Source organism: Halomonas citrativorans, from assembly GCF_014898005.1.
GTDB lineage: Bacteria > Pseudomonadota > Gammaproteobacteria > Pseudomonadales > Halomonadaceae > Vreelandella > Vreelandella citrativorans.
Genome location: NZ_JABUYX010000001.1, coordinates 115344 through 173014, shown reverse-complemented (window position 1 = coordinate 173014; position 57671 = coordinate 115344). Strand labels below are relative to the sequence as shown.

Sequence of the window (57671 nt, the reverse complement as noted above, 5' to 3'; positions counted from 1 at the left end):
TTGCCAAGCGTGCAGCCAGCCATTGCGCCATCATGGCGGCTTCGTGCTCCCCCTGCGGGGTGAGCAGCCGTTTGCTATCCAGAAAGCCGGGCGCTGCTTCTCCGTGGCGCATAATGAATAAGCTACTCATGCCAGCCTCGATTATCCAAATGGGCCTGCTGAACTGCCTCACGGGGCAGAATAAATTCTACATCACTGCTCTGCTCGCCCATCATCAGCGTACGCGCCATCTCCTGGGCAGGCACACCGCCGAAGAGAACATGGGAGAGGCCTTCGGCAAGCGGCATATATACACCCATTTCCTGCGCCTTGGCACACACCAGCTTAACCGTATTGACGCCTTCAGCCACTTGGCCAAGCGCGGAAACAGCCTCTTCAAGGCTGCGCCCCTCGCCCATGGCATACCCCACGCGATAATTACGCGACAGGTTCGACGAACAGGTCACAATCAAGTCGCCCACCCCGGCAAGGCCAAGGAATGTCATGGGGTTAGCCCCCTGGGCCACGGCAAAGCGGCTCATTTCAGCCAGCGCCCGAGTCATTAGCATGCTGCGGGTATTTTCCCCCATACCCAACGCAGCGGCCATGCCCGCCGCAATGGCATAAATATTCTTAAGTGCACCGCCCAATTCCACCCCGTGGCGATCATTGCTGGCATAAACACGAAAGTAGCGGCAGCCCAATGCTTGCTGCACACGGGTGCGCGTTAGCGCATCGGCACTGGCAATCACTGTCGCCGTTAGCTGCTTATCGGCTATTTCTGAGGCAAGGTTGGGGCCTGCGATGACGCCAATATGGGAAAAGCCGGTTTCATCCGCTAACACCTGACTCATCAGCAGAAAGCTATCCGACTCAATACCTTTGGTGGTACTGACCAGAATTTGTCTTGCCTTTAGCCAAGGTTTCGCGGCCTGCACCACGCTTCGAAACGCCTTTGAGGGAATGGCGATAAGCACAAGCTCGGCATCGTCCAGCACCGTGTGCAGGTCCGTTGAGGCTTGAACGGCAGGATTCATCGCATAGTGAGGCAAGTAGCGACCGTTACGGTGCTCTTGATTAATTTGTGCGACCAGCGCTTCGTCTCGCATCCATTGACGCACATGGGCACCGTTATCCGCCGCGATGCTGGCAAGCGCCGTACCGAAACTGCCACCTCCCAGCACCGCGACCTTGATTTGCTGCTCAGCCATAAGGATGTCCTGAAAAAATCACGCGAAAAGTAACAGCTACTTTATCAAAACAAACGGCCCGCTTGGGAATCCAAACGGGCCGTGAAAAGTAGCAACGACGATTAAGCGGTCAGTACGCTGTTTAGACGCTTCACATAAGCGGCTGGGTCGTCCAGATGACCACCTTCGGCGATAATCGCCTGGTCAAGCAGGATGTGCGCCAGCTGTGTGAAGATCTCGCCTTCTGCTCCTTCCAGGCGTGTTACCAGCGGGTGCTCCGGATTGAGCTCTAAAATGGGCTTAACGTCCGGCATTTTTTGCCCGGCGGCTTCCATAATGCGGCGCATTTGAAAGCCCATTTCATGCTCAGGCAGCACGACGCAGGCCGGTGAGTCGGTCAAACGATGGGTAACCTTGACGTCCTGTACACCATCGCTAAGCGCTTCTTTAACGCGCTTCAGCAAGTCTTCTTTCGCCTTGGCTGTCTCTTCCTGAGCCTTTTTCTCGGCTTCGTCTTCGACATCACCAAGGTCCAGCTCGCCTTTGGCAACATCCGCAAAGGATTTACCGTCAAACTCGGTCAGATGGCTCATCAGCCACTCATCAATACGGTCAGACAGCAGCAGAACTTCGATACCTTTCTTACGGAAGATCTCCAGGTGCGGGCTGTTTTTCGCCGCATTGAAGCTATCTGCTACCACGTAGTAGATCTTCTGCTGGCCTTCTTTCATGCGCTCGACGTAGTCGGCAAGCGATTGATCCTGGGTAGCGGTGTCGCTGTGCGTGGACGCAAAGCGTAAAAGACCAGCAACTTTTTCGCGGTTAGCAAAATCTTCGCCTGGGCCTTCCTTCAGCACGCTGCCGAAGGTGTTCCAGAAGGTTTGGTACTCTTCGCTGTCCTTGGAAAGCTTTTTAAGCATATCCAGCGCACGCTTGGTCAGCGCCCCTTTGATCTTGTCGACCTGCGGGTCCTGCTGCAAAAGTTCGCGGGAAACGTTGAGCGACAAATCGCGCGTATCCAATACGCCTTTGATAAAGCGCAGGTAGAGCGGCAGGAACTGTTCAGCGTCATCCATGATAAATACGCGCTGCACATAAAGCTTAACGCCGCGAGCGCCATCGCGCTCATACATATCAAAAGGCGCCCGGCCCGGCACGTAGAGCAAACTAGTGTACTCAAGCTTGCCCTCTACCTTGTTGTGGCTCCAGGCAAGCGGGTCGCTAAAGTCATGGGCAACGTGCTTATAAAACGCCTTGTACTCGTCATCAGAAACATCGCTCTTGGGGCGCGCCCAGAGTGCAGTGGCTTCGTTAACGGTTTCCCACGTGGTGACTTCGCTACCTTCGATGTCGTTGCCTTCATCATCCTTGACCGTTTCGGTCTTGGGCATGCGCACGGGCACTTCAATATGATCAGAGTACTTGCGCACCAGGTTTTGAAGGCGGTAATCGTCAGCAAACTCTTTAGCGTCTTCTTTCAGATAAAGCGTAATTTCGGTGCCGTGAAGCTCGCGCTCAATATCAGCGACGGTAAACTCACCTTCGCCTTTAGAGCGCCACTCAACGCCTTCAGAGGCGGCCGTCCCGGCTTTGCGGGTACGCACTGCCACTTCGTCAGCCACAATAAAGCCTGAGTAGAAACCTACACCGAACTGGCCGATCAACTTGGCATCTTTTTGCTGCTCGCCTGACATCTGCTTTAAAAACTCAGCGGTGCCTGAGCGGGCGATGGTGCCCAGATTAGCGATAACGTCTTCGCGGTTCATACCAATACCGTTGTCGCGCAACGTAATGGTATTGGCTTCTTTATCGTGCTCAATTTCTACTCGAAGCTCGCTGTCGCCTTCGTACAGCGCATCGTTATCTAGCGCCGCGTAGCGCAGTTTGTCACAGGCATCCGCGGCGTTAGAGATAAGCTCACGCAGGAAAATCTCCCGGTTGGAATACAGGGAGTGAATCATCAGGTTGAGAAGCTGCTTAACTTCTGTTTGAAAGCCTAACGTTTCTTCGTGGGTCGCTGTTGACATTCGCCTAGCCCTCATCAATCACGTTTGTTTAGAGTTCCTGCCTCCCAATGAGACAGGAACGAAAAAATGTGTGAGTTGGATATGGGGATAAGCAGAGCGATTTCAAGAAGGTGAGTGTTGAGAAGTAGTGATATCAATATCGCCGTACTTCCAGGCGCGGTAATCTGCCAAGCGCTGGTCAATACGGTTGAGAAGCCAGCCAACGATAATGACATCGTCAATCAGACCTATGAAAACGAGAAAGTCCGGAATTAAATCGAACGGCATTGCAAGGTAGGCAAGCGCCAGCGTCATCATGCCAAAGGCAGCCCAGGGCACAGGCCGAAAGCGACCGCTCAGGACATCAGACGTCATGGGCACAAACAGTTTCAGTGCGCGTCCGATACGTTTTACAGCCCAGAGGCGGGATTTAAGTCGACGAAATAGCCACAACGTGGATAATCGAGCCATCGTAATTGAATCCTCCAAGTGTCACGATTGTCTGAACACTATTTGACCATTTCGTTCACTATTAGCGGTTGCCAATCCGTTAGCGAGAAAGAGAGAAAATTATGCAGGCATCGCCATTCAGATCCCCTTTTCGCACTTTATGCGCGGCAATCCTGGTGGGCTTACCCACTGCCTCATGGGCTGCTTCTGATACCGCTATGCGCGATGCGTTAGAAGCCGCTCGTCAACAACAGTGGAACCACATCGACGAGCGCGCTATTGAAGGCCATGTGCTGAGCGGCTATGTCGACTACCACCGATTACGCAATCAACTACCCAACGTCTCGACGGCCCAAGTACAACGCTTTATTGACCAGCATAACGACTCTCCGCTTTCTGAGTGGCTACGCGGCCAGGCCATTGCCCAGTATGGCCACGCGGGGCGTTATAGCGATTTGCTGGCCGTTGCCGATGGCGAACCTGCAGGCACCGCTCGCCAGTGTTATTACTATACAGCCATACTGGATTCACAGCCCCAGCAGGCCGCAGAGGCAGGCCTTGCACTTTGGCTTGAAGGAAGCTCTCAGCCCGATGCGTGTGACCCCCTGTTTGACCGCCTGCGGGCTAACGGCACGATTGATTCAAAGGCTATCTGGGAGCGAAGAATGCTCGCTTGGCAAGCCGGTGAAGATCGTCTCTCAGACTATTTAGACGGGCTGCTCAGTGGCCAGTGGCACACCGCTATTGAAACCGCCGACCAAGTGAATACCAATACCCGCGCGGTCACCTCAGCGCCCGCCTGCCTTGGCCCTGAATGCGCGGCAACCGCCAGTTTCTACAAAGCCGCGATGCAGCGGTTCACCCGTGAAGATACCCCGGCCGCATTGAGTAGCTGGCAAACCATCGCGCCCAACTTGAACCTTCTACCCAGTGATCAGCAAACCATTGAAGAAGAGTTGGCTTTCTATGCACTGGTACGCAATGTACCCGGCGCCTTAGGCTGGGTAGATGACGTTCTTCCCTCGTTGGATAGCGAGCGCGTGCTTGAGCTACGCGTACGTCGTGCATTGGCAGACCGGCAGTGGCAGGAGGTGATTCACTGGATTGCGGAAATGCCCACCAGCCAACAAGAAAACAGCCGCTGGCAGTACTGGCTGGGGCGTGCCAATGAACAGCTGGGCAGCCAGGAGGCAGCCACCGCTCGCTACCGTCAGGCGGCGACCGACCGCAGCTTTTATGGGTTTGCGGCCGCTGAACAACTTGGCCAGCCTTACCAGCTCAATCTTGAGCGCAATCATTTTGATGAGACTTCACGCGAACGCACTGCACGCCTCCCCGTGGTCCAGCGTACCGAAGCGCTGCTACGCATTGGCGAAGACGGCCTTGCCAATAGCGAATGGCTGTATGCGGTGAAAAACGGCACGCCCCAGCAGGCGCGCGCCCTGGCCGATTATGCAGCCCATCAACAGTGGCATGCACGCCTGGTACAGACCACGATTGCTGGCAGCATGTGGGATGCGCTTGATTGGCGCTTCCCCGAGGCTTACCGGGAGAGCTTTATGCACTGGGGCCACCAAACCGGTGTAGACCCGTATATGCTAATGGCGATTACCCGTCGTGAAAGTGCCTATAACCCGGTAGCGCTCTCTCCAGCAGGCGCCCGCGGTTTGATGCAGTTAATGCCCGGCACGGCAAGCCTGGTAAGTCGCCAATTGGGTATTAGTGACCCAGGGCCTTACGGCATTCTTGACCCTGAACTTAATATTCGCCTGGGCAGCACTTATCTGCGCAACAAGCTTAACCGCTATCAGGGTAACCGACTTGCCGCCGCTGCCGCCTATAATGCTGGCCCTGGGCGTGTTGATCAGTGGCTGGGAAGCGGCATGGAGTCATTTGATCTGTTTGTGGAAAGCATTCCCTTTAAAGAAACACGCGATTATGTGCAGGCGGTGCTTAGCTATCGGGTAATTTTTGAAAGTTTGGCCAACGGTGGTAACAGCGAAGGTGTTTCACTGTTAAGTGATAGTGAACAACAGGTACGTTACGACCGCGCTTTGCTGGCTCGTCAATAAGCGTACAAAGGTAATCGCGCTTACTGCCTGGTCAGTTTACTCACCAAGCGCCCAGTTATACTGGGCGCTGCTCCATCGCCAAACGGAGCCCAAACGCGACCAGCACCGCGCCAGTCGCGGCATTTAACGCCTGCGCAAAGCGCACGCTGGCGAGCCACTTGCTGGCGCCTCCCACCATGAATACCACGCTGATTTGCCAGATATTGGCAATGATAAAGTGGACACCTGCTAGCCACAGGGACTTGACCAACGCCGGATCACCCGGCGCAATAAACTGAGGCAAAAAAGCCATATAAAAAATAATCGTTTTTGGATTCAATACATTGGACAGCAAGCCTTCCTTAATGGGCTGCCAAAGCGGAACAGGAGAAGCAGCACCGATCACCCCTTTGACCGGTAATGGCTGGCCACGCCTTGCAGCTAACAAACTGGTGACCCCTAGCCATACCAGATACCCCGCCCCGACCAACTTTAATAGATGAAATGCCCAGGCCGACTGGAGCAGAATCAGTGAAATACCTAATGCCGAGATGGTCGCGTGTACAAACAGACCGCAGCAGATCGCTAAGCTGGTGGCAATGCCGTCCCGAGTCCCGCCTCGGGCAGTGTTACGGATAACCAGCAAGGTATCCACGCCAGGCGTAATCGACAACAGCGTAATAGCGACCAAAAAGGCCACAAACTGAGAATCTACAAGCTGTATTGACAACATATACGCGGCTCAACAAAAGTTAAGAAACATTAGATTGTTACTGGACGACCCATTTTTTTGCATCTACATTGATTTTGGCGGGCGAATCCTATGCAGGTTCGCTTGATCATTATAGGCACGTTAAGGAAACGACTAATGGCAACTGGCACCGTCAAGTGGTTCAACGATACGAAAGGTTACGGCTTCATCTCACCGGATGATGGCAGTGACGACCTGTTTGCGCACTTCTCCGAAATTCAAGCGGAAGGCTTCAAGACCCTGCAAGATGGTCAAAAAGTCAGCTTTGAGGTAACGCAGGGTAAAAAGGGCCTTCAGGCTTCTAACATTCGCCTTGCTTAATCATGGCCGAATGTAGCGAGGCCCGCCAAGGCGGGCCTTTTTATTGCCTGCTCAACGCGCCTTATTGATGAGTAGCGTTAGTATTATCGCTGTCTGCGTCTTCATTCAGAATAACCCCACGGCTACTACTGCCATTATGTTCACGCTCGATTTCCTGAAACTGCTCTTCAAGTCGCTTTTGGGCTTCCTCAAAGCGGCGTTCGGTATCCTCAATCAATGCATCAACATCGGTAGCTTCCCGGTTATCTTCCAAGCGCGAGCTTTCGGGTAGGCTGCTCTGTGTTTCCCACTCATTGGACAATGCTTCTTGCTCAATAGCATCGTACTCTTCGGCTTGTTGCTCTGCTTCTTCAAACTGCTCATTTAGGCGCCGTTGGGCTTCCTGAAAACGCTGTTCAGTCTCTTCAATCATTTGATCGACGTCGGAGCGCGTTGCCTCTCCTGGCAATGCGCCACCCTCTTGCAGTATCTCATCAGGGTCCGCCGCCAGAGTGTCTTCGCCTGCCGTTACCTCTTGGGCCTCGGGCTCGTCAGCGTTGACCGCATCATCTTGCATATCATCACGCAGCGCCTCGGCCTGCTCTAGCTCTTCAGCGGCCTGGCGCGCCTCAACGTCATCCTCTACCTCCGCAGGACTTGGCATATCCGCGGCATTTTCAGCGGCGGCCGGCGCTTCTTCCTCTTGTACAACGTCTTCATCAGAAACCGATGAAGGCTCATCCGGTGTCACATCAGTCTCTTCTTGAGAGTCACCACATGCGCTTAGCAATAGTGCCAAGGTGGCAACAACCGGTATCCATAAACGGTTTACCATTAGATTCCCCTTCTTAAATAACGCTTTTAAAGACAGCCTACGATCAGTGTCGGTCATTTGCTGACAGTAACGAGCAACCCTCAGGCAATAAAACGTGCAGCGCCAACGGCACCACTTCAACGCAAAAACGATCATACTGACACATTTCGCCGTCCAGCGTTAAGGGCCAAGCAGGATCATCTTTCTGAGTTGTGACCGTCAGCTCAGTCGCTGTGAAATAGCGTACATACTGCCCATCAGAGGGAAAGCTCTGAAGCTCGCTAATCAGCGTCGGCAGTTCCGTTACGGAGCTAAAATCCTTCACCAGAAGAACATCCAAGCGGCCATCATCAAGCTTGGCACGTGGGGCGAGCACCTGTCCGCCGCCTGATTGCCGGCCATTACCTAACGCCAATAACAGCAGCGAGACATCCTGCTCTTTATCGCCCCAGTGAAGCGTGCCACGATAGCTGCGATGCCGCCAGGCTTTAAGCGCCCCCATTAAGGAGTATGCACCTCCGCCTAACAAGCGTTTCAGCGTCTTCGGTGTTGAAGAGGTAATTTCCGCCCCAAATCCGCCCGTGGTCATGTTGACGTAGTACTGAACGACGGTTTTATTATTAGCCTCAGCCGTTACTCGTACGACATCAACGGGGTATGCGCTTAGTGTCCTTGCCTGTGCCAGCGCAGGGCTTGGCTCCAACGGTAACCCCGTGGAGGTGGCAAAGTCGTTGGCACTGCCCAGCGGCACAACGCCCAAAGCGGGACGCTTATCATGAGCGACACGCATTAGCCCGTTAACCACTTCGTTAACAGTGCCATCGCCGCCGCAGGCGATGACATGGGTGATGCCCATATCACATGCCTGCTCGGCAAAGAGAGCGGCGTCACCGCCCTCCCATGTTGAGCGCACGGTAATCGGCATCCCTGCCTCACGCTGCTCTTCAACGGCTTCACGCAGTGCCGGGTTCCCGGCTGATTTACCATTTATAATCAGTAAAAAATGCGGTTGTGAGTCGTTCACCAATGGCTTCCCTTTCATGGTTGGAACGCTGGGAGTGCTTACGCCAGCGCTTTTTCAACTACTTCATATACGTTCGAAGATAGCGGCTCTTTTTTGATACGTTCCAACTGCGCATGCATTAAGGCCTGGCGCGCTTCGTCAAAACGCTGCCAGCGTGTTAGCGGGGTAACCAATCGCGCGGCAATTTCCGGGTTTAGTCGATTAAGCTCAATCACCACATCGGCAAGCAGCGCGTAACCCTTACCATCCAGGCGATGGAAATTAACCCGATTTTGCGTAAAAGCACCCACTAGCGCACGTACTTTGTTTGGGTTCTTGATTGAAAATGCCGGATGCTGCATCAAGAACTCGACACGCTCCAGCACATCAGGCTGAGGCCGCGTCACCTGAATCGTAAACCACTGATCCATAACCAGCGAATCATGCGCCCATTTTTCACCAAACGCTTTTAAAGCGGGTGACGACACGTCATCACGTTCGCTATGCACAAGCAGCGTTAGCGCATGGCGCACATCGGTCATATTGTGGTCAGCGGCAAACTGGGCCTGACAAAATGCAATCGCCTGCTCATCCTCAATCGACATCAAATAGCTAAGCGCTATGTTTTTAAGACTACGCTGGGCGATTTGCTCAGGCGTTGGCGCGTAAGCCTCCTCCGAGCGATTGGCTTCAAACGTGGCCACAAATTCATCGCGAAGTGCTAACGCCAATGATTGGCGCACAAACTCACGCGCCGCGTGAATCGCATCGACATCGACGATCGGCTGCTGCTCGGCAATGTAGGCTTCAGAAGGCAGGGTTAGCATCTCGGCCAGCACCGCCTTGTCAGACGTGGAGCTTGTCAGCAGCGCTCTAAAGGCTTCCGTAACGCGGCCATCCATGACTTTTTCAACGCCATTACGATGCGCCGCGATCAGATCGTCCAACGCCAGCATGGCCAAGCGCTGACCGGCATCCCAGCGGTTAAAACCATCACTATCATGGGTGAGCAAAAATGCCAGTTCTTCACGTGAATAGGGGAAATGTAGCTTCACTGGCGCCGAGAAGTCACGCAGCAGTGACGGTACTGGCGCCTCGGCGACATCGGTAAAGACAAAGGTCTGCTCGTTATCGCGTAAATGGATCACCGCATCCTTGCCCAGCACTTCCCCGGCCATGGTCAGCGTTAAGTCCTGACCAGATTTGGTTCCCACCAGCCCCATCCGCACAGGGATATGCAGCGGCTGCTTCTCGGTTTGGCCGGGCGTGGCAGGCGTGCGCTGCCGAAGCGTTAGCCTGTATTCACTATGTACATAGTCGTATTCACCGTGGACATCAATCTCTGGCGTACCTGCCTGCGCGTACCAGCGCATAAATTGATCAAGCGTTTGGCCCGACGCCTCTTCCATACAGCCAACAAAGTCTTCAATGGTGACCGCCTGACCATCAAAGCGCTCAAAGTAGGCATCGGCCCCTTGGCGGAAATTTTCCCACCCCACCAGGTTACACAGCATACGCACTACTTCTGCACCCTTTTCATAAATAGTCAGGGTGTAGAAATTGGTGATTTCAATGTAGTGGTCGGGGCGCACAGGATGCGCAGTGGGGCCTGCATCTTCTGCAAACTGCGCCGTACGGAAAAAAGACACATCTTGAATACGCTTAACCGGCGCCGAGTTGGTATCAGCGGAAAAACACTGGTCCCTAAAAACGGTAAAGCCTTCTTTCAGCGATAGCTGGAACCAGTCACGACAGGTCACTCGATTGCCGGACCAGTTATGAAAATATTCGTGGGCCACAATGCCTTCCACGTTTTGAAACGTGGCATCGGTGGCGGTATTGGGATGCGTCAGTACAGCGGCAGAGTTGAAAATATTCAGCCCCTTGTTCTCCATCGCTCCCATATTGAAATCGTTAACGGCCACGATCATAAACAGATCAAGGTCATATTCGCGGCCATAGGTCTGTTCATCCCACGCCATGGAACGTTTGAGCGAAGCCATGGCGTGTTCGGTTTTATCCAGATTTTCCTCTTCTACCCAAATTTGCAGCGTGACATCACGGCCGCTCATGGTAGAAAAGTGGTCTTCAACCTTGTGTAAATCACCCGCTACCAACGCAAACAGGTAGCACGGTTTAGGATGCGGATCTTCCCATTTCACGAAATGGCGACCGTTTTCCAATATACCGCTGTCCACGGGGTTGCCGTTGGCCAGCAAAACGGGTTCGTTGTTTTGATCACCAATGACCGTGACGGTGAAGGTGGCCATCACATCCGGGCGGTCTGGGTAGAACGTAATGCGCCGAAAACCTTCCGCTTCACACTGGGTACAGTACATACCACTCGACTGGTAAAGCCCTTCCAGAGCAGTGTTAGCACCAGGCGCAATTTCTACCTCACTTTCAAGGCTGAACGCTGCCGGCACCTGCATAATACGCAGGCTGCCCTCATCCAACTGGTAATCCGCTTCCGCTAGCGGTGTGCCATCAATGGCCAACGAGATCAGCGACAACTGCTCGCCATTCAGCACCAAGGGCGTTTGGGCGTCTACGTTTTCGTTACGTTCAATCAACAATCGTGCTTTTACACGGGTGGCAGCAGGGTCAAGATCAAACGTCAGCTCGGTATGGGTGACCTGGTAGGCGGGCGGCTGATAGTCGCTTAAATAAACCGGCTGCGGATCAGACATAGTGCGTTAGCTCCTGTAATAAACGATGGTTGCGAGTAGACAAAAGAGTGGCAAAAAATGGGGCAGCGCATAGACACCGCCCTACACGTGATAAGGCTTAATCGCGGAAATTATCAAACTGCAGAGGTAGTTCAGGCCCCTCTTCACCCCGTAAAAGCGCCATGACGCCTTGTAAGTCGTCACGTTTTTTCCCGGTCACGCGAACTTTTTCACCTTGAATTTGCGCTTGGACTTTAAGCTTACTCGCCTTGATACGCTTTACCACATCCTTGGCTTCTGCCGCATCAAGCCCCTGCTTCAAAACGACTTCCTGACGCGCCTTCACCCCGGAAAGCTCGGGGTCTTGAACATCCATGCAGCGCGCATCAATGCCTCTGGCAATTAACCGACCGCGCAGTACATCCAGCATCTGTTTGAGTTGAAAATCGACCTGGGCCTCTAACTGCACTTTTTCGCCTTCAAGGGCGAAGCTTGCGTCAACGCCTTTAAAATCAAAACGCGACTGCACTTCACGATTCGCCTGGTCAACGGCGTTAGACGCTTCGTGCTGATCAAATTCCGACACAATATCAAAAGAGGGCATGGCATTTTTCCTGGCAAGTTATGAAGGGTTATTTTAGAGCAGTAAGCTGCCTATCGGCCAATTCTGTTATTGATTAGCCACAAAAACCTCGATTCCTTCGGAAAAGCTTAACAACTGTATAAATTTTATTCACATTTAAGCCATCATCACGGCATTGCAAGCTCTATATGGCGTAGGCTAGAAATCTTCATGCAGCCTTTTAAGAGGAAAGTGACGGTGAAAGACCGCGATACACGCCATAAAGCGTCGATGGAAAAACTCAAAGCCCGCGTGGATGAAAAAGTAGCCAGCGCCACAGAACAACGCGGACTGCTGCTGGTGAATACCGGGAATGGTAAAGGCAAGACCACGGCCGCCTGGGGCACCGTCACCCGTGCGTTGGGCTATGGCTATCACGTGGGGGTTATTCAGTTTATTAAAGGCTTATGGGAGTGTGGCGAACGCAACCGTTTGGAAGATGACCCTAATCTTGACATAGCAATTATGGCGACGGGCTTTACCTGGGACACCCAAAACCGTGAGGCCGACACTCAAGCCTGCCTGGCCGTTTGGAAAGAGGCTGAGCGCATGCTGGCTGACCCAAACACTTACCTGATCGTGCTGGATGAAATTACCTACATGCTCAAGTTTGGCTACCTGGATATCGCCACCGTTAAAGCGGCGCTTGAAAATCGCCCCAGCGAGCAGACGGTAATTATTACGGGGCGTAATGCGCACCGTGAACTGATAGCCATGGCGGATACCGTCACCGAAATGCAGGAAGTTCGCCACGCCTTTAATAATGGCCTACAGGCACGTCGCGGCATTGATTTTTAATCAATATTTACCAAAAAGGGGCGCCAAGGCACCCCTTCTCATACACCCGGCGATATTCTCAGCGAGTGTTATTCGACGACAGCGGATTATTCGCCGTCAAACGGATTGCGCAGTACGATGGTTTCAACACGGTCTGGCCCCGTTGAAATAATATCAATACTGGTGCCCACCTGCTCTTCCAGGAAACTGATGTAAGCGCGGGCGTTAGCCGGTAAGTCGTCGACGTTTTTAGCACCCAGCGTCGACTCTTTCCAGCCTGGTAAATCCTGATAAAGCGGCTCTATGGCTTCGTAGCCTTCAGAATCAACCGGGTTGTCCAGCACGTCACCATCTTTACTGCGATAGCCCACGCACACCCGAATATTTTCCAGACCATCGAGCACGTCAAGCTTGGTCAGGCAGATGCCGGATATGGAGTTAATTTGTACCGCATGACGCAGGGCCACAGCATCAAACCAACCGCAACGGCGTGGACGACCCGTGGTGGCGCCAAACTCGTGGCCACGCTCAGCCAGGTGACGGCCATGGTCGTCGAACAGCTCAGTGGGGAACGGCCCTGAACCCACGCGCGTGGTATACGCTTTGGTAATACCCAGCACATAATCCAGGTAAAGCGGGCCGACACCAGAACCCGTGGCCGTGCCGCCAGCCGTGGTGTTGGAGCTGGTAACAAACGGGTACGTGCCGTGGTCGATATCCAGTAGCGAGCCTTGGGCGCCCTCAAACAGAATATTCTCACCCGCCTTGCGCAGGTCGTGAACCATGCTCACGGTATCGCATACCATCGGACGAAGCTCATCGGCCATTTGCATGGCGCTATCCAGCACTTCCTGGAAGTCGACGGCGGGTTCACCGTGGTAGTTAACCAATACGAAGTTGTGGTAATCCAGCACTTCGCCCAGCTTGGAGGCAAACCGCTCCCGATGAAGCATATCGCCCAAGCGCAAGCCACGGCGTGCCACTTTATCTTCGTAAGCCGGACCAATGCCTCGACCCGTTGTGCCAATCTTGGCAACGCCACGGGCTTTTTCGCGGGCCTGATCAAGGCGCACGTGGTAAGGCAAAATCAGCGGGCAGGCAGGTGAAAGGCGCAGGCGCTCACGCACCGGTACACCTTTATCTTCAAGCTCGCGGATCTCTTTGATCAGCGCTTCAGGCGAAAGCACCACACCGTTGCCGATTACGCAGGTTTTACCCGGACGCAGGACACCCGACGGAATGAGATGAAGCACCGTTTTTTCACCGTCGATTACCAGCGTGTGGCCCGCATTATGGCCACCCTGGAAACGCACTACCGCCGCCGCTGACTCGGTGAGCAGGTCAACAATCTTGCCTTTGCCTTCATCACCCCATTGGGTGCCCAGGACTACGACATTCTTACCCATTATGCACTCGTCTCTTGTGTCAGGGCCGTTGTCTGCCAACAGCCATCGATAAACTCAAGACGGCGGTCACACTTGTGCTCCGCCGGCCCAGTACGCTGCCCAGGCAGCGCTTGAATAACGCGTTCTCCCTGCTCTCGCAGTGCAACTATGGCAGCGTTGAGAGACTCTTCCTCTTGGGCAGGCGCCCAAATGGCGCCGTTGCCTGGCGATGCCAAGGCCAATGATGCCAGCTGCTTTAAATCCATCGAAAAGCCAGTAGCCGGACGTGCACGCCCAAAGGCGCGCCCCGTATCATCATAGCGGCCACCCTTTGCAAGCGCATGGCCGTAACCTGGCACATAAGCGGCAAACATCATGCCTGTGTGGTATTGATACCCACGCAACTCGGCAAGATCAAAATAGAGCGACACGTCAAAGCGAGCCAACACGCCCTGATACAGCGCACTTAACTGATCAAGCGCGGCGGTTACAGAGGCCGGAGCACCTGCAAAGCGCTCGCGTGCTTGCTCAAGTATACTGGCGTCGCCGTGCAACTCACCTAGCGCCATAAACATATCAGCCAGTACCGGGTCGCTGACGCTTGCGTTAACTTGCTCCGCCAATTGTCCCGGCGACTTGAGTGCCAGTGCCTCAAACAGCGTGCTCTCCTGCTCATTATTAAGCGCGGCAGCGTCTACCAAACTACGGTAAATGCCGATATGCCCAAGAGCCAGATGTATTTCACCTGCGCCTGCGGCTTTTAAACTGGCGAGCGCCAAATGAATGATTTCACTATCGGCCTCTAACCCAGCATGGCCAAACAGTTCGACGCCGACCTGAACAGGGCTGCGTCCACCCTGATGCTGATCAGCTTTAGCGCGCAGTACGTTCGTGCAGTAGCACAGCCGAACGGGCCCTTGGCGTTTGAGCGAGTGGGCATCCATACGCGCCACCTGCGGCGTAACATCTGCCGAGGCGCCCATCATACGGCCGGTTAATTGGTCTGTTAGCTTAAAGGTTTGCAGATCAAGGTCGGTACCGGTACCGGTCAACAAGGAGTCTAGAAACTCCACCGGTGGTGGCATGACCTGGTCATAGCCCCAGCAATGATAAAGATCAAGCAGCGCGCGGCGCAGCTCTTCCATGCGGCTTGCCTGAGGCGGTAGCACCTCATCCATGCCGTCGGGCAACAGCCAGCGGTCAGCGATGGTCATGTAAACAATCCTGCAAGACGATGAAGGCCCTGGAGTCGATGAATACGCGCTTGACGCATTAACGTTAAATGAGGGCCACAAAAAAACCGGGCGACGCCCGGTTCAATTAAGTCTACCACGTTTGCTCAAGGGATGAACCCCGCCATGCGTTCTGCTTCATGGCAAAATTCACCCCTATACCAACTTACTCTTCTCCGCCTGCTTGCCCGTTAGGATTAGCACTGCGCAGGTAACGGAAAAAGTCGCTGCTGGGGTCTAATACCAGCATATCACCGTCGCCCGAGAAGCTATCGCGGTAAGCATTCAAGCTACGCCAAAAGGAGAAAAACTCCTGATCCTGGCCATACGCTTCAGAAAAGATACTGGCTGCCTGAGCATCACCTTCACCGCGCAGCGTCTCTGCACGCTCATTTGCCTGAGCGATAAGTACGTGGCGACGACGGTCAGCATTAGCGCGAATACGCTCCGCTTCTTCCTGTCCCTGGGCACGCCATTCGCGGGCTTCGCGCTCACGCTCAGAGCGCATCCGCTCAAAGACTGCCGCTGACACGTCTTCAGGTAAATCAATACGCTTGATGCGAATATCGCGGATAGCGACACCCAGCTCATCACGCATCAGGCTATCCAGCTCTTCGGTAGGGCCAATCATCAGGTCATCACGGCGCTCGGCAATGATTTCCTGCAGATTAAGACGGCCAAACTCGTTACGTAAGCTCTCGTCAACACGTGGCTGAATAAGGCGGATCGCCATCATTTCATCGCCTGCCGTTGCCTCGTAGTAGCGGGTAGGATTAACCACCTGCCATTTAACGTAGGAGTCGACGATAACTGCTTTTTGCTCAAGCGTCAGATAACGACTGGTATCGGTATCCAGCGTCAGCAGGCGCGTATCAAACTTACGGATCGTTTGAGCAACCGGTATTTTGACATGCAGGCCAGGCTGAATATTCTCTTCAATAACCTCACCAAAGCGCAGTTTTACGGCACGCTGTGTCTCATCAACAACATACAGCGAATTACTTGCCAACCACGCGACAACAGCCAAGCCACCAACGATCAGCAGGGATCGATTATTAATCATTTACCGGCCCTCCCTGCGAATAGAGCTACTACTTGAAGATGAAGAATTCGTCGTTTGGCTTCCACGTAAACTTTCTACAACACGCGGATCCAACTCCTCACTGCCTGAGCCACTGTCATTAGCGCTTGATGCGCTATTGCTGCGCCCACTATTGCCACGCATTTGATCAAGCGGCAGATACATTAGCGGTGCATTTTCGCTTACATCCATGAGTACCTTGGGTGTACCGCCATAGACGCTTTCAAGCGTATCCAGGTACATCCGCTCACGCATTACCTCTGGCGCATTTTGGTACTCTGTTAACAAGGCATTGAAGCGATTCGCTTGACCCTGAGCTTCAGCCACTACCGACTCACGATACCCTTGGCCTTGCTCAACCACGCGTTGGGCTTGACCCTGAGCGGCCGGGATAATGGCGTTAGCGTAAGCCATGCCTTCGTTAATGGTACGCTGGCGGTCTTCGCGAGCACGAATTACATCATCGAATGCGTCGATAACCGGCGCAGGTGCGGAAGTCGACTCAATGTTAATGGTTTGTAAACGGATACCCGCTCCATACGCATCAAGATAGGACTGCAAGCGGCTAGCGACCGAGCTGCCCAGGATTTCACGTCCTGAGGTCAGGATATCGATCATGTCTGTGCCACCTACAACGTGACGCAAAGCAGAATCAAGCGCATTTTCCATGGACAGTGCAGGATCACGCACATTGAGAACAAAATCTTGCGGATTTGCGACCTGGTACTGCGCCGATATTTCCACTTCCACGATGTTTTCATCGCGCGTCAGCATCGCCTGGGTTTGTGACACAGAGCGAACGCGCGTGACATTTACCATGCGGACATCGTCAATCAATGGCGGATTCCAGTGAAGACCCGGCCCAACAACGCTCTGGTACTCACCAAAACGTAACACAACGCCACGCTCAGACTGATCCACCAGATAGAAGCCGGAGGCTGCCCAAATCGCTAGCGCAACCACAACTAAAAGGCCCGGCAATGCAAGCGTATTACGTGGCTTACCACCACCGCTTCCACTGTTCCGCTTGTTTCCGTTGCCTTTTTTACTGCCGCCGCCCAGCATGCCGTTCAGCTTGTCTTGAAACTTCTTGAGCGCTTCATCAAGGTCAGGAGGGCCTTGGTTATTACCCCCATTATTCCCGCCCCGATTACCGCCGTCGTTGCCACCACGGTTATCACCGTCGTTGCCACCCCGTCGACCACCACCACTCCATGGGTCGTGCTGGTTGCCACCACCAGGCTCATTCCAGGCCATACTTCGTCTCCACTAAGGTGCTCATCTGCGCATGGCATGCCTTCGGCAAGCTCCATGCGCTTTATTGAAATTATTGCTATATCAAACTGTTATTACCATCCCTTACACGAGTAGAAAAGCAAGGACCTACCACTCGTCAACTTCACGCAATGCTACAGGCAAATAGGTGTTAGCACGCTCACCCAGCTGCGCCATTAATTGGTTAAAGTCGCGACGCGGTAGTCGAACATCCAATACAGAGCGCCCCTGCTCATCAAATGCTTCCTGACGCACGGCGTTTAGCTCATGAAGTCCTGCCCGCAGCTTGCCCTGTTCTGGCGTCAGTGTCAGCGAAAATCCGATGACATCGCCAGCCAAGCGCTCAGTAAGCGCTTCATGAAGTAGCTCAAGACCTTGGCCTTGTTGAGCAGACAACCACACCACTTCAGGCACGCCATGCCCATCACGCTCAATACGCGGCGCGCTATCAAGCTTGTCGATTTTATTCATTACCTTGAGAACCGGCACACTATCGGCGCCAATCTCTTTCAATACGTGCTCTACCTGGTCAACGTTTAGCTCGCGATCAGGATCGGCTGCATCAATCACATGCACAAGCAAGGTGGCTTCCGCTGCCTCCTGAAGCGTCGCCTGGAACGCCTCAACAAGCTTATGGGGCAAATGCCGGATAAACCCTACTGTATCCGCCATCACCACCGGGCCCACGTCTTCGATCTCAAGGCGCCTCAGTGTCGGGTCCAGTGTTGCAAACAATTGGTCAGCGGCATACACATCGGCATTGGTTAACGTATTAAACAGCGTCGATTTGCCTGCGTTGGTATACCCGACCAGCGACACACTGTGGATTTCCGCACGTGCACGGGCGCGGCGGTTCTGCTCACGCTGGCTACGCACTTTATCCAATCGCTTATTGATGGACTTAATACGCCCTCTTAATAAACGGCGGTCGGTTTCCAGCTGCGTTTCGCCGGGCCCACGCAAGCCAATCCCGCCTTTTTGGCGCTCAAGGTGCGTCCACCCACGCACAAGGCGAGTAGACATATACTCTAGCTGAGCAAGCTCGACCTGCAGCTTACCCTCATGGGTTCGTGCCCGTTGCGCAAAAATATCGAGAATCAGACCCGTACGGTCAAGGACTCGGCACTTGAGTTCTTTCTCAAGGTTGCGCTGCTGGGAAGGACTTAAACTATGATTGAAGATCACCAGCTCCGCCTCATGAGCCGCGAGCATCGCTCGCAACTCTTCCAGCTTTCCCGAACCCACAAAGGTTCGTGAATCAGGGCGCTGACGACTAGCGGTGAGCAGCGTCGCGGGCTCTGCACCTGCAGAGCGCACGAGCTCTAAGAACTCACCCGGGTCTTCACGTGCTTGTTCGTCATGAAAATCAACGTGGACAAGAACTGCCGTTTCACCGGCTTCTGGGCGTTCAAAAAACAATCAATACCTCGAGGACTCTATTGCTCATCCAGCGGTGTTAAATATCCGCATCAGGCGCGGCCGGGTCTTGTGCCGGCAAACGCACATTACGCGAAGGCACCACCGTGGAAATAGCATGTTTATAAACCATCTGACTAACGGTGTTACGCAGCAGAATAACAAACTGGTCAAACGATTCGATCTGGCCTTGAAGCTTAATGCCATTTACCAAAAAGATGGAGACCGGAATGCGCTCTTTGCGCAAAATATTCAAGTAAGGATCTTGAAGGGACTGCCCTTTGGACATGTTGCTCTCCCTAAACTGTCGTTGGGGTTGGTTGTTAAATGGCGTGCCCTACTGGTGCTACGCCGCAATCTATTTGCCCGAAAGGCCCGTGTGGTTGAAAAGCGCCCTTCGGCTACTCAAAAACACACGCTCACGAAACCACTATCTTACGCTAAGCACCGCTTTCACGCACGAATTTCAGCGTCTTATCCACCACGTCCAACTGCTGCGAATCAATCCAGGTAAGATTAGACCAGCTTCTTAACCAGGTTAGCTGACGCTTGGCGAGCTGGCGAGTAGCAATTACGCCGCGCTCCTTTAAGACAGCATAGTCGTACTCACCGTTCAGATACTCCCACACCTGACGATAACCCACGCTTTTCATGGCGGGCAGCTCCAGATGCAGGTCACTACGCTTTTTGAGGGCGGCCACCTCATCTATCAAGCCCTCCTCAAGCATAGCGGCAAAACGTTTTTCAATACGTGCGTGTAAAACACGTCTGTCGTCTGGCGCCAACGCAATGGATAGCACGCGCCAAGGGAAAGGCGCTGGCTGCTGCTCACCCCACAGTTCACTCATTGAGCGCCCACTGGCGTAATAAACTTCGAGTGCGCGCATTAAGCGTTGAGGATCATTGGGATGGATGCGCTGCGCCGACACAGGATCCACATCCATCAGTTTTTTATGCAGCGACTCCAGGCCTTCTCTTTCACGCTGTTTGGCTAGCTGCTCGCGAATAGCGGGGTCCGCCGCAGGCATATTTGCGACCCCTTCAACCAGGCGCTTGTAGTACAGCATGGTGCCGCCCACGAGCAGTGGCACCTTTCCCGCTGCGCTGATTTGCCGCATCTCACTAAGCGCATCTTCTCGAAAATCAGCGGCTGAATAGGGCTCTGCCGGATCACGCAGATCTATTAACCGATGGGGTGCACGGGCAAGCTCAGCAGCACTGGGCTTAGCACTACCAATATTCATACCGCGGTAGACCATTGCGGAATCAACGCTGATTAGCTCATGCCCTAGCCGCTCGTGCAGCGCGATTGCCGTATCGGTTTTTCCGGCCGCTGTGGGACCCATTAAAAAAATCGCCCAAGGGCGTGTATCAGCCATACCGTGGCAAACTCCGCCAAAAAATAACAGGGATTAATTCAGCCAGCCGCCACTTGGCAACATCTGGCAGCACCACTACTGTCCGCGCAAAAACAACCGATCAAGCGCTTTTAGGTTCATTTGTGTCCAGGTAGGCCGACCATGATTACACTGATCGCTACGCTCGGTGCGTTCCATATCGCGCAGCAGTCCATTCATCTCTTCAATAGTTAGCCGTCGATTCGCACGCACGCTACCGTGGCATGCCATGGTGGAAAGCAGCTCATGAATACGTGTTTCTACCTGATGGGTGCGCCCAAAACGGGCAAGCTCTTCAAGCATTTCGCGCACCAGTGCTTCCGGGTCAGCCTGGGCCAAAAGCGCAGGCAACTGGCGCACCAGCAGCGTTTCCGGCCCTGCAACATCCAGCTCAATCCCCAATTGAGAAATGGCTTTCTGTTCGCTTTCTGCCGTTGCCACTTCCGTGCGGCTGGCAGCAAGCGACACGGGCACCAACAGCGGCTGTGTATCAATGCCACTAGCGGCTGCCAGCTGATTTTTCATCCGCTCGTAGACAATGCGCTCATGGGCGGCGTGCATATCCACCAGCACGAGCCCTTGGGCATTTTGCGCAAGAATATAAATCCCATGCAGTTGCCCCAAGGCAAAGCCTAGCGGCGGCGCACTGGTCGGGTCACTTTCAGGCATTACCGCAGGTGCTTCGCGCACCTCGCTAACAGACTCGTGACCGCCAGCCCATGCACCCGGCGGCTGCGGCGTAAGCAGCGTATCCTCATGATTAGGGTGCAAGGCCTGATAGCCCTGCATAAAGCGGCGTACTTTTTCAGCCCCCGGGTGACGGTCAGGCGCTTGAGAAAGCGCCATGCCTTGCTGCTGCCACCGGGTAGAATCGGTCTGCTCAGGTTCGGCAGTGGCACCATTCACGCCTTCTGCTGAATGCTCCGAGGCATCACTGGCATCGCCATCACTTTCTTGCGCTGGCTTAGACGTCGCCAGGCAGTGGTGCAGACTTGAGTAGAGAAAATCATGCACCATGCGCCCATCACGAAAGCGCACTTCATGCTTGGTGGGATGAACATTCACGTCGACCACATCAGGGTCCAGTGTCAGGTAGAGTACAAACACAGGATGGCGGCCGTTATAGAGCACGTCCCGGTAGGCCTGGCGCACGGCATGGGCCACCAGGCGGTCACGCACCACACGCCCGTTAACAAAAAAGTACTGCTGATCGGCCTGAGAGCGTGAGTGTGTGGGCAAGCCCACCCAACCGCTTAGGCGCAGACCACCAGCTTCGCGCTCAATATAGCGTGCATGCTCAATAAAATTCTTACCCAGCAGCGAGGCGATACGCCGCTCCTGAGCCACCGCCGTATGCCCAGCAGGTAGCTGGTGGACTACCTTCTGGTTATGACGGAGCACCCAGGTGATGTCGTAACGCGACAGTGCCTGACGCCGAAAGGCCTCTTCCACGTGGGCAAACTCGGTCTTTTCAGTACGTAAGAACTTGCGCCGCGCAGGCGTATTAAAGAACAAATCACGCACCGCAACGCTGGTGCCTCGCGGGTGTGGTGCAGGCGTTACTCGCGCCTCCATCCCTCGCCCTTCGGCCACCACTCGCCAGCCGGTTCGCGGGTCTTCTTCCGCATTGGACACAAGCTCCAACCGAGAGACAGAGCTTATTGAGGCCAGCGCCTCGCCACGAAACCCCAGAGAACCGACGCCCTCCAGGTCCTCAAGGCTTCCGATTTTACTGGTGGCATGACGTGCAAGCGCCAGCGGCAAGTCCTGCTCACTAATACCGATGCCGTCATCGCGTACTTTAATTAATCGCGCACCGCCCTGTTCGATCTCAACCTCAATGCGCTGACTTCCCGCATCAATGGCATTTTCCACCAACTCCTTGGTTACCGACGATGGACGTTCGACAACCTCCCCCGCGGCGATTTGGTTGGCCAAGCGGGGGTCGAGTACATGAATACGTGATGGCAAAGAACTCGACTCGGACACCAGACACCTCAAGAGTTGGGAATACGTAATACTTGGCCCACGCGAATAACGTCGCCATTCAAATCATTAGCTTGGCGCAGCTGGCCCACTGGCACACCGTGGCGCAGCGCAATCGAAGAGAGCGTATCGCCTGACTGAATACGGTACTCATTCCCCGTAGGCTGGCGATGATTATCGCGCTGCCAGGCAAGCAGGCTCGCCGGTGGCGGGTTACGTTCAAAATGCGCGTTTAACCCGGAAAAAATCGCATCCGCAAGCCCCTGCTGATGAACGGGATCACGCAGTCGACGCTCTTCACTGGGGTTGGAAATAAAGCCAACCTCAACCAATAGCGAAGGAATATCAGGCGATTTAAGTACCATAAAGCCGGCCTGCTCAACGCGGGATTTGTGCAACCGATTAATCCGCCCCAACTGCTCAAGTACCTGCCCGCCAATAGACAGCGAATCGTTCAGCGTGGCGGTCATGGTTAAATCAAGCAAAACGCCGCGGAGCACTTGATCCTTATCACGCAGCGAAAGGTTGCCATCCACCCCTCCAATCAGGTCAGCGCGGTTTTCGCTGTCGGCAAGCCACTGGGCTGTTTCTGACGTAGCGCCACGCTGCGAAAGCGCGTATACCGAGCTGCCCTCGGGGCGCGGACTGTTAAATGCATCGGCGTGAACCGACACAAAGAAATCGGCCTTTTGCTCACGGGCAAGCTGGGTACGTTGCCGCAAGCCTATGTAATAATCACCATCACGAATAAGCACCGCTTTATAGCCCGGCGTGGCATTGATTTTGGCAGCCAACCGACGCCCGATATCCAGCACGACGTCTTTTTCTCGCGTACCGCCAGGGCCAATAGCACCCGGATCTTCACCACCGTGACCAGCATCAACGGCAATAATAACATCGCGTTGGGGGTGCGGCTGGGCGGGCTGAACTTCGGCCGGCTCAGGGCTTTGCGTTCCAGGCGACGCTTGGCTATCCGGCAATTGAGCCTGAACATCGTTTCGCTGCGCCAGCATTTCCTGATCACGAATCATCGCTTCTATCGGATCAATCGGGTTTTCAACGGCACTCTCGCCGGGATACTCAAGGTCTACCACCAAGCGGTGACCATATTGGTCATTAGGCGGCAACACAAAGTGGCGCGGTTCCACTAAGCGATTGAGTTCCAGCACCACGCGCAAACCGCCCCCATCCCGCGGCCCGGTCCGCACAACCTCAATCGCGCTGCCATCTAGCGGCAATGTGGAGGCATCCGTTTTTAGCTGGCTCTCCTCCAAATCAATCACCAGGCGCTCGGGGTCCGACAGGGAAAAAACATTCGCCTGAGTGACGCCGGAAAGATCAAATACCAGCCGCGCGTGGTCGGGGGCGGCCCATAACCGCATGCTTTCAACATCAGCGGCCTGTACAGAAGAAACGCTCGCCATTAGCGCCATCAGCCCAGGCATGAGATACCGGGCCAGGCCGGTGAATTCGTTGCTAGTTACCATGAAGTGGCACCGTCTTCTGACTGCTTAAACGATTGTCTTGACTGCAGCCCATTAAGGACGCACTCACCGTACTCACTGAGTGCGTTCAACGTCGCCTCGCGCCCTGCACCCGCTACCGTAAGTGATAAGAAAATATCGGGAGCTGGCAGCCATCCCTCGCCGCGACTTGGCCACTCAACAATACATAGAGCGTCGTCCGCCAGCACATCACGACCGCCGATAAACTCAAGCTCCTCAGGGTCAGATAAACGATAGAGATCTAAATGATAAATGCGCTGTGTGCCCAGCTCATAAGGCTCCACGAGGGTATAGGTAGGGCTTTTGACTGCCCCCAGATGCCCATAGGCCCTTAAAACTCCACGTGTTAATGTCGTTTTACCGGCGCCCAGGTCACCTTCCAGGTAAACACGCCCACGCCCCTGCAATGCACTTCCCAGCGCTTCACCAAAAGCGACCTGCGCTTCTTCATTTTCCAATTGCACCTGCATGTGGGCTGCCTTCACGGGTTGATCAATACTCGCGCATAGGATGCCAGATCACTTGCCAGCAAGCCACGTTCTCCTTGTGCCTGTGCGGCGCTGTCGGCGGCTAGCGCATGCACCATAACGCCTAACCAGGCGCTACTCTCTATCTCTGCTCGCTGGGCGACCAAGGCGCCGAGCATACCGCTGAGCACGTCACCCATTCCACCACTGGCCATACCGGGGTTTCCGTAAGGACATACGACCAAGCCACCGGGCCCGGCAATCAAGCTCCCCGAGCCTTTTAGAACAACAACGCCTCCTCGTCTACGCTGTAGCTCACGCGCAGCGGCAGGCCGGTCAGCCTGCACATCGGTGACGCTACACTCAAGCAGCCGGGCAGCTTCGCCAGGGTGCGGCGTTAATATCCAGTTATCACGGCGCTCGCTCGGCCAGTGGCTGGCGAGTAAATTAAGCCCATCGGCATCGACGACCAGCGGAGAGCCCGATGCCAGCGCGTGCTGCAACACAGCCTGCCCCCAAGCGGCCTGTCCCATCCCCGGCCCCACCACCATTACATCGGCTTTTTGCGGCAGTTCGTTTAAATCGGCGCCGCCGCGTACACCGTGCGCCATTACTTCCGGGCAACGCATCAAACTAGCGCTGATGTGCTCTGGCGCGGTAGCCAGGCTTACTTTGCCAGCGCCTAAGCGTACCGCCGCTTGGGAAGCCAGCAGCGCTGCACCACCAAACCCCGGAGCACCGCCCAAGACCAGCACATGCCCCATATCGCCTTTATGGCTGGTACGGGAGCGCGGCGCAAAGGCGTCTGTTAACCAGCCTTCGTCCAGCCGCCACGCACAAGGAGGAATATCAAAAAAGGCCTGCGCTTTAACGCCCAGGGGGCGAAAATCAATCTCCCCCGTATAGGCAGGCGCTTCGCCGGTATGTAGCCCTATCTTGTCGCCAATGAACGTGACGGTAGTATTGGCGTGAACAGCATCACCAAGGACCGCGCCCGTATCCGCGGCTAACCCAGAGGGTATATCGATCGCCAGCACGGGACATTTAGCGGCGTTGATTGCCTTAATCGCCTGTTGCGTTGCCCCTGTCACCTTGCCGGTAAGGCCAATACCGACCAGAGCATCAACAATCACTTCGCCCGAGAACACACAATCGGCGTGCCACGCTTCGCAGGCAACACCGGCAGAGGTTGCAAGCTCGGCAGCCCTGGCGACATCACCTTTCAGAGCATCCAACGGCTTTAGCGTAATACGCTGCACTTTAAGCCCTGACTGAATGGCAAGCGCTGCCAGCACATGACCATCGCCAGCGTTATTTCCCCCACCACACAACACCGTTACGCTACGCGCATGGGGCCAGCGCGCGCGAAAGCTATGCCAGGCACTGGACGCTGCTCGCTGCATTAGGGCAAACCCTTCGATACCACCGGCAATGGTACGGCGGTCCAGCTCACGTACCTGCTCCGCTTTGAATAGCGGGCGCAGCGAGGAAGTACTTAAGGTGGACACGATATCTCCTTTCGCATGTTGTGATGGCGACCAATTGCGTTAGCATAGCGCGACTAATGCTCGACCGTAGACTGATAATGCCCTGTTCCACTGCTTCTTCACTTTCAAGCCATACCATGACCACTGAACAACTGGCCCATCTTGCTGACCTCATCAAAATCTGGGGCCGCGAGCTGGGCTTTCAGCAGGTAGGTATTACCGATACGCAGCTCGATACGCATGAGCAGCATCTCAACGCATGGCTTGAGAAAGGTTATCACGGTGAGATGAGCTTTATGGACAAGCACGGCACCAAACGTACACGCCCGGCCGAGCTTGAACCGGGCACGCTGCGGATCATCAGCGTGCGTATGGATTATTTACCTCCCGAAGTTGAAACGACTCGGCTGCTGGGGCAGCCGCAAAAAGCCTATGTATCACGCTATGCATTGGGCCGTGACTACCACAAGCTAATACGTAAGCGCTTGGCTCAGCTGGGTAAAAAAATCGAACAGGAAGTAGGTCCTTTTGGCTACCGTGCCTTTGTCGATTCTGCCCCGGTAATGGAGCGCGCCCTGGCGCAAAAGGCAGGCCTTGGCTGGTTCGGTAAAAACGCCATGCTGCTCAACCCAAAAGCAGGCTCACTGTTCTTTTTGGGTGAGCTTTATACCGACCTGCCCCTCCCCGTTGACCCGCCCTACGAGCGTGAGCATTGCGGCAGCTGCGATGCTTGTCAGACCGCCTGCCCAACAGGGGCGATTGTTGACGACAAAGTGGTGGATTCGCGCAAGTGCATCTCCTATTTAACGATTGAGCTACACGGAGCGATCCCGGTTGAGTTTCGCCGCGCCATGGGCAACCGCGTATATGGCTGCGACGACTGCCAACTGGTATGTCCGTTCACACGCTTCACCCGCGTGAGTAACGAGCAAGATTTTGCCCCCCGCCACGACCTGGACCGCGCCTCCCTGCTCAGCCTGTTTGGCTGGAGCGAAGAGGCATTTTTGGACAAAACCGCCGGCAGCCCCATTCGACGTATCGGCTACGAACGCTGGCTACGCAATATTGCCATTGGCCTGGGCAACGCACCGTGGAGCGAGGCGGTTGAAGCCGCGCTGTGGGCACGGCGCGCTTACCCCAGCGCTCTGGTACGTGAACACGTTGCCTGGGCGCTTGATGAACAGCGCCTCAAGCGCGATGCACGCATTGCGACAAGCTAACGTTCAACCGAGGCTTACTCTTCTTCGTCCTGCCCGCCTGCCACGCGCAAAAAGGTATTGCGGTAGTGGGCAAGCTCAGCAATCGACTCTTTGATATCGTCCATTGCCAAGTGCACGTTGCGCTTGCTAAAGCCTGCCAGCGCGCCCGGGTTCCAGCGCTTGGCAAGCTCCTTAACGCTTGAGACATCCAGGTTACGGTAGTGGAAAAAACGCCACAGCGCTGGCATCTCACGCTCCAAAAAGCGTCGGTCCTGATGGATGCTATTACCACACATGGGCGACGAGCCTGCCACCACGTACTGGCGCAAAAATTCCAGTGTCTGCTGTTCGGCACTGGCCGTATCGTTCTGGCTGGCTTTTACGCGCGCGACCAAGCCGGACTCGCCGTGGGTCTTCTGGTTCCAGTCATCCATTTGTGCCAACAGACTATCAGGCTGCTTAACAGCAATTACCGGGCCTTCCGCCACGACGTTTAAATCCGCATCGGTAACGAGCGTTGCCACTTCGATAATGCGCTCTTTATCAGGATCAAGGCCGGTCATTTCCAGGTCGATCCAGACCAGCAGATCACTGCGAGGTTCATTACTATTGCTCATGCTTTTCTCCAGGATAGCCAACGGGTCGAGTTACCCGGCGCCAGTTAACAGGTACACTATCCTCCATTGTACCGAGCATCGGGTGGTCATGAGCAAACGTAAATTAAGCCGCCAGCAGCAGTGGCGAGTCGACAAAGTCCAGGCAGAGCGTGCTAGCCGCGCTGAAAAGCGTGATGTACGCGACGCAGAAAAGTTGGCGGCAGGCGAATACGGCGCCGAACAGCCCGGCCGGGTGATGGCGCATTTCGGGCGAACGCTGGAAGTACGTAATGCCGAGGGCACACCGGTACGCTGCCATCTACGTGCTAATCTGGACGGCATGGTGACCGGTGACCGAGTAATCTGGCGGGCAGGCCAGGAGGGCTCCGGCGTTGTTGTGGCCCGCGAAGAGCGCGACAGCGTGCTCAAGCGCCCTGACGCGCGTGGCCAGCTCAAGCCGGTCGCCGCCAACATCGACCAGATTTTAATCGTTTTTGCCGTTGAGCCGGCGCCGCACCCTAATTTGATTGACCGTTATCTGGTCGCCGCTGAAGCCACCGCTATCGCGCCTGTTCTGGTACTCAACAAAATCGACCTGCTGCCAGACGATGGCGGCGAGCTTGGCAAGCTACTAGAGCGCTACCGTGCGCTAGGCTACCCGGTGGTGCGCACCACGACGGCCAATGAAGAAGGGCTTGCCCCTTTACGCCAGCAACTTGAGGGTCGCACCTCGGTGTTTGTGGGCCAAAGCGGCGTGGGTAAATCATCGCTAATTGACCTGCTGTTGCCCGATGAGTCATTGCGTATCGGCGCGCTTTCCGAAGACTCGCGTAAGGGCACGCACACCACGACTACCGCACGGCTCTATACCATGAACCGCGATGAAGTCACCGATGGCGAGCTGATCGACTCTCCCGGCATTCGGGAATTTGGCTTGATTCATTTGACCGAACAGGACGTGACCGACGGCTTTATCGAGTTCCGCCCTTTCCTGGGCTACTGCCGTTTTCGTGATTGCCGTCATCGGGAGGAGCCTGGCTGCGCTTTACTTGAAGCGGTTGAGGAAGGCAAGATTCACCCGGAACGTTTTGCCAGCTATCGCCGGATTCTCGATAGTTTAGACGCTTGATTTTAAAGGAGCTAACCATGAGCACCGAGCACCCATCGTCAGAGTCAAATCTTCTACCGCTGATCGTTGAGCCAGAACAGTTACAGAGCCACCTGGGTCAACCAGCGCTTTTGATCATTGATGTGCCGGTGAATCCGGATAACTACCGCCAGGGGCATGTGCCGGGCGCGGTATATCTGGATTTTCGCTATCTGATGCGCGGCGAAGGCCCGGTGCCCAATGACGTTCCCGATGTAGGCTTCTTATCGCAACTATTCAGCGCATTGGGGCTTACTCGCGACACCCACGTTGTAGCCTATGATGACGAAGGCGGCGGCTGGGCAGCACGCCTTTTATGGACGCTGGAGCTGATTGGCCACACCCGCTACTCCTATTTAAATGGCGGCATTCATGCCTGGCGTGATGCCGGTATGCCCGAAAGCACGGAGCAAACCCGTCCCTCGCCTAGCGAATACCATGCACAAATTTTAAACCCGCAGGCGCTCATCACCTGTGATGAGATTAAAGCCAAGCTGGGTGACAAGCAGTTTGCAGTTTGGGATGCGCGCTCCAAGGGCGAATATGACGGCGAGCAAGGCAATAATAAGCATCTTGGCCACATTCCAGGTGCGGTCAATATGGATTGGCTAAACGCCATGGACCGGACCCGCGCCCTGCGTATTCGCGACTACGCCGAGCTTATAACCGAGCTTGGGGCCATGGGCCTAACGCCCGATATGGAAGTAGCCACCCACTGCCAGAGCCACCACCGCAGCAGCTTTACCTGGCTGGTGGGTAAAGCGCTAGGGTTTAATATACGCGGCTATGCGGGCTCCTGGGGCGAATGGGGCAACCGCGACGATACGCCGATCGAAAAGTAACGTAACCGGCTTGGCTGGCACGACGTTTAACCACTGCTAAAAGTAATTAATGTGACGCTACCTCAAAAAGCTTTCTCGTTACTCCAGTACCCGCTTCCTCATCATGCTATCTCGCGTCTGACCGGCACGTTTGCGCAGAGCGAGGCGCCTTGGCTGAAAAACATGCTGATCAAGGCCTTTATCAAGCGGTTTAACGTCGACATGAGCCAGGCACTTGAGCCGGACCCTACGGCATACACCAATTTTAACGCGTTCTTTACCCGCGCTCTAAAAGCGGATGCTCGTCCATTGGGGCAAGGCATTTTAAGCCCGGCCGATGGCTCGCTTTCGCGCCATGGCCGCTTGCAGGCGGGCCAGCTGGTTCAAGCCAAGGGCCACACCTATTCGGCGCAGTCGTTACTGGGCGGGGATGCCGCGCTTGCAGAAGAGTTTATGGGCGGCAGTTTCGCGACCGTTTATCTCTCGCCACGCGACTATCACCGTGTACATATGCCCATGACCGGCACGCTGCGGGAAATGATTTATGTGCCTGGGCGAATTTTCTCGGTGAATAAAGCCACCGCGAGCTACGTGCCGAACCTGTTTGCACGCAACGAACGCCTGGTATGCATTTTTGATTCAGAGCACGGCCCATTTGCCATGGTATTGGTCGGCGCGATGGTGGTTGCCGCCATTGAAACCGTGTGGTCTGGGCAAGTTACACCGCTGGCGGGCGTGCCTCAACGCACACGTTTTGACAACACCATCACCCTTGAGCGCGGCGAGGAAATGGGGCTATTCAAACTCGGCTCTACCGTTGTGATGTGTTTTGCCAAGCCGGTTACGTTTAGCAATCCAGCAACGCGTGAGGATTATCGGCCAGAAACCATGGTGCAAATGGGCCAAACCCTCGGTGATTTTCCGCCAGCCCCGCCTATCGCTTAGCGTTAGCAATTAGGCGTCGAAAAGGTGAGCACGTCTTCAAGGCGTGCTTTACCCAATGCCAATTGAATTAAACGATCAATTCCCAGCGCTACGCCCGCACATTCGGGCATGCCATGCTCAAGCGCTGCCAGCAAACGCTCATCAACATCGACCTCGGGTAGCCCCAGACGTCGCCGTTCAGCGTTATCGTCACTAAAGCGAGTGCGCTGCTCAGCGGCATCGGTTAGCTCGTGATACCCATTGGCCAGCTCAATACCGTTCAGGTAAAGCTCAAAACGTGATGCGACCCACTCTCCATCCACATCCTGGTGCCGGCGAGCAAGCGCCGCCTGGCTGGCGGGATAGTCCGTGACCACGCTTAATTCGTTCTGGCCCAACGTGGGCTCAATCACCATGCTCATCAAAAGGTCGAGGCAGGTATCGCGGCCTTCGTTCACCAACGCCCCGGTAGGCATCCGGCCTCGTTCAGCGGCCAGCGCGCGTAGCTTATCAAGTGACGTTGTGAAGGGGTCAACAGCCAAGCAAGTATGGAAAAGCTCGCGATAACGATAGTGCACTACCGGCCCGGCAAAAGCAGGTAACAGCGTGGCCACCAGCGTGGCGGTCTCGTCGATCAGTTCGCCAAGCGACAACCCTGGCCGGTACCATTCAAGCATCGTGAATTCGATGTTGTGGCGCGAACCCACTTCACCATCACGAAAACTTCGCGCCAGCTGAAAAATGGGCCCACTGCCTGCGGCCACTAAACGCTTCATATGAAATTCAGGTGAGGTTTGCAGCCATAACCGTCGCTGACCTTTATCAGTGCGCGCTTGAGTCGCAAGTGACACCAGGTGCACATCGGTACTTCCACCCTGCCCAAGCACAGGCGTTTCAACTTCCAGCACGTCACGTTGGGAAAAAAATGCTCGTACTTTTGAAAGCAGACGTGCTCGCTCGCGCAGCGTTTCAATTTGCGCATTTGGTCGCCACTCAATGGCCATCACCGCTCCTTGAATAAAATAAAGCCACGCAAATGCGTGGCTCTAAGGTAGTACAAATGCCGCCAAGTGCGTAATAAAGCCTACCGCTTTATCCACTTGGCTAAGCACTTAACTACTCACTTAACTACTCACTTAACTACTCACTTAATACTTAGCTTAAAAACGTACTTATCAAGCGCGAGAAACGTACTCGCCGGAGCGCGTATCGATTTTGAGCACTTCGCCCTGGTTGATAAACAGAGGTACACGAACAACAGCACCTGAAGAGAGCGTTGCGGGTTTAGAGCCGCCCTGCGCCGTATCGCCCTTCAGGCCTGGGTCAGTCTCGACCACTTCAAGCTCAATGAAGTTGGGCGGCGTCACCGAAATTGCCTTGTCGTTCCACAGTGTCAGCGTATAAGGCACCTGCTCTTTGAGCCATTTGACAGTATCGCCCAGCGCTTTTTTCTCTACGGCGTACTGCTCAAAAGAGCCGTCCGTTTTCATAAAGTGCCACATGTCACCGTCGGTGTAGAGGTACTCCATCTCCAGGTCCATGACATCGGCACCTTCCAGTGAATCGCCCGACTTAAAGGTACGCTCACCTACACGGCCGGTCATCAGGTTACGCAGCTTAACGCGGTTAAACGCCTGGCCCTTGCCGGGCTTGACCAATTCGTTCTCAACGATTGAGCAAGGATCACCGTCGAGCATTACTTTTAAACCGCCTTTGAATTCATTGGTAGAATAGTTAGCCATGTTGCCTCTCTGTGATCTATTTCAGTTAGCTATTACAGTGAGCGATGCAAGATAGCCTACGTCGCCGCAGCGTGGATAGCATCGTCAAATAAGTGCGCGCATGATAACCCGAAGAAGGGCTTTTTGCAGGAGAACATTATGATCGTTGCCTCGGATAATCACGAGCGATTCAACGAAGCCTCAAGCTCCACATGGCAACAGCAGCTTTCCAGCGCCATTCGTGACCCACAAGAGCTTTGCAAACGGCTTGGACTAAAGAGCGAATGGCTCTCTGGCGCACATACCGGGCATAGGCTGTTTGAAACCTGCGTGCCCGAGGCCTATTTGTCACGCATTACTTACGGCGATACGTCCGACCCGCTACTGCGCCAAGTGCTGCCCGTCAGCGACGAAGCGCTCACGCCTAGTGGTTACGTGCTTGACCCTCTTGAAGAGGCTGATCATCGCCCTGCCAAAGGGTTGATTCACAAATACGCCGGTCGGGTGCTATTAATCGCAAGCCCAAACTGCGCAATTAACTGCCGCTACTGTTTTCGTCGCCACTTTCCCTACAGCGATAATTCACCTTCCCGCGCCCAGTGGCAAGATGCGCTTGATTACCTGCGCAGCAACCCCACCATTCATGAAGCCATTCTTTCCGGCGGCGACCCGCTGGCCGCCAACGACCGTCAGCTAGCCTGGCTAGTCGGCGAGCTGGAAAAAATCCCTCATCTTAAGCGGCTGCGCATTCACACACGCTTACCCGTGGTGATTCCTGATCGTATCGATAATGCGCTACTTGCCTGGCTGGGCAATACCCGGCTGCAAAAAGTCGTGGTACTGCATATCAATCATGCCAACGAGATAGATCAAGCCGTCGTTGAGGCCTGCACCCGGTTAAAAGAAGCCGGCGCCACCCTGCTTAATCAAAGCGTACTGCTGCGCGGCGTTAACGACGAAGTGAGCACACTCACCACCCTTTCAGAGCGGCTTTTTGAGGCAGGCATCCTGCCCTACTACCTGCATGTATTAGACCCGGTGCAGGGCGCCGCTCATTTTGATGTACCGGATGATGAAGCACGTGTACTCATCACCCAACTACGTGAGCACTTACCCGGTTTTCTGATGCCCCGACTTGTGCGAGAAGTACCTGGGGAGGCGAGTAAAACGCCGCTGTGAGGGGTATCAATAGCCAAGCGAGCAGCCCGATACGGGGCTTGGCATATAAACCTGGAAATGCTTGCCGCCTCGGCGCTTTGGGCTGCCCAAGAGGTTGTGCATGCCAAAACCGCGGAAGCGGCATTTTCAGTCATAAACCAGGGCTAAAGCTCAATGCCTAGCCCCTACCAGCATCGTTAACCAGATGCATCCCCTCTCGTCTCCTCGCAACCGCCTCGTACATAAACCTTCTGTCAGCGCCACCTCAATTACCGGCGTCTGCTACGCTTAAACGAACAATTAGGTAAACATTGGAACAAATCTATTCATCACAGGAGAGATAACGCAATGTCGCGATTACAAAGACGCCGTACGGGCGCAGGGGTACTGCTTTTAGCCGCTCTAGCGGGTGTTGTGATTTCTACTTACGCTTATATAACACCGTTGACCGGCGTAACCGGCACGCTTGGCGCATTGGTGGCTACTCTGGCCTGCGTTGTGCTCATTGCCGCGGCACTGGTGCTCTTCAAACTTAACGCCAGTGGCGGGCTCATCGCGCTTCGTACGCTTATTATTATTGGGCTGGCTGGGACATTTTTCGCCGCTATGCTTTTACACCTGTGGTGGCTGGGCGTCGCCATGGTCATAGGCCTGATCGGGCTGATGGTTGATATAGCAAGCTCCCCCTCTAAACCCACTCGGACCTGAGGCGCTCTATGCCTGCTCATTATGTAAATACCCAACGCCAATGTGGGCGTTCATCCTCTCGTTTCACTGGCAACCTGCTTTTAGCGCTACTGTTCACACCGTTACCGCTATTGGCGCAAGCGCCGCCTTCCGAGCAAAGCGAACCTTTAAACGAGACAAATAGCCGCCAGGCAATTCCGCTAGTACCCGAAGGCGCCATTTGGGATAGCTTTCACGGGCAGCTTAATGCGCAAAAATATAGCCCACTGGATCAGATCAACGTAGACAACGTAGGTCATTTAGAAAAAGCGTGGGAGTTTCATACCGGCGATGTCTCCGATGGCTCTGGCGATCTTCCTCCCACGGTTTGGTCAGCAACCCCAGTATTTGCCAACGATACGCTCTATATAGGCACGCCGTTTTACCGGGTATTTGCCCTGGACCCCGCCACTGGCGAACAGCGCTGGATGTTTGACACCGAATCCTCTCTTGAAGCCTTGACCCAGCCAGCGCTTAAAAGCCGCGGGGTAGCCTACTGGGAAGCGGACGAGCCTTCTGACAATGCCTGCGATAAAATCATCTACTTCGGCACCATGGATGCTCAGCTTTTCGCACTCGATGCCGATAGCGGTAAACCCTGTGAAGACTTTGCTGATAATGGCGTTTTGAACGTTAACCAGTGGAATAATATTCCCGAAGATTGGCCGTTATCGCTCTTGCAACCCCCCACCGTCGTAGGTGACCGGCTTATCCTGGGCTGGGCGGGTAAAGACTGGGCAACCAGTGAAGCCCCTTCGGGTACCGTTTTCTCGGTCAATGCGCGCACAGGCGAGCTTGAGTGGACCTTTGAAGCGCTATCCGAAGAGATGCGTGAACGCAGCGGTACCGCCAATGTTTGGACTCACATGGCAGCCGATGAAGAACGTGGGCTTGTATACTTGCCCATCTCTTCGCCCTCGCCCAACTTTTGGGGCGGTAATCGCACCGAGGAAGTGCCGCTGGCCACGTCCACGACCGCACTGGATATTGAAACCGGAGAGGTCGTATGGTCACGCCAGTGGGTACATCACGACCTATGGGACTACGACATTAACGCCGCACCTACCCTGATGGATATTACGGTCGATGGTGAAGAGATACCGGCGTTAATGCAGGCCACCAAAATGGGTTTTCTCTTCGTGGTTAACCGTGAAACCGGCGAAGACGTGTGGCCGATTGAAGAGCGCGAGGTACCTAGCGGTGATGGCACAGTAGAGGGCGAAGTCTACTCACCCACACAGCCATTTCCCACCAAACCCGCCCCGCTGCTTGATCAGTCTGAGAAACCCAGCATCTGGGCGCTGGCCGATGCGGTGAGCTTTGGCCAGTGCTCCGCCCTTTGGGATGATCTTTGGTACGAAGGCATGTACACCCCACCTACCACCCAAGGCGAAGGAACACTTGCCTACCCGGACAGTGCCGGTGGCGTGCAGTGGGGCGGCGTGGCCTTTGACCCGGTTAATCAAACGGCCGTCGTCAATACGTCACATATTGTGCAATACGTGAAGCTATTTAATCGCGACGACTTTGAAGAAGCCGACAGAGGTTCAGGTAATGAAAGCGGATACTCTCCTCAAGAGGGCGCGCCCTACGGCATGCGCTTGGAAGTAGCGCTTAACTGGCTTGGCATGCCCTGTTGGGAGCCGCCCTTTGGCGAGTTGGTGGCGCTGGATATGACCACCGGCGATGTGAAGTGGCGCCGCCCGGTAGGCGCTTCACAGCAGTACGGCTTTTTCATGCCTGAGCGTTGGGGCTCACCGACCATTGGCGGCCCGGCTATCACGGCTGGGGGGCTTATATTTATCGGCGCATCCATAGACGCCAAGCTTCGCGCTTACTCGCTTGAAACCGGCGAACAGCTTTGGTCTGACCAAGCGGAAGCGCCCGCAGTCGCCAATCCTGCCGTTTACGAGTACGAGGGCCGACAATATGTGGCGTTCGTAGCCGGGGGCAATACGATTGTCAAAGATCAGGTAGGCGACCAACTGGTGGTCTATGCCCTGCCGGAGTAACCGTACCTTGTAAACACCATAACCCAAAGGGGCGGCCCGTGTTTTGCAACACGGGCCGCCCCTTTCTCTATTCCTACCATGTTCGAAGAAGCCGTATCCGCTACCGCATGGTGCGTGCCTGCCTTCTATTGAGGCGAGTTTGTATCACGCTTTGTCAGTGCTGACTCCATACGGTCAAGCTGAGCACGTAATTCACGAACATCACTACGTAACCCCTGTATCTCAGCCTCCTCTCCTTCGCCACTGTCCAGCGCCATCTGGGCGCTCTCTTTTTGCATGACGTCCAGCACAATGCCGATCATCATATTGAGAAAGATAAAGGCGTTGAGGAATATGAACGTTAAGAAGTAGATCCAGGCATAGGGAAAGTGCTCCATCGTCGGGTACAGGACGGCAGTGGCCCAGCTTTCGAATGTTGCCACCTGGAAAAGCGTGAGCATGGCCAGCGCAATGTTACCCCATAGCTGCTCATCGACGGTGTGGAACAAAAAGCTGCCGATTGCGGCATAAATGTAGAAAATAATAAACATCAAAAGCGCCACGTATCCCATACGTGGTATGGATTTGATCAACGCCGACAGCAGCATTTGAAGCTCAGGTATCATTGATACCAGACGCAGCACGCGGAAGATGCGTAGCAAGCGCGCCAGCAGCACCATTTCTGACTCATCCATGGGGATTAGACTGGCGGTAACAATCAAGAAATCAAAGATGTTCCAGCCTTTTTTGAAGAAATCCCGCAGCCTGGGCTCTGCCGCCATACGAATAAGGATCTCGACCAGAAAAAACACCGTCACCGCCATATCCAGCACGCCGAGCCACTGCTCAAACCGGCTCACCTCATCGTAGGTGCGTGCGCCAATTACCAGCGCCGATATCACAATGATGGCAATCACAAACGTCTCAAAAAACTTATTACTGCGCAGCTTTTCAAAGCGTGCCTGCCAGGTACTAAAGGAAGTGCTCATTGCTGTAAAGTTCTCGCAAGCATAGAAAATTCAAAAAATAGTTTAAAAAATGAGAAGCATTATTCATCCTCCCCATGCGGCAACGCAAATGCTACCTGCAATAACCGCCATCCGTTTGGGGCGTGCATCAACGGCAAGCCCCCAATCACTTTCTCTTGTTCATTGAATACGCGGACCGATTATACGAAAGCCGCACATCTTCAAAACAAGTGATATTCTACAGTTTCGCTTAATTTACCCTTGGCCCTAGGTGTATTCTCCTCACTTTGCGGCCTTTTTTGAGATTTTATTGCGCTGGATGAGCCCATGACACTGCTTTGGATAGCCTTATTACCGTTGCTTGGGGTACTGGTGCCACTGATCACCGCTCAACGCGACCGCTCTGTGTGTTCGCTTGCGACGAGCGTGGTACCGGCTGCCGCCCTGCTACTCACCTTACTTCAGATACCGGCCTTGCTGGATGGTGAAACATTGCGCTTCCATGCTGAATGGATGCCTGAGCTTGGCTTGGAACTTGCCTTTCGTCTGGATGGCCTGTCCTTGCTTTTCAACCTCCTGATTCTGGGGATTGGCCTGCTCGTATTGCTGTATGCCCACTTCTATTTGGGCAAAGATGAACCTGTAGGGCGTTTCTACGCTTTTCTGATGCTGTTCATGGCCTCTATGGTCGGCATCTCAATGTCTGACAACCTGATTCTTTTATGGTTGTTCTGGGAGCTTACAAGTCTCTCCTCGTTTCTATTGATCGGTTTTTGGTCTTATCGTAACGATGCGCGTAAAGGCGCACGCATGGCGCTAACCGTGACAGGTGCAGGCGGCCTTGCCCTATTAGCGGGGCTATTACTGCTCGGCGATATGGCCGGCAGCTTCAATATGAGTGATGTGCTGGCCAGTGGTGCCACCATTGTGGCGGACCCGCGCTACCCCATCATGCTGGCACTAATTTTATTGGGTGCTTTCACCAAATCGGCGCAGTTCCCGTTTCATTTCTGGTTGCCGCATGCCATGGCGGCGCCGACCCCGGTTTCTGCTTATCTGCATTCGGCCACCATGGTTAAGGCGGGCATCTTTTTAATGGCCCGGCTGCATCCAGCGATTGCCGGTAGCGAGCTTTGGAGCGTGGTGGTACCGCTTATCGGTTCAATCACGCTGCTATATGGCGCCTGGTTTGCTCTGTTCAAGACGGACCTAAAAGGTATTTTGGCGTTTTCTACCATTAGCCACCTGGGCCTGATTACAGTGCTATTGGGCATCGGCACGCCTATGGCCGTTTTGGCGGCGCTGTTTCATATTGTTAACCACGCCACTTTCAAAGCAGCGCTTTTCATGAGCGCAGGCATCATCGACCATGAAACCGGCACACGTGAGCTTAAGCAGTTGGGTGCGCTGCGCAAAACCATGCCCATTACTGCCCTGCTGACGACACTGGCCGCTGCGGCGATGGCAGGTGTGCCCTTCTTTAATGGGTTTCTCTCCAAGGAGATGTTCTTTACTGAAACATTAGCCACGCCCGTACTGGGCGGGTTAAGTTGGCTAATCCCTGCGCTGGCCGCTATAGGTGGCATTCTTTCCGTTGCCTACTCGGTACGTCTGGTGTATGCGGTGTTCTATGCGCCTGCGAAGGAAGCGTCGCCCAAGGCGCCTCATGAGCCACCACACCTGATGCGTTTTCCGGTCGAACTACTAGTAGTGCTCTGCATGCTGGTAGGTTTATTCCCCACGCTGATGGTCAATAACCTGCTTGAGCTGGCGACGCAAGCGGTGCTCGGTGAACCGCTGGACTTCCACTTGGCTATTTGGCACGGCGTGAACCTGCCACTCATCATGAGTATGGTGGCGTTTGTAGTGGGTGTTGTCCTTTACTGGCGCCATGCTGATCTACGTCGTTTCGCCCAATCGTTTGCCAGCGTCGATGCAAGCCGTGTGTTTGAGCGCGCAATGATCAGCCTTGAGCAACGTGCAGAAGCCCTCGTGGCCGCCTGGGACGGTCATTCGCTGCAGCGCTTTGTGGGCTGGCTTTTGCTGTCCACGCTGATCATGGGCGTTATCGGCTTATCACAAATTACCGAGCTTACCGGCCCCAAAGGCAATCAACCCATTGATGGCGTGCTGCTGCTAGGCGCTGGCATGTTGATTTTTGGCGGTATCGCCACCGCCGCCACTCACCGCTACCGGCTAATTTCACTACTCATGCTGTCGGTGGTGGGACTTTTTGTAGCCCTTACGTTTGCACGCTTCTCTGCACCGGATCTAGCGCTGACGCAGCTTTCGGTGGAAGTGGTAACGATGATTTTGCTGATGCTGGCGCTTTTTTTCCTGCCTCAAAAGACGCCCCCCGAATCCAGCCCCAAGCGCAATCTGCGCGACATGCTGTTAGCGGGTTCATTGGGACTTGTCATCGCCAGCATTAACTATGCGGTGATGACGCGAGATACGCTGTCGATCTCTAACTTCTTTATGACCAATAGCGTTCCTGGCGGCGGCGGCCATAATGTGGTCAACGTCATTCTGGTCGATTTCCGTGGCTTCGATACCTTGGGCGAGATTACGGTGCTGGCCTTGGCGGGCTTGGCGATTTTCAAATTGCTCAACCGTTTACGCCTGTTTATCCCGCACAGCGACGGAGAAGGCCGCGTTTGGTCCCCTGATCGTTATCCGGCCATTCTGACCTCTATTTCACTAGCTCTATTGCCGTTGGCGCTGCTGGTATCGGCGTTTATTTTCTTGCGCGGCCACAATGAGCCCGGCGGCGGCTTTATCGCTGGCTTGATCACCGCGGTTGCGCTGATTCTTCTGTATATGGCACGTGGCGTGGAATGGACACAACAGCGTTTGGACTTCCCCTTCCAACCCGTTGCCATTGCAGGGGTTGCGGTGGCGACGCTAACCGGCTTGGGTAGCTGGTTGTTCGGCTACCCCTTCCTGACCTCTGCCTTCAGCTACTTTAGCCTGCCGGTAGTCGGTAAGTTTGAGTTAGCCACTGCTCTGCTGTTTGATCTCGGCGTTTATCTCGCCGTCGTCGGCGCCACGCTGATGATTCTGGCCAACCTGGGCAAGGTCACCACGACTCACCGGCCAGTGGTTAATGAGCCCAAGGGCGATGAGGTCACGCCGCCACCCGCCAAGGAGCAAAGCTGATGGAATTACTTTACGCAATCACCACCGGCGTACTGAGCACCTGTGGCCTCTATTTAACGCTTCGGGGGCGTACTTTTCCCGTAGTGGTAGGTCTAACGCTGCTTTCTTACGCCGTGAACCTGTTTCTATTTTCGATGGGTGGGTTAACCACTGACGGTGCGGCCATTGTTCATGGCGAAGGCGTTTATGCCGACCCGCTGCCTCAAGCGCTAGTGCTTACCGCCATCGTTATTGGCTTCGCAATGACCGCTTTCGTCGTGATTCTCGCGATGCGCGCCCGCAGTGAAGTGGGCAACGATCATGTAGACGGTAAAAAGGAAGACCGCGAATGATGCAACACCTGATTGTTTTTCCTATCGTCCTGCCACTGATCGCCGGCATTATGCTGCTCTATCAGCGCCAAGGATTGGTTCGCTACAAACGTATCGTGAGCGTTGTGGCCACCGTTCTATTACTGGCCGTGGCGATAGGCCTAATTAGCCAAGCCATGCGTGGCGAGATTCTTTACTACGCATTGGGCAACTGGCAAGCGCCTTTCGGCATCGTACTGGTGCTCGACCGCCTATCTGCCTTGATGCTGTTGATCACAGCCCTGCTTGCAGTGGGTGCCGTGATATTTGCCTGTGCAGGGGATGATGAAAAAGGCAGCAATTTTCACGGCCTTTTTCAGTGGCAACTTCTGGGCATTAATGGCGCGTTTCTAACCGGCGACTTGTTCAATCTGTTCGTCTTTTTTGAAGTGCTGCTTCTCGCCTCTTACGCGCTGCTGCTACACGGTGGCGGCAAAGCACGCATCCAGGCGAGCGTGCATTACGTGGTACTCAACCTGGCAGGTTCTTCACTGTTTCTGATAGCGGTAGGTACGCTTTATGGCGCTACGGGAACGCTTAACATGGCGGATATGGCGCTGCGCGTAGCCGAACTGCCTGCTGAACGCCAAGGCTTGGTGACTGCCGGCGCGTTAATGTTATTGGTGGTATTTGGCTTGAAAGCCGCCATTTTGCCGCTCTATTTCTGGCTACCGCGCGCTTATTCCGCGGCGCCCGCCCCGGTGGCGGCTCTCTTTGCCATTATGACCAAGGTCGGTATCTACGCCATCCTGCGCGTTTATCTGCTGATTTTTGGCGAAAGCGCGGGCGCACTGACCGCACTGGAGCAGCCATGGGTATGGTGGCTCGGCTTGGCAACGCTCGTTGCCGCTGGGGTAGGCATTATGGCTGCCCGAGATCTGAAACTACTGGTCGCTTACCTGGTGCTGCTGTCGGTGGGCACGCTTTTGGTCGGTGTGGGCATGCGAACAGAGCAAGCGACTTCAGCGCTTCTTTACTATTTGGTTCATACCTCCTTGATTACGGGTGGTTTATTCCTGCTGGCTGAAATGATCGGATTACAGCGCGGCAAGGCAGGGACTCGGCTGGTGAAAAGCCGCCCCATGACCCAAGGCAAGGCGTTAGCGCTACTGTTTCTTGTAGGTGCTGTCGCCGTTGTGGGCGTTCCGCCACTTTCCGGCGCCTTGGGGAAAGCACTGGTGCTCAACGCCGCTGAAGGTGCTCAGCGATTATGGCTATGGCCTACTCTACTGCTGGTGAGTTTGGCAGCCTTGATCGCTCTGTCACGCGCAGGCTCCACGATCTTCTGGCGTAGCTATCGCGGTAGTTTAGGCGGCAATGCGTTGCCACGCCGCCAATGGTTTGCCGTCATCTGGCTGCTAAGCGCGGCCCCCTTAATGACCCTGTTTGCAGGGCCCATCAGCAGCTACACCCAGGCAACGGCCGAGCAGCTATCACAGCCACAAGTCTTGATCGACACGCTGCTACTTGATGCAGGAGATGCCCCATGATTACCCCGCGCTCCTGGCTGCCGACGCCAGTTTTATCGCTATTATTACTAGGCGTCTGGCTGCTGCTTGCACGCAGTTACGCCCCCGGGCAAATCGTACTGGGCGGCATACTGGCCATTATCATCCCACTGGTGACCTATCGGTTCTGGGACACGACTCTACGCATCAAAAAGCCCTGGGTGCTGCTGCGGTTTATCTTGAGGGTTTTAAAGGATATCGTCGTCGCCAATTTTGAGGTGGCTTATCTAGTGGCCAACCCTTGGCGCAGGCTAACGCCACATTTTATTGAATACCCTTTAATGCTGGAGGAGCGCTTCACCATTACGCTGCTGGCCAGCACCATTAGCCTGACGCCTGGCACGGTATCAGCCAACCTGCGCCTCGACGGTCAATCGCTATTAATCCATGCTCTGGATGTTGATGATGAAGAGGAACTGATCAGGCAGATCCGCGAGCGGTATGAGCGCCCTCTCAAGGAGATTTACGAATGCTAAGCATTGCTTTGTACATTACCCTAGCGCTTGTCGTCATGGCGCTGCTGATGAATCTCTTTAGGCTTACCGTGGGGCCAGACCTCCCGGACCGCGTACTGGCGCTGGATACCATGTACGTTAACTCCATCGCACTGATTGTTCTGCTGGGGCTATGGCTTAACAGCAAAACCTATTTCGAGTCGGCGCTGCTGATTGCCATGCTGGGCTTTATCAGCACCGTGGCCGTGTGCAAATACATTCTGCGCGGAGACATTATCGAATGAACGCACTTTCTGTCTCGTATCACCCGGAGGCGTCGCCATGTCGCTCTTTGTAGAAGCACTTATCTCCTTAATGCTTATCACCGGCGGCGTGTTCGTATTTATCGGCTCACTGGGGATGGCTCACCTGCGCGATTTTTATATGCGCCTGCATGGCCCTACCAAGGCCACTACGCTGGGTATTGGCTGCATGCTGATTGCCTCAATGGGTTATTTTTGGAGCGTCGATGGTCACATTGATATTCAGGAGCTGCTCATCACGCTATTTCTGTTTATTACCGCCCCTGTCAGCGCCCATTTGCTTGCCAAAACCGGCCTGCACTTGCGTTTGAGGCATGCCCAAAAAACGCAGGGCAAACCGATAGAGCTTCGCTCAGAGGAAGTCGGTGATAAACCCGTCCCCCATCCCGACAAAGGCCACGGTTAGCCGTCCGGCCATGGCCCTGTAGTGAGAAAACAGTCTCTACACGGCCACGGCTTCCTAAATTTTCACAGCCCACAACCGATAAATAAAGTGCTTAACAATGACAGAGATAGTAGTGGTCGTTAGCGCTTTCCGGTAAGCTCCACAGCGTTTTTGACCATAATGAGGTGAATGTATGTGGAGCCTCCTACGGCTGTCTGCCATTACGCTATCGCTTTGTGTGTTAGCCGGTTGCTCAGACCCCAAAATAGATACCAGCTCCATGCCGGCTGCGGTTGTCTCAATTGAGAATGTACGTGAGGCGATGCCTGCTTATAAGCGTGATGAGTTTGATAAAGCGCTCGCTATCATGGCGATGCCAAACTTTGGCAGCATGGCCTTACTTAGCCCTAAACGAATGAATGCAGCCGAGATCGCTGAATCGGCCAACGTTCGCATGCATGGTCTAACGGGCGACCAGGTAATTAAACGCGCCGACGATATTCTACGTGAGAGGCGAGCCAGAGAGCGTCAGCAGGCGCTCTCTACCCTTTCCCGGTTGACTGAAAAGCAAGCGCGGGCAGATAAAGACCGAGAACAACGGGAACGCTTTAGCATTGATAACGCACGCTATTATATAAGCCAAAGCCCATACGGCACGCCAGAACCGGCGCTGGATATTGAGGTGACCAATCATACGGAGCAGGCCGTCTCGCAAGTATTTTTAAGAGGTGTTGTGACCAGCGCTGATCGGTCCGCGCCCTGGATTGATGAAACGTTTTACTATGTGATTGCGGGCGGTCTTGAAGCAGGTGAAACGGCCACGTGGCGCTTGGCACCTAATCGTTTTAGCGCGTGGGGAAACACACAAATACCCAGCGATGTATCGTTCACGGTAACCGTCGAAGGCCTTCAAGATGCCCAAGGCAACCCGTTATGGGATTCGCCTGAACTTAGCAAGAGCGAGGTAGAAAGGCTTGAGCACCTGAACCACGAATATCAGGGCATTGCACTATCTACCACCCAGTAGTTGTCGGGTTTATAGAGCGCGCACTATTGAGTCGGTACGTTACGCACCGACTCAATAGCTGGCCGAAAAACACTTAATCCATTAGATCCGTTTGGCGATAACCAATCAGATACAGCACGGCATCAATGCCCAGTGTCGAGATCGCCTGACGCGCTTGAGCGCGCACTAACGGCTTGGCTCGAAACGCGATACCCAATCCCGCTTTAGCCAGCATTTTCAGGTCATTGGCGCCATCGCCCACCGCAATAGTCTGCTCCAACGTAAAGCCTTCGCGCAGCGCAATCTGCTCCAAAAGCTCTGCCTTGCGCTCAGCATCAACAATCGGCAACGTCACTTCACCAGTGACTTTACCGTTCTCGATCACCAGCTCATTAGCATGAATCTCATCAAAGCCGAGTTTTTCCTGTAAATGGCGGGCAAAATAGGTAAAGCCCCCGGATAGAATCACAGTGCGGTAACCGAAGCGCTTTAAATTAGCCATCAAACGCTCTACACCATCCATTAACGGCAGCTCTTCGGCAATCTTGATCAACACCGACTCATCCAGGCCTTTCAGCTTGCTCATGCGTTCGCGAAAGCTCTCCTGAAAATCCAGCTCGCCACGCATGGCCCGCTCGGTCACCTCGGCAACCTCATCACCCACCCCGTGGTGCCGGGCCAGCTCATCAATCACTTCAGCTTTGATCAGCGTGGAATCCATATCGAAGCACACAAGGCGGCGATGGCGCCGCCAGATTGAGTCTTCCTGAATGGCGATATCCACGCCATGTTCGCCTCCTAGTGCCAACGCCTTTTCGCGCAGCGCTTCGATATTCGCCTCGTCGCCACGTAACCAGCACTCAACGCAGGCACCGCCGGAAGGCGCGCTACCCTCCAGCGATTCACGCCCAGAAAGCCGATGAATCAGCTCAGCCGTTAACCCAAACTCTGCCGTTAAAATGCCGACTTCAGCCAATATGCCTGCCGGCAAATGCGGCGCCAGCAGCGTCAAAATAAGCCGAGGCTGACTTGCTTCGTTGCTCCAGCGCCGATAATCGTCGGCGTTAACCGTAATCACCTGCACATCCAACCCTAGCGCATCGCCCGCCTCGCTGAGCATCGCCTCCAAGGCATTATCGTGTTCAAGCCCCACAAGGGCTTCCAGAGAGAGCATGCCAAACGTCACGCTTTGATTAATATCTAAAAGCTGGGCATTCGTGCGGGCCAACGCTTTCCCAAATCCCTCTAGCTGACCGGAACGCGCGATACCGGTTGCACGAATTAAACAACGCTTTGTCATGAGTTACTCTCCCGCCTCTAACCGATCAACTTTTTGGAAGCCGCGCGGCAATTTGCTGCCTCGTCGCCCTCTTTCGCCGCGATAATACGCTAAATCATCCGCTTTCAAGGTCAGCTTGCGCTTACCGGCGTGAACCAGCAGTGCGTCGCTTGCCGAGAGAACAGTAACGTCACGTACAAACTCCTCACGTCGGGCGGCTCTCGGGCCGGGAATATCGAGCATTTTGTTGCCTTTACCTTTGGTCATTTCAGGCAACTGCTCAAGCGGGAACAGCAGTAATCGGCCTTCGCTAGACACCGACGCCACCCACAGCTCTTCACCGTCAGGCACTTCGATGGGCGCCATCACGCTACAGCCTTTGGGTACGCTGAGTACCGCTTTGCCGGCTTTATTTTTACCGGTAAGCGCGTCCAAGCGGGCCATAAACCCATAGCCACCGTCGCTTGCCAATACAAAGCGCCGTTCGGGTGGGGCAAGCATTAACCCGGCCATTTGCGCCCCTGCCGAGACATTAGCGCGGCCGGTCACCGGTTCACCCTGGCCCCGCGCACTGGGCAAGTTATGAGCGGCCAGGGTGTAAGCGCGTCCCGTATCGTCCAGCAGCACCAGCGGCTGATTAGTCTTGCCCCGAGCGGCCAGATGAAAGCTATCACCGGCTTTATAGGACAGTCCTTCCGGATCAATATCGTGCCCTTTGGCAGCGCGAATCCAGCCTTTATCAGACAGCACTACGGTGACCGGATCAGCCCCCAGCAGCTCAACTTCTGAAAGTGCCTTGGCTTCACTGCGCTCTATCAACGGTGAGCGGCGCTCGTCGCCGTGCTCTTTGCCCGCCGCACGAATCTCTTTTTCGATCAGCGTGGTTAGCTTTGCTTCACTGCCCAGCAAGCCCGTAAGGTACTTACGCTCTTTTTCCAGCTCGTCCTGCTCGCCGCGAATTTTCATCTCTTCGAGCTTGGCAAGGTGACGCAGGCGCAGTTCGAGAATCGCTTCCGCTTGGCGTTCCGAGAGACTAAAAGTGGCGATTAGCGAGGCTTTCGGGTCATCTTCCTCACGAATAATCCGGATCACTTCGTCAAGATCCAGATAGGCTGTCAGCAAGCCTTCCAAAATGTGCAGGCGGTCTTCAACCTTGCCCAATCGGTGCTCCAACCGGCGGCGCACCGTGGTCCGGCGAAAGCGTAGCCACTCGCCCAGCATATCCGTTAGGGGCATGACCCGCGGGCGGCCGTCCAGGCCGATCACGTTCATATTTACCCGCACGTTCTTTTCCAGGTCCGTGGTGGCAAACAGGTGAGCCATGAGCGACTCGACATCCACGCGGCTGGAGCGCGGCTCAATCACTAGGCGCGTGGGCTCTTCATGAGTTGATTCATCACGAAGATCGGCCACCATGGGGAGCTTTTTCGCCTGCATCTGTGCGGCAATCTGCTCAAGTACCTTGGCACCGCTGACCTGGTACGGCACGGCGGTAATCACGATATTGGCGTCTTCGCGGGTATAGCGCGCACGCAGTTTTACCGAACCTCGGCCTGTCTCATAAAGCTTACGCAGGTCGGCTTGGGGCGTGATGATTTCCGCATCCGTTGGAAAATCAGGCGCGGGTACAAACGCCATCAAGTCAGTTGTGGTCGCCTCAGGGTTGCGCAACAGATGGCAGGTAGCCTCGACCACTTCGCTAACATTATGGGGCGGAATGTCGGTGGCCATGCCTACCGCGATCCCGGTACCGCCATTGAGCAGTACATGAGGCAACTTGGCAGGCAGCACGAGAGGCTCCTGCATGGTGCCGTCAAAGTTGGGTGCCCAATCGACCGTGCCCTGCCCCAGTTCGCCCAGCAGCACTTCGGCAAACTTGGAGAGCTTGGCCTCGGTGTAGCGCATGGCGGCAAACGATTTGGGGTCATCCGGACTACCCCAGTTGCCTTGGCCATCCACCAGCGGGTAGCGATAGCTGAACGGCTGGGCCATCAGCACCATGGCTTCGTAACAGGCGCTGTCGCCGTGAGGGTGGAATTTACCCAGCACGTCGCCCACGGTACGCGCTGATTTTTTGTACTTGGCATTGGCGTGCAGCGCCAATTCGCGCATGGCGTAAATAATCCGCCGCTGCACGGGCTTCATGCCGTCGCCAATGTTGGGCAGCGCACGGTCCAAGATGACGTACATCGAGTAGTCGAGGTACGCTTTTTCGGTATAGTCGCGCAAGGAGAGGCGTTCGACGTCGCCTTCCGCTACCTGAATATCCATGGTCATCGGGGGTTATACCTCAATATCTGCGAGGTTGCCGTAATCTTCCAGCCATTTCTTGCGGTCGCTGGCACGCTTCTTGGCGAGCAGCATATCCATCATTTCCATCGTGCCATCGCCCTCTTCCAGGGTGAGTTGCACTAGGCGACGGGTTTCGACCGCCATGGTGGTTTCGCGCAGCTGTAAAGGACTCATTTCGCCCAGGCCTTTAAATCGCTGAACATTGGGCGTGCCGCGTTTTTTCGCCAGTTGCTTGAGCACGGCGGCTTTTTCGCTCTCATCGAGGGCGTAGTGCACCTCTTTACCTAAATCGATGCGGTAAAGGGGCGGCATGGCGACAAACACATGGCCGGCATCCACCAGCGCCGGAAAATGGCGTACAAACAGCGCACACAGCAGCGTGGCAATGTGCAGGCCGTCGGAGTCGGCATCGGCAAGAATACATATTTTGTGGTAACGCAGCTTTTCAAGGTCGGCGTTCCCCGGGTCGGCGCCAATCGCGACCGCAATATCATGAACTTCCTGAGAGCCGTAAATATCGTGCGTCTCGACTTCCCAGGTATTCAGAATCTTGCCGCGCAGGGGCAGGATTGCTTGGGTGTCGCGGTTACGCGCCTGCTTCGCACTGCCCCCGGCCGAGTCGCCCTCGACCAGGAACAGCTCGCTAAGTGACGGGTCCTGCCCGGAGCAGTCAGCAAGCTTACCCGGAAGCGCCGGGCCTGATGTGACCTTTTTACGGGCGACCTTCTTGGCCTTTTTCTGGCGATGCTGAGCGGCGCTGATCACCAACTCCGCCAACTGCTCGGCTTGATCAATATGATGATTGAGCCACAACGAGAAGGCATCCTTCACCACGCCGGAGACAAAGCCTGCGATGGTGCGTGATGACAGCCGCTCTTTGGTTTGCCCGGCAAACTGAGGGTCGAGCATTTTCACCGAGAGCACGAAAGAGGCGCGCTCCCAAAGATCCTCAGCAGTGAGCTTGATGCCGCGCGGCAGCAGGCTGCGATATTCACAAAACTCACGTAGTGCATCCAGCAGTCCTGATCGAAAACCGTTAACGTGAGTGCCGCCTTGCGGCGTGGGAATCAGGTTAACGTAGCTTTCGAGCAGCGATTCACCGCCTTCCGGCAGCCATTGAATGGCCCAATCCACGCCATGCTCGTCGTCACTGAAGTGGCCGACAAACGGTTCGCCAGGCAGTACGTCATAGCCATCGGTGGCTTCGGCCAAATAGTCGCGCAGACCATCGGCGTAGGCCCACTCTGTCGTCGTTCCGTCTGGCTCAATCAGGGTAACGGCAAGCCCCGGGCAGAGCACCGCTTTGGCGCGCAGTAGATGTTTAAGCTTTGAAACGGCCAGTTTGGGGCTGTCGAAATAGCTCTCATCAGGCCAAAAACGCACTAAAGTTCCGGTAGCGCGTTTAGCCGCCTTACCGATTTCATGCAGATTTTCGACTTTTTCGCCGTGCTCAAAGGCAATCGCATGGCGCGCGCCGTCACGGGTCACTTCTACTTCCAAGCGCCGTGAAAGCGCGTTAACGACTGAGACGCCAACGCCGTGAAGGCCACCAGAAAACCGATAGCTTGAAGAGGAGAACTTACCGCCTGAATGCAGTTTGGTAAGAATCAGCTCCACCCCTGAAACGCCGTGTTCGGGGTGAAGATCAATCGGCATACCTCGGCCGTCATCCTGAACCTCGATGCCCCCATCGCTGTGCAACGTGACACGAATAAAAGAGGCGTGGTCGGCCAGCGCTTCATCGACGCTGTTATCAATCACTTCCTGGGCCAGGTGATTGGGCCGTGAGGTATCGGTGTACATACCGGGACGCTTACGTACCGGCTCGAGCCCTGACAGGACTTCGATAGAACTCGCGCCGTACTGAGAGGCATCAAACTGGGTCATGTAACGTCGGTTCCTGAAGGGTAAAGCTGGCAGCCGCCTGTGACTTGTACAGGCGGCCGACAAAGATCGCTAGAATAGCAAAAAGCTGTATATCCAGCCATATCTAATACATGGCAGGAAAACTGGGAGCACGCTTTTTCATAGACGCCCGAGGCAGTTACCCATCCTGCTCGGCGGCCCAAAACGCTTCAATCAAGCCGCGGCTAGAGGCATCCATGCGGGTAATGTCGCCCTGCCCATCGATGATGCCTTGGGTATCCGTGGCAATTTTTTTGCCAAGCTCCACCCCCCACTGATCGAACGGATTGATATCCCAGATAACGGCTTGAACAAACACCTTATGCTCATAAAGGGCAATCAAAGCCCCCAGCGTAGCGGGCGTTAGTGTATCCAGCAGTACCGTGGTCGATGGCTGATTGCCGCGATAGCGTTTGTGCTCTGGACGGGGGCCATCATCATCCAGCGCGTCATCGCCGAGCATCAGAACGCGGGACTGGGCAAAGCAGTTGGCAAGCGCTAGCCGGTGCTGCGCTTTGAGATGGCGGCGAGTATCCGGGTCTTCCACCTCATCATAACGCTTGAGCGGAGCGATAAAATCACACACAACCGACTGAGTGCCCTGATGAAGCAGCTGATAAAACGCATGCTGAGCATTGGGGCCCAGCTGCCCCCACAGTACCGGGCAGGTCGAATAATTGACCGCCTGGCCCTGGCGGGTAACCGACTTGCCGTTGGACTCCATTTCCAGCTGTTCAAGGTAGGCAGCAAAATATTCCAACCGACCATCGTAAGGCAGGATTGAGTGGGCGCGGATATCCAGAAAATTAACGTTCCAGATGCCGGCCAAGGCCAGCAGAACCGGCAGGTTATCTTCCATGGGCGCTTCACTGAAGTGGCGGTCCATGGCGTGGGCACCGGCCAGCAGCTCGCGAAAATGCGTCATGCCTACGACCAGAGCAATCGGCAAACCAATCGTGCCCCATAGCGAATAGCGCCCGCCTACCCACTCCCAGAATTTAAGCTGGTGGTCGGGCGCAATGCCCCACTCGCTCATTTTCTCGGGGCTGGCCGACACACCAATAAAGTGCTGGCGCACAATAAGTTCAGCGCTTACCGGTGGAGCACTGACAAAATCGCTATGCTGAGTTAAACGGCCCAACAGCCAGTCTCTGGCCGTATTGGCGTTGGAAAGAGTATCAATGGTGGTAAACGACTTGGAGGAGAGCACAAAGAGGGTCGTTTCCGGATTTAGACGCCCTAAATAATCGGCCAGCTGCGAGCCATCCATTGTCGAGGCAAAATGTACCTCAACGGGATGAATATTCTCAGGCCGATAATCGGCCAGTGCATGGGTCACCATCAACGGCCCTAAATCCGAGCCGCCGACGCCTAAATTCACCACATGGCGAATGGGCTTGCCCGTGGCTCCTCTCCACTGCCCGGCGTGCAAACGGCACACCAGACGCTCCATTTGCGCCAGGCTTTCCTGCACTCCGGCGACAATATCTTCCCCTTCAACGTTCAGCGTTGCCTCGGCCGGTAAACGCAGCGCTGTGTGCAAGGCTGGGCGGTTCTCACTAACGTTAACCCGCTTACCACTTAATAAGGCATCAATAGCGCTGGGCACACCCGCATCGTGCGCCAGCGCTAACAGATGCTCAAGCGTATCGTCGTCCCAACGCTGCTTGGAAAGATCCAGCGTCAGGCCGGCTTCATGGCGGGTAAAATTCGCCCATCGGCTGCTCTCCGAGCCAAATAGTGTTTTTAAATGAACGCCTTTGAGTTCATCGGCATGCTGTTTTAATGTCTGCCATGCGGGCAGTTTATCGGGGGTGGCGCGTGATGCTGAGGCCATTTGCCGTCTCCTGTGGCGTCGAACCATGCAGCTCGGGTCTGTTCTGGTCAAATCAGGGCGCGTAAACTACTCCCCCCTTTTGATGATTCCCGGCTTGCCAATGAGTAATGCATCTTACCGTGACGCTATCTTTTCGACACCCCTTGATCGAGTGGCGCGCTTCTCGTTCGATGAACAGGTAGTGGCTTGTTTTCCCGACATGGTCCGTCGCTCTATACCAGGCTACGGCCAAATCCTGGGCATGCTGAGCCTGATTGCCCAGCGTCACCTTCGCCATGGCGGCCACGTGTATGACCTGGGCTGCTCGCTCGGCGCCTCAGGCTTGGCGCTTGCGGGCGCACTCGCCCCTGACGCGTTTCGCTATACCGGCGTCGATTTATCACCAGCAATGGTGTCGCGTGCTCGCCAGACCTTCACCGAAGAGTGCCCTGAACATGCCATGAGCGTGGAAGAAGCCGACATTCGCACGCTCGAGTATGCGCCATCCGGCATGATCATTCTTAACTTTACGCTGCAGTTTTTGCCACCGGCTGACCGGGATGCCCTGTTAAGGCGGCTGTTTGACGCGCTCGAGCCTGGCGGCGTGCTGGTTTTATCGGAAAAAACCGTTGACGTCGATGAGCGGGATAATGCCTGGCGAGTTGAGCGCTATCATGACTTCAAACGCGCCAATGGTTACAGCGACATGGAAATCAGCCAAAAGCGCACCGCACTTGAAAACGTGTTGGTGCCCGATACGCTGGATGCGCTGCATCAGCGCTTACAGCAGGCAGGCTTCCCACGTACGGTAACGTGGTTTCAATACTTGAACTTTGCCTCTGTCATTGCGTTTAAGGAGAGTTAAGTGGAGCTCCCTGATGACCACCGCGCACTTTATCAGGCGTTTTTAGACCAGGGCTTAACGACCTGGCTGGCTAAATTACCCGAGCAGCTGGCCAGAGGGCTTGACCGCCAACGTCATGGCGACCTGCCCGCCTGGGAGAAGGCCGTTGCCAAACTGCCGGCCTTACCGGCCGAGCGCCACGTTCAACTGGACAGCGATACGCTAACGGTAGAGCTTGCGCTCAGCGATAGCCAGCAACGCCAATGCTTTAATCTACTGCGTAAGCTGGCTCCGTGGCGCAAAGGACCTTTTCAGCTGGGCGGCATTCATATCGACACCGAATGGCGCTCTGATTGGAAATGGCAGCGCGTGGCGCCTCATTTAGCCCCCCTGAGATACCGCAAGGTGTTGGATGTAGGCGGCGGCAGCGGCTATCACGCCTGGCGGATGACCGGAACAGGAGCGGCCTTCGTGCTGGTGATTGACCCTTCACCACGCTTTTACTGGCAGTTCCAAGCAGTGCGCCACTTTGTGGGCGATGCAGACGGTGGGCGCACTCAGTTTCTACCGGTCGGAATCGAGGATGTACCGGAAAACCTCGGCTTTTTTGATACGGTGTTTTCAATGGGCGTGCTTTATCACCGCCCTTCGCCACTTGAACATCTTCAGCAGCTAAAAGCCGCGCTGGCGCCGGGTGGCGAGCTGGTATTGGAAACGCTGGTGGTGGAAGGCGACGAGCAAACGGTGTTTGTTCCCGGCGAGCGTTACGCCGCGATGCCTAATGTTTACTTTCTACCCTCCTCCAAAGCGCTTTGCCACTGGCTTAGCCGTTGCGGCTTTACCAATATTCTCGTGGTCGATGAGGCAGTCACCACCCTGGACGAGCAGCGCTCCACCGAGTGGATGACCTATCAATCCTTGGCCGACTTTTTAGATCCCAATGATCGTACCCGCACCATCGAAGGCTACCCGGCGCCGCGGCGGGCAGTGATTATTGCCAACAAGCCGGAACAGGCTGTAAAAACAGTTATTTAAGCCAGCACAGTCGTTAGCGTTTAGCGGCGCAAGATCACCAGCCAGCGGCCCAGGTTCAACATGCTGGCAAGTGAAGCCGCAACATAGGTGAACGCACAAGCGGTAAGCACATGCCGAGCGCCCGACATGTCGTAGGGTGGCACGTACTCTTTTAAAAGCGGCAGTGCGCGGTTGAAGCTGGCATCAAACTCCACCGGCAGCGTGACCAGATGCACCAGGGCGGCGGTACCAAAGCTGATCACCGCCATGCCAATGACTAACGCCAAACCGCCCGGCACGCGCGTCAACAAGAATAAAAACGGCGCGGCCATCATTAGAATCGCGCCCATTTTTTCTGCCTTTTGGGCAACACCTACCAAGCGGCTGCGTGCCAGCAGTGGCGCATAGCCTTGGTGATGCTGCAACGCATGGCCTACTTCATGAGCGGCAACGGTAACCGCCGTTAACGAGCAGCCATCATAATGGTCAGGCGAAAGGCGCACACAGCGCGTCTCTGGGTCGTAATGATCGCCGAATTCGGTACGCTCAACGGGAATGTCTTTAATACCCAGACGCCGTAGCAAATGCTCGGCAAGCTCAGCGCCGGTGCCAGGGTAGTCATTACGTCCTCGCATATGGCGTTTTAGCACCCACTTTGCCCATACATTGGGCAGTATAAATACCGCGAGTAACAGCACGACGAATAGAACGACCATGATGACTTAACACTCACTAGGAGAAAACAGGGAAAGGCTTCGTTTTATCATGGTCGGGCTAGCAACAACAGAGTTGAGGCTAGACTTCCCCTTGGGCTTCACGACGCTCTTCTTCGCGATGCTCTTTTACATCGCGCTCGACCGCTTCCAGGCCCCGCGCTGAAATATCCCCATTGGCGTGGGCGTGCTCAGCAATTAATACACTGTCGGGTGCGAGCACCAGGTCACACTCGGAATTGACCAGTTCATCGCGAAGCCGTTGAATGGCCTTCTCGCGCTCAGGGTCTTTATCCACGCGACGGATATAAATCGCCTTGATGCGCCCAGGATAGGCTTTCACGATCTCAGCATACACTTCTGGGTCGTGCTGTCCGCTATCGCCAATCAGGATGCACGGTAGCCCATCAAACAGCGTCAACATTCGATCAATTAACAAGCGCTTGTGAGCTTCGGCACGGCGCGGCCAGGGGTGACGCAGCGAAATTCCCCACTCGCGTAGAAACAGGATCGGACCTACCGGAATCCGGTTAAGCTGAAAGAACGTTTCGAGCATTTCGTAAATAGCCCATGGCCCGCGGGATACATACAAGATGGGTCGCTCGGCCTTCTCACTTTCGCCCCGGTGCAGCGCCTGATAAAGCGAGGCAACGCCTGGAAACGCCGTACGCCGATGGGGTTTACGCACAAACAGGCGGTAGAGCATCTTTAGCTTTTCGGCAACGCCGGTAAACATGACGGTGTCATCAATATCGCTGATAATCAGCAAGTCGGTTTCCGGTGGCGGTACGTATACCTCAACATTAGTACGTACAGGCGACTGGTTTTCCGCATGCACCCTAATATCCGCTCGATGCCAGGACACATCGATAGGCAGCGAATGGGTAATCGGAAGGTGCGCATCGAAATAGCCATCCCGGTCGGTTGTCAAGGACAGTTCGTTTTCACCGATACGAATATCAACTTGGGCACCGGCCAAGCCCCGTCGAAAAATGCGGCGCGCTACATCAGCTGTGTCGCGCAGCATCCCTCGGCGTGGAATAGCGCGGCCAAGAGCGGCTTGGCGGAACACCCGCCCCATCAAAAACACTTCACTGGACGAACCGTAACCACGGTAAGGATGAACGACCATCCCCCCGCGGCCACGGTCTCGCTTCATCGGTTTTGCAACCGTGTGGACAAGCCTTTTAACAAAGCTTGCCCACGGGCTCAACCATGACATTAGGCGTGTTGACCTGAGTGGCGTCCTTCTTGCAGCTCTTCAAGGAGCTTGGCATTGAACGCATCCAGGTCTTTGGGGGTACGGCTAGTGACCAAACCATTATCCACCACGACGGCCTCATCGACCCATTCCGCGCCCGCATTGCGTAAATCCTGAGCCACGGTGGGCACCGACGTCATACGACGACCTTCTACCAAGCCAGCGTTAATTAAAATCCATGGCGCATGACAAATAGCGGCTACTGGCTTACCTGCGTGAAAAAATGCTTTTACAAAACTTAGCACGTCTTCTTTGACCCGCAGCGCGTCGGGATTGAACAGGCCGCCTGGCAGTACCAGGGCGTGATAATCAGATTCATTGACATCTGTCAGCGCTTTATCAGCCGAATATGTATCACCCCAATTAGTTTCTGCCCAGGCACGAATATCGTTGCCTTCAGGTGTCACGATATCAACATCAACACCGGCATTTTTGAGTGCGTCACGCGGTGAACTCAGCTCAGACTCCTCAAAGCCATCGGCCGCCACAATAGCGACGCGTTTACCCTTTAGTGTTTGGTTCATCATGCTCTCCTTTTCGTGATGAGGCGTGCGTGAAAAACGCTTTATCAGTGTGGCGTATCCTGGGAGAGCGTCAAGCGAGCCGACCGCTACATTAGAGATGCTTGATTTAAGTAGATATAAAAAAGCCCGCTTAATCAAAGCGGGCCAACCTGTTGATAAAGACTATTGGTAAAGACTATTGATAAAAAATGATTTAGCGTTTGAGCAATTGACTAATATCGTTGGCTTCCCAGTGCGGAAAGTGCCTGCGTACCAGCGCATTAAGGTCTTTCTCAAACGCTGACCAGTCCGTGGTGGGGGCTTCAGCAGCACCTGCTGAACCCGCTTCACGAATCATTCCCGCTCCCACCGTTACGTTGGTCAGCCGATCGACAATAATAAAGCTTCCCGTTTTAGGGCTAACCCGATAATTATCGATGGGTACGGTGGCGGTAAGCTCGATATCACAGCGAGCAATCGCATTGAGGTTTAACGCCTGCGCTGTGTGCTTCTCAAGCGTATTAACATCAATTTGATAGTCAATAGCGCTGACCTGCCCGGAAAGATCGCGGGTAGCGAGTTTAAAGTCGTAAAGCTTACCCAGGGTTAGTGGGTCTTCATGCATCCAGACCACATCAGCAGTAAACCGGTTGGAAAGCGGCACTTCCGCATCGGCACTGACTAGCCAGTCGCCACGAGAAATATCGATCTCGTCTTCAAGCGTCACGGTAATCGCTTGGCCGGGATAGGCTTCGCTTAAATCACCCTCAAAAGTGACAACTCTCGCCACGGTAGAGGTTTTACCCGAAGGCAACGCTTTTACCGCTTGGCCGGGGCGTAAGATCCCGGCGGCCAGCGTCCCGCAGTAACCACGAAAATCCAGGTTCGGCCGATTGACATACTGTACGGGTAAACGCAGATCCGTCAGGTTGTCGTCTTGGCTGATTTCGGTATTTTCGAGTAGTTCGATCAGCGTCTCGCCGCGATACCATGGCGTGTGCTCGCTACGGTTAACGACGTTATCGCCGTTGAGCGCCGACATGGGCACAAACTGGATATCGTCCACCTGCAAATTCGTTGCAAACGCACGGTACTCTGCCTTGATTTCCTCAAAGCGCTGCTCAGAAAAGCCCACTAAATCCATTTTGTTGACAGCAATGACCAAGTGCTGAATACCCAACAAGTCAGCAATAAAGCTATGCCGACGCGTTTGGGTTTGCACGCCATAGCGAGCGTCGATAAGGATAATCGCAAGACTTGCCGTAGAAGCGCCGGTGGCCATATTACGTGTGTACTGCTCATGGCCTGGCGTATCGGCAATGATAAATTTGCGCTTATCCGTCGAGAAGAACCGGTAGGCGACATCAATAGTAATGCCCTGCTCACGTTCGGACTGCAGACCGTCTACCAATAGCGCCAAGTCAACCGTATCACCCGTAGTACCGCTGGTTTTGGACGCTTGAGTAATCGCTGCTAGCTGATCCTCAAAGATCATCTTGGAGTCGTGCAGCAAGCGACCAATCAGGGTCGATTTACCGTCGTCGACACTGCCGCAGGTAATAAAACGCAGCAGGTCCTTGTTTTCATGCTCGTGCAGGTACTGCTCGATGTTGTCAGCGATTAAGTTAGATTGATGAGACATTAGAAGTACCCCTCGCGCTTTTTCTTCTCCATCGAACCCACCTGGTCGCGATCAATGGCGCGACCACTGCGCTCACTGGTGCGGGTCAGCAGCATTTCCTGAATAATTTCCGGCAGCGTTGCCGCTTCGGACTCCACTGCGCC

The 57671-nt window shown here is 54.8% G+C and carries 52 protein-coding genes (2 of these 52 cut by a window edge); 19 read left to right on the top strand and 33 right to left on the bottom strand.

Annotated features, from left to right (window positions below; all coding sequences use genetic code 11):
• From sixA to INT20_RS00700, 4 genes are all read right to left on the bottom strand, one after another.
• Positions 1 to 130: the start of a phosphohistidine phosphatase SixA gene (gene sixA, locus INT20_RS00715; RefSeq protein ID WP_193053819.1), read on the bottom strand. It extends 353 nt beyond the left edge of the window; only the first 130 of its 483 coding nucleotides appear in the window; its start codon is at positions 128 to 130; the stop codon falls past the left edge of the window.
• Positions 123 to 1190 (bottom strand): NAD(P)H-dependent glycerol-3-phosphate dehydrogenase, encoded by a 1068-nt coding sequence (locus INT20_RS00710; RefSeq protein ID WP_193053820.1) that lies wholly within the window; start codon positions 1188 to 1190, stop codon positions 123 to 125. The genes sixA and INT20_RS00710 overlap by 8 nt, the downstream gene beginning before the upstream one ends.
• Before the next feature lie 101 nt (positions 1191 to 1291).
• Positions 1292 to 3196 (bottom strand): molecular chaperone HtpG, encoded by a 1905-nt coding sequence (htpG, locus tag INT20_RS00705; RefSeq protein ID WP_193053821.1) that lies wholly within the window; start codon positions 3194 to 3196, stop codon positions 1292 to 1294.
• A 102-nt stretch (positions 3197 to 3298) separates the two neighbouring features.
• Positions 3299 to 3646 carry a YkvA family protein gene (locus INT20_RS00700; protein ID WP_193053822.1) on the bottom strand — a complete coding sequence of 116 codons (348 nt, stop codon included), beginning with the start codon at positions 3644 to 3646 and terminating at the stop codon, positions 3299 to 3301.
• A gap of 101 nt (positions 3647 to 3747) precedes the next feature.
• Here INT20_RS00700 and INT20_RS00695 point away from each other — a divergent pair, with 101 nt between their 5' ends.
• Positions 3748 to 5697: a transglycosylase SLT domain-containing protein gene (locus INT20_RS00695; protein ID WP_193053823.1), complete on the top strand. Its 1950-nt coding sequence runs from the start codon at positions 3748 to 3750 to the stop codon at positions 5695 to 5697.
• Between the two features lie 55 nt (positions 5698 to 5752).
• Here INT20_RS00695 and INT20_RS00690 read toward each other — a convergent pair whose 3' ends face one another.
• Entirely contained in the window at positions 5753 to 6409 is a 657-nt protein-coding gene (locus INT20_RS00690; protein WP_193053824.1) for a LysE family translocator, read from the bottom strand.
• 135 nt (positions 6410 to 6544) lie between these two features.
• On the opposite strand from INT20_RS00690, the gene INT20_RS00685 reads away from it, so the two are divergent.
• The gene (locus INT20_RS00685; RefSeq protein WP_018915713.1) at positions 6545 to 6748 is read left to right on the top strand and encodes a cold-shock protein; all 204 of its coding nucleotides are present in this window, start codon (positions 6545 to 6547) and stop codon (positions 6746 to 6748) included.
• A 61-nt stretch (positions 6749 to 6809) separates the two neighbouring features.
• Here the strand turns inward: INT20_RS00685 and INT20_RS00680 are convergent, their stop codons facing one another.
• The 4 genes from INT20_RS00680 to INT20_RS00665 all read right to left on the bottom strand — a co-directional run bounded on the left by INT20_RS00680 (position 6810) and on the right by INT20_RS00665 (position 11817).
• Positions 6810 to 7562 carry a hypothetical protein gene (locus tag INT20_RS00680; protein WP_193053825.1) on the bottom strand — a complete coding sequence of 251 codons (753 nt, stop codon included), beginning with the start codon at positions 7560 to 7562 and terminating at the stop codon, positions 6810 to 6812.
• A 43-nt stretch (positions 7563 to 7605) separates the two neighbouring features.
• Positions 7606 to 8565, bottom strand: coding sequence for a lipid kinase YegS (gene yegS, locus INT20_RS00675; RefSeq protein WP_193053826.1), 960 nt, complete (start codon positions 8563 to 8565; stop codon positions 7606 to 7608).
• A gap of 38 nt (positions 8566 to 8603) precedes the next feature.
• On the bottom strand, positions 8604 to 11234 hold the full coding sequence (gene pepN, locus INT20_RS00670; RefSeq protein ID WP_193056270.1) for an aminopeptidase N: 2631 nt from the start codon (positions 11232 to 11234) through the stop codon (positions 8604 to 8606).
• A 97-nt stretch (positions 11235 to 11331) separates the two neighbouring features.
• Positions 11332 to 11817, bottom strand: coding sequence for a YajQ family cyclic di-GMP-binding protein (locus INT20_RS00665; protein WP_172116287.1), 486 nt, complete (start codon positions 11815 to 11817; stop codon positions 11332 to 11334).
• Between the two features lie 216 nt (positions 11818 to 12033).
• Here INT20_RS00665 and cobO point away from each other — a divergent pair, with 216 nt between their 5' ends.
• The gene (gene cobO / locus INT20_RS00660) at positions 12034 to 12633 is read left to right on the top strand and encodes a cob(I)yrinic acid a,c-diamide adenosyltransferase (RefSeq protein WP_193053828.1); all 600 of its coding nucleotides are present in this window, start codon (positions 12034 to 12036) and stop codon (positions 12631 to 12633) included.
• Between the two features lie 86 nt (positions 12634 to 12719).
• Here cobO and INT20_RS00655 read toward each other — a convergent pair whose 3' ends face one another.
• The 11 genes from INT20_RS00655 to INT20_RS00605 form a co-directional block, all read right to left on the bottom strand.
• The gene (locus INT20_RS00655; protein ID WP_193053829.1) at positions 12720 to 14018 is read right to left on the bottom strand and encodes an adenylosuccinate synthase; all 1299 of its coding nucleotides are present in this window, start codon (positions 14016 to 14018) and stop codon (positions 12720 to 12722) included.
• The gene (locus tag INT20_RS00650) at positions 14018 to 15211 is read right to left on the bottom strand and encodes an ATP phosphoribosyltransferase regulatory subunit (RefSeq protein WP_172116284.1); all 1194 of its coding nucleotides are present in this window, start codon (positions 15209 to 15211) and stop codon (positions 14018 to 14020) included. Before INT20_RS00650 ends, INT20_RS00655 begins: the two co-directional genes overlap by 1 nt.
• Positions 15212 to 15395: 184 nt before the next feature.
• On the bottom strand, positions 15396 to 16292 hold the full coding sequence (gene hflC / locus INT20_RS00645; protein ID WP_172116283.1) for a protease modulator HflC: 897 nt from the start codon (positions 16290 to 16292) through the stop codon (positions 15396 to 15398).
• Entirely contained in the window at positions 16293 to 17567 is a 1275-nt protein-coding gene (gene hflK / locus INT20_RS00640) for an FtsH protease activity modulator HflK (RefSeq protein ID WP_192526309.1), read from the bottom strand. It abuts the gene before it with no gap.
• A 126-nt stretch (positions 17568 to 17693) separates the two neighbouring features.
• A complete protein-coding gene (gene hflX / locus INT20_RS00635; protein ID WP_172116281.1) occupies positions 17694 to 19004 on the bottom strand; it encodes a ribosome rescue GTPase HflX in 1311 nt (436 codons plus the stop codon).
• A 37-nt stretch (positions 19005 to 19041) separates the two neighbouring features.
• Positions 19042 to 19290 carry an RNA chaperone Hfq gene (gene hfq, locus INT20_RS00630; RefSeq protein ID WP_009099947.1) on the bottom strand — a complete coding sequence of 83 codons (249 nt, stop codon included), beginning with the start codon at positions 19288 to 19290 and terminating at the stop codon, positions 19042 to 19044.
• 151 nt (positions 19291 to 19441) lie between these two features.
• Positions 19442 to 20380: a tRNA (adenosine(37)-N6)-dimethylallyltransferase MiaA gene (gene miaA / locus INT20_RS00625; protein ID WP_192526308.1), complete on the bottom strand. Its 939-nt coding sequence runs from the start codon at positions 20378 to 20380 to the stop codon at positions 19442 to 19444.
• A 75-nt stretch (positions 20381 to 20455) separates the two neighbouring features.
• Positions 20456 to 22387, bottom strand: a complete 1932-nt coding sequence (mutL, locus tag INT20_RS00620) for a DNA mismatch repair endonuclease MutL (protein WP_172116279.1) — start codon at positions 22385 to 22387, stop codon at positions 20456 to 20458.
• Positions 22388 to 22395: 8 nt separating this feature from the next.
• Positions 22396 to 23871, bottom strand: a complete 1476-nt coding sequence (locus INT20_RS00615) for an N-acetylmuramoyl-L-alanine amidase (protein WP_172116278.1) — start codon at positions 23869 to 23871, stop codon at positions 22396 to 22398.
• Positions 23865 to 24359: a tRNA (adenosine(37)-N6)-threonylcarbamoyltransferase complex ATPase subunit type 1 TsaE gene (tsaE, locus tag INT20_RS00610; RefSeq protein ID WP_172116277.1), complete on the bottom strand. Its 495-nt coding sequence runs from the start codon at positions 24357 to 24359 to the stop codon at positions 23865 to 23867. Before tsaE ends, INT20_RS00615 begins: the two co-directional genes overlap by 7 nt.
• Positions 24360 to 24370: 11 nt before the next feature.
• Positions 24371 to 25864, bottom strand: coding sequence for an NAD(P)H-hydrate dehydratase (locus tag INT20_RS00605; protein ID WP_172116276.1), 1494 nt, complete (start codon positions 25862 to 25864; stop codon positions 24371 to 24373).
• Between the two features lie 116 nt (positions 25865 to 25980).
• On the opposite strand from INT20_RS00605, the gene queG reads away from it, so the two are divergent.
• Positions 25981 to 27063: a tRNA epoxyqueuosine(34) reductase QueG gene (queG, locus tag INT20_RS00600; RefSeq protein WP_172116275.1), complete on the top strand. Its 1083-nt coding sequence runs from the start codon at positions 25981 to 25983 to the stop codon at positions 27061 to 27063.
• 14 nt (positions 27064 to 27077) lie between these two features.
• On the opposite strand, the gene orn is transcribed toward queG, so the two are convergent.
• The gene (gene orn, locus INT20_RS00595; RefSeq protein ID WP_172116274.1) at positions 27078 to 27659 is read right to left on the bottom strand and encodes an oligoribonuclease; all 582 of its coding nucleotides are present in this window, start codon (positions 27657 to 27659) and stop codon (positions 27078 to 27080) included.
• A gap of 88 nt (positions 27660 to 27747) precedes the next feature.
• Between orn and rsgA the strand changes: the two genes are divergently transcribed.
• From rsgA to asd, 3 genes are read left to right on the top strand one after another with little or no spacing between them, the layout of a single operon-like run.
• Positions 27748 to 28767 carry a small ribosomal subunit biogenesis GTPase RsgA gene (rsgA, locus tag INT20_RS00590; protein WP_172116273.1) on the top strand — a complete coding sequence of 340 codons (1020 nt, stop codon included), beginning with the start codon at positions 27748 to 27750 and terminating at the stop codon, positions 28765 to 28767.
• 17 nt (positions 28768 to 28784) lie between these two features.
• Complete coding sequence (locus INT20_RS00585; protein WP_193053832.1) at positions 28785 to 29627, top strand: sulfurtransferase; 843 nt, start codon at positions 28785 to 28787, stop codon at positions 29625 to 29627.
• A gap of 51 nt (positions 29628 to 29678) precedes the next feature.
• Positions 29679 to 30551, top strand: coding sequence for an archaetidylserine decarboxylase (gene asd, locus INT20_RS00580; protein WP_193053833.1), 873 nt, complete (start codon positions 29679 to 29681; stop codon positions 30549 to 30551).
• A 2-nt stretch (positions 30552 to 30553) separates the two neighbouring features.
• Here the strand turns inward: asd and epmA are convergent, their stop codons facing one another.
• Together epmA and efp are read right to left on the bottom strand one after the other, a co-directional pair.
• Positions 30554 to 31534 (bottom strand): EF-P lysine aminoacylase EpmA, encoded by a 981-nt coding sequence (gene epmA / locus INT20_RS00575; protein ID WP_193053834.1) that lies wholly within the window; start codon positions 31532 to 31534, stop codon positions 30554 to 30556.
• A 171-nt stretch (positions 31535 to 31705) separates the two neighbouring features.
• On the bottom strand, positions 31706 to 32272 hold the full coding sequence (gene efp / locus INT20_RS00570) for an elongation factor P (RefSeq protein ID WP_172116269.1): 567 nt from the start codon (positions 32270 to 32272) through the stop codon (positions 31706 to 31708).
• Positions 32273 to 32410: 138 nt separating this feature from the next.
• On the opposite strand from efp, the gene epmB reads away from it, so the two are divergent.
• From epmB to INT20_RS00555, 3 genes are all read left to right on the top strand, one after another.
• Positions 32411 to 33430: an EF-P beta-lysylation protein EpmB gene (epmB, locus tag INT20_RS00565; protein WP_193056269.1), complete on the top strand. Its 1020-nt coding sequence runs from the start codon at positions 32411 to 32413 to the stop codon at positions 33428 to 33430.
• A gap of 327 nt (positions 33431 to 33757) precedes the next feature.
• Entirely contained in the window at positions 33758 to 34117 is a 360-nt protein-coding gene (locus tag INT20_RS00560; RefSeq protein ID WP_192526300.1) for a hypothetical protein, read from the top strand.
• Between the two features lie 8 nt (positions 34118 to 34125).
• On the top strand, positions 34126 to 36147 hold the full coding sequence (locus INT20_RS00555; RefSeq protein WP_192526299.1) for a pyrroloquinoline quinone-dependent dehydrogenase: 2022 nt from the start codon (positions 34126 to 34128) through the stop codon (positions 36145 to 36147).
• Positions 36148 to 36272: 125 nt separating this feature from the next.
• On the opposite strand, the gene INT20_RS00550 is transcribed toward INT20_RS00555, so the two are convergent.
• The gene (locus INT20_RS00550; protein ID WP_192526298.1) at positions 36273 to 37115 is read right to left on the bottom strand and encodes an ion transporter; all 843 of its coding nucleotides are present in this window, start codon (positions 37113 to 37115) and stop codon (positions 36273 to 36275) included.
• Positions 37116 to 37421: 306 nt separating this feature from the next.
• On the opposite strand from INT20_RS00550, the gene INT20_RS00545 reads away from it, so the two are divergent.
• From INT20_RS00545 to INT20_RS00515, 7 genes are all read left to right on the top strand, one after another.
• Positions 37422 to 40253: a monovalent cation/H+ antiporter subunit A gene (locus INT20_RS00545; protein WP_192526297.1), complete on the top strand. Its 2832-nt coding sequence runs from the start codon at positions 37422 to 37424 to the stop codon at positions 40251 to 40253.
• Complete coding sequence (locus INT20_RS00540; protein WP_087109531.1) at positions 40253 to 40585, top strand: Na+/H+ antiporter subunit C; 333 nt, start codon at positions 40253 to 40255, stop codon at positions 40583 to 40585. The genes INT20_RS00545 and INT20_RS00540 overlap by 1 nt, the downstream gene beginning before the upstream one ends.
• Positions 40582 to 42093 (top strand): monovalent cation/H+ antiporter subunit D, encoded by a 1512-nt coding sequence (locus INT20_RS00535; RefSeq protein WP_192526296.1) that lies wholly within the window; start codon positions 40582 to 40584, stop codon positions 42091 to 42093. Before INT20_RS00540 ends, INT20_RS00535 begins: the two co-directional genes overlap by 4 nt.
• Positions 42090 to 42587 (top strand): Na+/H+ antiporter subunit E, encoded by a 498-nt coding sequence (locus tag INT20_RS00530; protein ID WP_172116262.1) that lies wholly within the window; start codon positions 42090 to 42092, stop codon positions 42585 to 42587. The genes INT20_RS00535 and INT20_RS00530 overlap by 4 nt, the downstream gene beginning before the upstream one ends.
• Entirely contained in the window at positions 42581 to 42850 is a 270-nt protein-coding gene (locus INT20_RS00525) for a K+/H+ antiporter subunit F (RefSeq protein ID WP_087109537.1), read from the top strand. Before INT20_RS00530 ends, INT20_RS00525 begins: the two co-directional genes overlap by 7 nt.
• 37 nt (positions 42851 to 42887) lie before the next feature.
• On the top strand, positions 42888 to 43274 hold the full coding sequence (locus INT20_RS00520; RefSeq protein ID WP_192526295.1) for a Na+/H+ antiporter subunit G: 387 nt from the start codon (positions 42888 to 42890) through the stop codon (positions 43272 to 43274).
• 172 nt (positions 43275 to 43446) lie between these two features.
• On the top strand, positions 43447 to 44280 hold the full coding sequence (locus INT20_RS00515) for a DUF6694 family lipoprotein (protein ID WP_319643836.1): 834 nt from the start codon (positions 43447 to 43449) through the stop codon (positions 44278 to 44280).
• A 73-nt stretch (positions 44281 to 44353) separates the two neighbouring features.
• On the opposite strand, the gene serB is transcribed toward INT20_RS00515, so the two are convergent.
• From serB to pgi, 4 genes are all read right to left on the bottom strand, one after another.
• Positions 44354 to 45559 (bottom strand): phosphoserine phosphatase SerB, encoded by a 1206-nt coding sequence (serB, locus tag INT20_RS00510; protein ID WP_193056268.1) that lies wholly within the window; start codon positions 45557 to 45559, stop codon positions 44354 to 44356.
• Between the two features lie 3 nt (positions 45560 to 45562).
• Positions 45563 to 47815 carry a DNA topoisomerase IV subunit A gene (parC, locus tag INT20_RS00505; RefSeq protein ID WP_193056267.1) on the bottom strand — a complete coding sequence of 751 codons (2253 nt, stop codon included), beginning with the start codon at positions 47813 to 47815 and terminating at the stop codon, positions 45563 to 45565.
• Positions 47816 to 47821: 6 nt separating this feature from the next.
• On the bottom strand, positions 47822 to 49717 hold the full coding sequence (parE, locus tag INT20_RS00500) for a DNA topoisomerase IV subunit B (RefSeq protein ID WP_193056266.1): 1896 nt from the start codon (positions 49715 to 49717) through the stop codon (positions 47822 to 47824).
• Positions 49718 to 49874: 157 nt separating this feature from the next.
• Positions 49875 to 51572 carry a glucose-6-phosphate isomerase gene (gene pgi / locus INT20_RS00495; protein WP_192526291.1) on the bottom strand — a complete coding sequence of 566 codons (1698 nt, stop codon included), beginning with the start codon at positions 51570 to 51572 and terminating at the stop codon, positions 49875 to 49877.
• 100 nt (positions 51573 to 51672) lie between these two features.
• Between pgi and cmoA the strand changes: the two genes are divergently transcribed.
• Positions 51673 to 52416: a carboxy-S-adenosyl-L-methionine synthase CmoA gene (gene cmoA / locus INT20_RS00490; RefSeq protein WP_087109693.1), complete on the top strand. Its 744-nt coding sequence runs from the start codon at positions 51673 to 51675 to the stop codon at positions 52414 to 52416.
• Complete coding sequence (cmoB, locus tag INT20_RS00485) at positions 52417 to 53430, top strand: tRNA 5-methoxyuridine(34)/uridine 5-oxyacetic acid(34) synthase CmoB (protein WP_192526290.1); 1014 nt, start codon at positions 52417 to 52419, stop codon at positions 53428 to 53430. It begins immediately after the preceding gene.
• 20 nt (positions 53431 to 53450) lie between these two features.
• Here the strand turns inward: cmoB and INT20_RS00480 are convergent, their stop codons facing one another.
• The 5 genes from INT20_RS00480 to cysD form a co-directional block, all read right to left on the bottom strand.
• Positions 53451 to 54125: a zinc metallopeptidase gene (locus INT20_RS00480; RefSeq protein WP_192526289.1), complete on the bottom strand. Its 675-nt coding sequence runs from the start codon at positions 54123 to 54125 to the stop codon at positions 53451 to 53453.
• Positions 54126 to 54204: 79 nt separating this feature from the next.
• Positions 54205 to 55344, bottom strand: coding sequence for an App1 family protein (locus tag INT20_RS00475; RefSeq protein WP_192526288.1), 1140 nt, complete (start codon positions 55342 to 55344; stop codon positions 54205 to 54207).
• Positions 55344 to 55907, bottom strand: a complete 564-nt coding sequence (locus INT20_RS00470; RefSeq protein WP_192526287.1) for a type 1 glutamine amidotransferase domain-containing protein — start codon at positions 55905 to 55907, stop codon at positions 55344 to 55346. The genes INT20_RS00475 and INT20_RS00470 overlap by 1 nt, the downstream gene beginning before the upstream one ends.
• Before the next feature lie 193 nt (positions 55908 to 56100).
• Positions 56101 to 57528, bottom strand: coding sequence for a sulfate adenylyltransferase subunit CysN (cysN, locus tag INT20_RS00465; RefSeq protein ID WP_193056265.1), 1428 nt, complete (start codon positions 57526 to 57528; stop codon positions 56101 to 56103).
• Positions 57528 to 57671 carry the 3' portion of a sulfate adenylyltransferase subunit CysD gene (cysD, locus tag INT20_RS00460; RefSeq protein ID WP_172116252.1) on the bottom strand. 819 nt of this gene lie beyond the right edge of the window, so only the last 144 of its 963 coding nucleotides appear in the window; its start codon lies off the right edge, out of view; the stop codon is at positions 57528 to 57530. Before cysD ends, cysN begins: the two co-directional genes overlap by 1 nt.

Bases quoted from the DNA above. Each gene is read 5' to 3' on its own strand.
- INT20_RS00585 (WP_193053832.1), top strand. From the start codon at position 28,785: ATGAGCACCGAGCACCCATCGTCAGAGTCAAATCTTCTACCGCTGATC.
- serB (WP_193056268.1), bottom strand. From the start codon at position 45,559: ATGACAAAGCGTTGTTTAATTCGTGCAACCGGTATCGCGCGTTCCGGT.
- INT20_RS00530 (WP_172116262.1), top strand. From the start codon at position 42,090: ATGATTACCCCGCGCTCCTGGCTGCCGACGCCAGTTTTATCGCTATTA.
- efp (WP_172116269.1), bottom strand. From the start codon at position 32,272: ATGGCTAACTATTCTACCAATGAATTCAAAGGCGGTTTAAAAGTAATG.
- epmA (WP_193053834.1), bottom strand. From the start codon at position 31,534: ATGGCCATTGAGTGGCGACCAAATGCGCAAATTGAAACGCTGCGCGAG.
- INT20_RS00535 (WP_192526296.1), top strand. From the start codon at position 40,582: ATGATGCAACACCTGATTGTTTTTCCTATCGTCCTGCCACTGATCGCC.
- INT20_RS00475 (WP_192526288.1), bottom strand. From the start codon at position 55,344: ATGTCATGGTTGAGCCCGTGGGCAAGCTTTGTTAAAAGGCTTGTCCAC.
- INT20_RS00655 (WP_193053829.1), bottom strand. From the start codon at position 14,018: ATGGGTAAGAATGTCGTAGTCCTGGGCACCCAATGGGGTGATGAAGGC.
- INT20_RS00545 (WP_192526297.1), top strand. From the start codon at position 37,422: ATGACACTGCTTTGGATAGCCTTATTACCGTTGCTTGGGGTACTGGTG.
- INT20_RS00680 (WP_193053825.1), bottom strand. From the start codon at position 7,562: ATGGTAAACCGTTTATGGATACCGGTTGTTGCCACCTTGGCACTATTG.
- epmB (WP_193056269.1), top strand. From the start codon at position 32,411: ATGATCGTTGCCTCGGATAATCACGAGCGATTCAACGAAGCCTCAAGC.
- parC (WP_193056267.1), bottom strand. From the start codon at position 47,815: ATGACCATGGATATTCAGGTAGCGGAAGGCGACGTCGAACGCCTCTCC.
- INT20_RS00690 (WP_193053824.1), bottom strand. From the start codon at position 6,409: ATGTTGTCAATACAGCTTGTAGATTCTCAGTTTGTGGCCTTTTTGGTC.
- INT20_RS00540 (WP_087109531.1), top strand. From the start codon at position 40,253: ATGGAATTACTTTACGCAATCACCACCGGCGTACTGAGCACCTGTGGC.
- miaA (WP_192526308.1), bottom strand. From the start codon at position 20,380: ATGGCTGATACACGCCCTTGGGCGATTTTTTTAATGGGTCCCACAGCG.
- queG (WP_172116275.1), top strand. From the start codon at position 25,981: ATGACCACTGAACAACTGGCCCATCTTGCTGACCTCATCAAAATCTGG.
- htpG (WP_193053821.1), bottom strand. From the start codon at position 3,196: ATGTCAACAGCGACCCACGAAGAAACGTTAGGCTTTCAAACAGAAGTT.
- parE (WP_193056266.1), bottom strand. From the start codon at position 49,717: ATGACCCAGTTTGATGCCTCTCAGTACGGCGCGAGTTCTATCGAAGTC.
- INT20_RS00480 (WP_192526289.1), bottom strand. From the start codon at position 54,125: ATGGTCGTTCTATTCGTCGTGCTGTTACTCGCGGTATTTATACTGCCC.
- orn (WP_172116274.1), bottom strand. From the start codon at position 27,659: ATGAGCAATAGTAATGAACCTCGCAGTGATCTGCTGGTCTGGATCGAC.
- INT20_RS00520 (WP_192526295.1), top strand. From the start codon at position 42,888: ATGTCGCTCTTTGTAGAAGCACTTATCTCCTTAATGCTTATCACCGGC.
- INT20_RS00560 (WP_192526300.1), top strand. From the start codon at position 33,758: ATGTCGCGATTACAAAGACGCCGTACGGGCGCAGGGGTACTGCTTTTA.
- INT20_RS00525 (WP_087109537.1), top strand. From the start codon at position 42,581: ATGCTAAGCATTGCTTTGTACATTACCCTAGCGCTTGTCGTCATGGCG.
- INT20_RS00665 (WP_172116287.1), bottom strand. From the start codon at position 11,817: ATGCCCTCTTTTGATATTGTGTCGGAATTTGATCAGCACGAAGCGTCT.
- cysN (WP_193056265.1), bottom strand. From the start codon at position 57,528: ATGTCTCATCAATCTAACTTAATCGCTGACAACATCGAGCAGTACCTG.
- cmoA (WP_087109693.1), top strand. From the start codon at position 51,673: ATGAGTAATGCATCTTACCGTGACGCTATCTTTTCGACACCCCTTGAT.
- INT20_RS00470 (WP_192526287.1), bottom strand. From the start codon at position 55,907: ATGAACCAAACACTAAAGGGTAAACGCGTCGCTATTGTGGCGGCCGAT.
- hflK (WP_192526309.1), bottom strand. From the start codon at position 17,567: ATGGCCTGGAATGAGCCTGGTGGTGGCAACCAGCACGACCCATGGAGT.
- INT20_RS00615 (WP_172116278.1), bottom strand. From the start codon at position 23,871: ATGGTAACTAGCAACGAATTCACCGGCCTGGCCCGGTATCTCATGCCT.
- INT20_RS00695 (WP_193053823.1), top strand. From the start codon at position 3,748: ATGCAGGCATCGCCATTCAGATCCCCTTTTCGCACTTTATGCGCGGCA.
- hflC (WP_172116283.1), bottom strand. From the start codon at position 16,292: ATGATTAATAATCGATCCCTGCTGATCGTTGGTGGCTTGGCTGTTGTC.
- INT20_RS00650 (WP_172116284.1), bottom strand. From the start codon at position 15,211: ATGACCATCGCTGACCGCTGGCTGTTGCCCGACGGCATGGATGAGGTG.
- INT20_RS00710 (WP_193053820.1), bottom strand. From the start codon at position 1,190: ATGGCTGAGCAGCAAATCAAGGTCGCGGTGCTGGGAGGTGGCAGTTTC.
- hfq (WP_009099947.1), bottom strand. From the start codon at position 19,290: ATGTCCAAAGGGCAGTCCCTTCAAGATCCTTACTTGAATATTTTGCGC.
- INT20_RS00700 (WP_193053822.1), bottom strand. From the start codon at position 3,646: ATGGCTCGATTATCCACGTTGTGGCTATTTCGTCGACTTAAATCCCGC.
- tsaE (WP_172116277.1), bottom strand. From the start codon at position 24,359: ATGCAGGTGCAATTGGAAAATGAAGAAGCGCAGGTCGCTTTTGGTGAA.
- INT20_RS00550 (WP_192526298.1), bottom strand. From the start codon at position 37,115: ATGAGCACTTCCTTTAGTACCTGGCAGGCACGCTTTGAAAAGCTGCGC.
- pgi (WP_192526291.1), bottom strand. From the start codon at position 51,572: ATGGCCTCAGCATCACGCGCCACCCCCGATAAACTGCCCGCATGGCAG.
- rsgA (WP_172116273.1), top strand. From the start codon at position 27,748: ATGAGCAAACGTAAATTAAGCCGCCAGCAGCAGTGGCGAGTCGACAAA.
- INT20_RS00555 (WP_192526299.1), top strand. From the start codon at position 34,126: ATGCCTGCTCATTATGTAAATACCCAACGCCAATGTGGGCGTTCATCC.
- INT20_RS00685 (WP_018915713.1), top strand. From the start codon at position 6,545: ATGGCAACTGGCACCGTCAAGTGGTTCAACGATACGAAAGGTTACGGC.
- pepN (WP_193056270.1), bottom strand. From the start codon at position 11,234: ATGTCTGATCCGCAGCCGGTTTATTTAAGCGACTATCAGCCGCCCGCC.
- INT20_RS00515 (WP_319643836.1), top strand. From the start codon at position 43,447: ATGTGGAGCCTCCTACGGCTGTCTGCCATTACGCTATCGCTTTGTGTG.